General features: G+C 44.8%; 40 protein-coding genes and 3 pseudogenes. 16 read left to right on the top strand and 27 right to left on the bottom strand.

The window, feature by feature from the left end; translation table 11 throughout:
• From RH85_RS22380 to RH85_RS13300, 3 genes and pseudogenes are all read right to left on the bottom strand, one after another.
• Nucleotides 1–174: pseudogene (locus tag RH85_RS22380) on the bottom strand (TRAP transporter small permease subunit); the annotation flags it as partial.
• A gap of 172 nt (nucleotides 175–346) precedes the next feature.
• Nucleotides 347–1,468 carry a TRAP transporter substrate-binding protein gene (locus RH85_RS13305; RefSeq protein ID WP_006713068.1) on the bottom strand — a complete coding sequence of 374 codons (1,122 nt, stop codon included), beginning with the start codon at nucleotides 1,466–1,468 and terminating at the stop codon, nucleotides 347–349.
• Between the two features lie 374 nt (nucleotides 1,469–1,842).
• The gene (locus RH85_RS13300; RefSeq protein WP_006713067.1) at nucleotides 1,843–2,229 is read right to left on the bottom strand and encodes a hypothetical protein; all 387 of its coding nucleotides are present in this window, start codon (nucleotides 2,227–2,229) and stop codon (nucleotides 1,843–1,845) included.
• A gap of 255 nt (nucleotides 2,230–2,484) precedes the next feature.
• Here RH85_RS13300 and RH85_RS13295 point away from each other — a divergent pair, with 255 nt between their 5' ends.
• A complete protein-coding gene (locus RH85_RS13295; RefSeq protein WP_006713066.1) occupies nucleotides 2,485–3,150 on the top strand; it encodes a DUF2982 domain-containing protein in 666 nt (221 codons plus the stop codon).
• Nucleotides 3,151–3,335: 185 nt separating this feature from the next.
• Here the strand turns inward: RH85_RS13295 and RH85_RS13290 are convergent, their stop codons facing one another.
• The 17 genes from RH85_RS13290 to RH85_RS13210 form a co-directional block, all read right to left on the bottom strand.
• Nucleotides 3,336–3,992, bottom strand: a complete 657-nt coding sequence (locus tag RH85_RS13290; RefSeq protein ID WP_006713065.1) for an MBL fold metallo-hydrolase — start codon at nucleotides 3,990–3,992, stop codon at nucleotides 3,336–3,338.
• An 85-nt stretch (nucleotides 3,993–4,077) separates the two neighbouring features.
• Entirely contained in the window at nucleotides 4,078–4,620 is a 543-nt protein-coding gene (gene mepK / locus RH85_RS13285) for a peptidoglycan L,D-endopeptidase MepK (protein WP_039949034.1), read from the bottom strand.
• A 210-nt stretch (nucleotides 4,621–4,830) separates the two neighbouring features.
• Complete coding sequence (locus tag RH85_RS13280; RefSeq protein WP_006713063.1) at nucleotides 4,831–6,369, bottom strand: L,D-transpeptidase family protein; 1,539 nt, start codon at nucleotides 6,367–6,369, stop codon at nucleotides 4,831–4,833.
• 112 nt (nucleotides 6,370–6,481) lie between these two features.
• Complete coding sequence (locus RH85_RS13275) at nucleotides 6,482–7,567, bottom strand: DUF1513 domain-containing protein (protein ID WP_006713062.1); 1,086 nt, start codon at nucleotides 7,565–7,567, stop codon at nucleotides 6,482–6,484.
• Nucleotides 7,557–8,570 (bottom strand): imelysin family protein, encoded by a 1,014-nt coding sequence (locus tag RH85_RS13270; RefSeq protein WP_039949039.1) that lies wholly within the window; start codon nucleotides 8,568–8,570, stop codon nucleotides 7,557–7,559. The genes RH85_RS13275 and RH85_RS13270 overlap by 11 nt, the downstream gene beginning before the upstream one ends.
• A 34-nt stretch (nucleotides 8,571–8,604) precedes the next feature.
• Nucleotides 8,605–9,996, bottom strand: a complete 1,392-nt coding sequence (locus tag RH85_RS13265) for a di-heme oxidoreductase family protein (protein ID WP_006713058.1) — start codon at nucleotides 9,994–9,996, stop codon at nucleotides 8,605–8,607.
• Nucleotides 9,997–10,117: 121 nt separating this feature from the next.
• Complete coding sequence (locus RH85_RS13260) at nucleotides 10,118–11,380, bottom strand: imelysin family protein (RefSeq protein WP_006713057.1); 1,263 nt, start codon at nucleotides 11,378–11,380, stop codon at nucleotides 10,118–10,120.
• A 174-nt stretch (nucleotides 11,381–11,554) separates the two neighbouring features.
• Nucleotides 11,555–12,202: a GTP cyclohydrolase II gene (locus RH85_RS13255; protein WP_174269580.1), complete on the bottom strand. Its 648-nt coding sequence runs from the start codon at nucleotides 12,200–12,202 to the stop codon at nucleotides 11,555–11,557.
• A gap of 439 nt (nucleotides 12,203–12,641) precedes the next feature.
• The gene (locus RH85_RS23180; RefSeq protein WP_006713052.1) at nucleotides 12,642–12,818 is read right to left on the bottom strand and encodes a hypothetical protein; all 177 of its coding nucleotides are present in this window, start codon (nucleotides 12,816–12,818) and stop codon (nucleotides 12,642–12,644) included.
• A gap of 239 nt (nucleotides 12,819–13,057) precedes the next feature.
• Nucleotides 13,058–13,531, bottom strand: a complete 474-nt coding sequence (locus tag RH85_RS13245; protein ID WP_006713050.1) for a DUF2947 domain-containing protein — start codon at nucleotides 13,529–13,531, stop codon at nucleotides 13,058–13,060.
• 13 nt (nucleotides 13,532–13,544) lie between these two features.
• Nucleotides 13,545–14,132, bottom strand: coding sequence for an HD domain-containing protein (locus tag RH85_RS13240; protein WP_006713049.1), 588 nt, complete (start codon nucleotides 14,130–14,132; stop codon nucleotides 13,545–13,547).
• On the bottom strand, nucleotides 14,132–14,716 hold the full coding sequence (gene rimJ / locus RH85_RS13235; protein ID WP_006713047.1) for a ribosomal protein S5-alanine N-acetyltransferase: 585 nt from the start codon (nucleotides 14,714–14,716) through the stop codon (nucleotides 14,132–14,134). Before rimJ ends, RH85_RS13240 begins: the two co-directional genes overlap by 1 nt.
• Nucleotides 14,716–16,260, bottom strand: coding sequence for a transcriptional regulator TyrR (gene tyrR / locus RH85_RS13230; RefSeq protein ID WP_006713045.1), 1,545 nt, complete (start codon nucleotides 16,258–16,260; stop codon nucleotides 14,716–14,718). Before tyrR ends, rimJ begins: the two co-directional genes overlap by 1 nt.
• Nucleotides 16,261–16,361: 101 nt before the next feature.
• Nucleotides 16,362–17,402, bottom strand: a complete 1,041-nt coding sequence (locus RH85_RS13225; RefSeq protein WP_006713044.1) for a YcjF family protein — start codon at nucleotides 17,400–17,402, stop codon at nucleotides 16,362–16,364.
• A complete protein-coding gene (locus RH85_RS13220; RefSeq protein WP_006713042.1) occupies nucleotides 17,399–18,775 on the bottom strand; it encodes a YcjX family GTP-binding protein in 1,377 nt (458 codons plus the stop codon). Before RH85_RS13220 ends, RH85_RS13225 begins: the two co-directional genes overlap by 4 nt.
• A gap of 154 nt (nucleotides 18,776–18,929) precedes the next feature.
• A complete protein-coding gene (locus tag RH85_RS13215; protein ID WP_006713040.1) occupies nucleotides 18,930–19,115 on the bottom strand; it encodes a hypothetical protein in 186 nt (61 codons plus the stop codon).
• A 187-nt stretch (nucleotides 19,116–19,302) separates the two neighbouring features.
• Entirely contained in the window at nucleotides 19,303–20,823 is a 1,521-nt protein-coding gene (locus RH85_RS13210; RefSeq protein WP_006713034.1) for a fumarate hydratase, read from the bottom strand.
• Nucleotides 20,824–21,000: 177 nt separating this feature from the next.
• Here RH85_RS13210 and pabB point away from each other — a divergent pair, with 177 nt between their 5' ends.
• Nucleotides 21,001–22,380 carry an aminodeoxychorismate synthase component I gene (pabB, locus tag RH85_RS13205; RefSeq protein WP_006713032.1) on the top strand — a complete coding sequence of 460 codons (1,380 nt, stop codon included), beginning with the start codon at nucleotides 21,001–21,003 and terminating at the stop codon, nucleotides 22,378–22,380.
• 3 nt (nucleotides 22,381–22,383) lie between these two features.
• On the opposite strand, the gene RH85_RS13200 is transcribed toward pabB, so the two are convergent.
• Nucleotides 22,384–24,081, bottom strand: coding sequence for an ATP-binding protein (locus RH85_RS13200; RefSeq protein WP_039949032.1), 1,698 nt, complete (start codon nucleotides 24,079–24,081; stop codon nucleotides 22,384–22,386).
• Between the two features lie 5 nt (nucleotides 24,082–24,086).
• Complete coding sequence (locus RH85_RS13195) at nucleotides 24,087–24,629, bottom strand: heme NO-binding domain-containing protein (RefSeq protein ID WP_006713030.1); 543 nt, start codon at nucleotides 24,627–24,629, stop codon at nucleotides 24,087–24,089.
• A gap of 165 nt (nucleotides 24,630–24,794) precedes the next feature.
• On the opposite strand from RH85_RS13195, the gene RH85_RS13190 reads away from it, so the two are divergent.
• The 4 genes from RH85_RS13190 (at nucleotide 24,795) to RH85_RS13175 (ending at nucleotide 29,025) form a co-directional block, all read left to right on the top strand.
• Entirely contained in the window at nucleotides 24,795–25,403 is a 609-nt protein-coding gene (locus tag RH85_RS13190) for a CoA pyrophosphatase (RefSeq protein WP_006713028.1), read from the top strand.
• A gap of 291 nt (nucleotides 25,404–25,694) precedes the next feature.
• A complete protein-coding gene (locus tag RH85_RS13185; RefSeq protein ID WP_006713026.1) occupies nucleotides 25,695–26,948 on the top strand; it encodes an aromatic amino acid transport family protein in 1,254 nt (417 codons plus the stop codon).
• A 90-nt stretch (nucleotides 26,949–27,038) separates the two neighbouring features.
• Nucleotides 27,039–28,400: an L-serine ammonia-lyase gene (locus RH85_RS13180; RefSeq protein ID WP_006713023.1), complete on the top strand. Its 1,362-nt coding sequence runs from the start codon at nucleotides 27,039–27,041 to the stop codon at nucleotides 28,398–28,400.
• 160 nt (nucleotides 28,401–28,560) lie between these two features.
• The gene (locus tag RH85_RS13175) at nucleotides 28,561–29,025 is read left to right on the top strand and encodes a GNAT family N-acetyltransferase (protein WP_006713020.1); all 465 of its coding nucleotides are present in this window, start codon (nucleotides 28,561–28,563) and stop codon (nucleotides 29,023–29,025) included.
• Between the two features lie 124 nt (nucleotides 29,026–29,149).
• Here RH85_RS13175 and queD read toward each other — a convergent pair whose 3' ends face one another.
• A complete protein-coding gene (queD, locus tag RH85_RS13170) occupies nucleotides 29,150–29,512 on the bottom strand; it encodes a 6-carboxytetrahydropterin synthase QueD (RefSeq protein ID WP_039949031.1) in 363 nt (120 codons plus the stop codon).
• Nucleotides 29,513–29,794: 282 nt separating this feature from the next.
• Here queD and RH85_RS13165 point away from each other — a divergent pair.
• The 6 genes and pseudogenes from RH85_RS13165 to RH85_RS13140 all read left to right on the top strand — a co-directional run bounded on the left by RH85_RS13165 (nucleotide 29,795) and on the right by RH85_RS13140 (nucleotide 37,248).
• Nucleotides 29,795–31,409, top strand: a pseudogene (locus RH85_RS13165) (methyl-accepting chemotaxis protein).
• Between the two features lie 184 nt (nucleotides 31,410–31,593).
• Nucleotides 31,594–32,973, top strand: a pseudogene (locus RH85_RS13160) (leucine-rich repeat-containing protein kinase family protein).
• Nucleotides 32,974–33,275: 302 nt separating this feature from the next.
• Nucleotides 33,276–34,676 carry an asparagine--tRNA ligase gene (asnS, locus tag RH85_RS13155; RefSeq protein WP_006713011.1) on the top strand — a complete coding sequence of 467 codons (1,401 nt, stop codon included), beginning with the start codon at nucleotides 33,276–33,278 and terminating at the stop codon, nucleotides 34,674–34,676.
• 252 nt (nucleotides 34,677–34,928) lie between these two features.
• Nucleotides 34,929–35,159, top strand: a complete 231-nt coding sequence (locus RH85_RS13150) for a hypothetical protein (RefSeq protein ID WP_006713009.1) — start codon at nucleotides 34,929–34,931, stop codon at nucleotides 35,157–35,159.
• Between the two features lie 172 nt (nucleotides 35,160–35,331).
• On the top strand, nucleotides 35,332–35,631 hold the full coding sequence (locus tag RH85_RS13145) for a hypothetical protein (protein ID WP_006713007.1): 300 nt from the start codon (nucleotides 35,332–35,334) through the stop codon (nucleotides 35,629–35,631).
• A gap of 426 nt (nucleotides 35,632–36,057) precedes the next feature.
• The gene (locus RH85_RS13140) at nucleotides 36,058–37,248 is read left to right on the top strand and encodes an amino acid aminotransferase (RefSeq protein ID WP_006713005.1); all 1,191 of its coding nucleotides are present in this window, start codon (nucleotides 36,058–36,060) and stop codon (nucleotides 37,246–37,248) included.
• 91 nt (nucleotides 37,249–37,339) lie between these two features.
• Here RH85_RS13140 and RH85_RS13135 read toward each other — a convergent pair whose 3' ends face one another.
• From RH85_RS13135 to RH85_RS13125, 3 genes are all read right to left on the bottom strand, one after another.
• Nucleotides 37,340–37,981: an outer membrane beta-barrel protein gene (locus RH85_RS13135; protein ID WP_039949030.1), complete on the bottom strand. Its 642-nt coding sequence runs from the start codon at nucleotides 37,979–37,981 to the stop codon at nucleotides 37,340–37,342.
• 214 nt (nucleotides 37,982–38,195) lie between these two features.
• On the bottom strand, nucleotides 38,196–38,573 hold the full coding sequence (locus RH85_RS13130; protein WP_006713003.1) for a hypothetical protein: 378 nt from the start codon (nucleotides 38,571–38,573) through the stop codon (nucleotides 38,196–38,198).
• Nucleotides 38,574–38,797: 224 nt separating this feature from the next.
• On the bottom strand, nucleotides 38,798–41,143 hold the full coding sequence (locus tag RH85_RS13125) for a helicase-related protein (RefSeq protein ID WP_006713001.1): 2,346 nt from the start codon (nucleotides 41,141–41,143) through the stop codon (nucleotides 38,798–38,800).
• Nucleotides 41,144–41,340: 197 nt separating this feature from the next.
• On the opposite strand from RH85_RS13125, the gene RH85_RS13120 reads away from it, so the two are divergent.
• The 3 genes from RH85_RS13120 to RH85_RS13110 all read left to right on the top strand — a co-directional run bounded on the left by RH85_RS13120 (nucleotide 41,341) and on the right by RH85_RS13110 (nucleotide 44,282).
• The gene (locus RH85_RS13120; protein ID WP_006713000.1) at nucleotides 41,341–43,029 is read left to right on the top strand and encodes an NAD-dependent malic enzyme; all 1,689 of its coding nucleotides are present in this window, start codon (nucleotides 41,341–41,343) and stop codon (nucleotides 43,027–43,029) included.
• 63 nt (nucleotides 43,030–43,092) lie between these two features.
• Nucleotides 43,093–43,416: a DUF3392 domain-containing protein gene (locus tag RH85_RS13115; RefSeq protein ID WP_006712998.1), complete on the top strand. Its 324-nt coding sequence runs from the start codon at nucleotides 43,093–43,095 to the stop codon at nucleotides 43,414–43,416.
• The gene (locus RH85_RS13110) at nucleotides 43,416–44,282 is read left to right on the top strand and encodes a SanA/YdcF family protein (RefSeq protein WP_006712997.1); all 867 of its coding nucleotides are present in this window, start codon (nucleotides 43,416–43,418) and stop codon (nucleotides 44,280–44,282) included. The genes RH85_RS13115 and RH85_RS13110 overlap by 1 nt, the downstream gene beginning before the upstream one ends.
• A 63-nt stretch (nucleotides 44,283–44,345) precedes the next feature.
• Here RH85_RS13110 and RH85_RS13105 read toward each other — a convergent pair whose 3' ends face one another.
• Entirely contained in the window at nucleotides 44,346–45,656 is a 1,311-nt protein-coding gene (locus RH85_RS13105) for a GGDEF domain-containing protein (protein ID WP_006712995.1), read from the bottom strand.
• Nucleotides 45,657–45,932: 276 nt separating this feature from the next.
• Here RH85_RS13105 and RH85_RS13100 point away from each other — a divergent pair, with 276 nt between their 5' ends.
• On the top strand, nucleotides 45,933–46,763 hold the full coding sequence (locus RH85_RS13100; RefSeq protein ID WP_006712993.1) for a DUF2797 domain-containing protein: 831 nt from the start codon (nucleotides 45,933–45,935) through the stop codon (nucleotides 46,761–46,763).
• Nucleotides 46,764–46,881: the final 118 nt, after the last annotated feature.

Genomic DNA, 46,881 nt, shown 5'->3' with positions numbered 1-46,881 from the left:
TTCTAAGTGCCATTCCATTTCTTGAAACGCAATCGACACATCATTGAAGGCATAGCGCATAACGACGTCATAAACGACGTTAGCCAGCAATAGGATAAACAAAATGCTGGATAACCAGCCAAGCAGATCACCAAAACGATTGAATAGCCGCTCGATATAAATAAGTCTTCTCATTCCTAACTCCGTGGAACTTTAAAGGTGCTCCGCTCAGCAAAACTGGCGGAGCTTATCGTTGTAATATTTAAGGGGGACTTGGGCTTCCAGTGACATTGTCACTGTTATTTTCTAGTGCGCTATTGTTGTAACACACTCGGATAATCCTATCCGAGCTTACGGCTGCGCTTAATTATTGTGCTTGGCTATTCAAGTAGGCACGGTGAGAGATATTCGACCATGGACGAACTTGCTCAATATAGGCTGCTTGCGACGCTTGAATTTTCTTCGCTAGGTCATCTTTCTCAGCATGAGCACTTAACAGACGATCATTTGCTTCACGGAGTGCCGCGATTACCTCAACTGGGAAATCTTTTACTTGAACATTTGGGTACTCAGATTGAATCGACGCCCAGTTCTTGCCACTTTCATGTTTAGACTGCGTGTACATATCATACGCTGCTGTCTTCATTGCCGTTTGTAGAATGGATTGCAGATCTGCAGGCAAACTATCCCATGTACGCTGATTAACTAGGAATTGCAGTTCGGTACCCGGCTCATGCCAGCCTGTGTAGTAATAGGGTGCGATTTTGTGGAAGCCCATACGCAAATCAAGTGACGGTCCTACCCACTCCAATGCGTCAATCGTACGACGCTCTAAAGATGTATACAGTTCGCCTGGGGCAATATTGGTTGGCTTAGCACCGATCTCCGCTAAAATTTCGCCAGCGAAACCCGGAATACGCATTTTCAGCCCTTGCAGGTCATCGACTGAGTTGATCTCTTTTTGGAACCATCCACCCATCTGCGTATCAGTATTACCGCCCGGGAAAGAAAGTAGATTGTGAGCTGAATACACCTCTTCCATCAACTCCATGCCGCCACCGTAGTAAAACCATGCATATTGCTCGGTTGGTAGCATGCCAAATGGCATAGAAGTAAAGTAAAGCGTGTTAGGCACTTTCCCTTTCCAGTAGTAAGACGCTGAGTGGCCCAGATCGTATTGACCTGATTTCACCATATCAAATACACCTAAAGGTGCTTTGTGTTTATTCGATGAATCAATCGTGATCACCAGACGACCGTTAGACATTTCCTCAGCCATCTTTGCCATATTTTTCGTTGCATCACCAAAAATTGGGAAATTTGGCCCCCATGTTTCTGCCAACTTCAACTTATAGACTTTTTCAGGCTCGGCTTGTTGAGCGGTGTCTGCTTGTTTTTCTTCACCACAGCCGACTAGCGCAACAGATGCGGCCAGAGTTGCGATGCCTAATTTCAACTTTCCATCAAAAAATGAATGTAATGCTCTCATTATCAGGTCCTTTGTTTCATGGTGCGTCTGAATGTGACACTTCCTGTTTCAATAACAGCATGAATGATCAAACCACAGTAAAAAATCGGCGAGAACACGGAGAAATTAACAGTCCAATGAGAGCTAAAGTAAATTCAACTACGTATATCTACGTAATACATCCGATTACTGAAAGCTAACATCCTGTTAATTAGGTAAGTTTAGAGAGAGAAAAAAGAGAAAGTTTCGATTTATACATACGTAGTAACGCGACGAAAATTTGCAAGATATTTTGGATTTTGTGATACAGCCGTTTCTATTGTGTATTATTTTATCGTTACAACAAAAAAGGCCTCGACATGGTCGAGGCCTTTTACGCAATCTTTACGAGCTATTTAAAGAGCTTTATAGATAACTTTGTTGCCCGCTAATTGTTCTTTAACGACTAGGTTTTCATCTAGAAGTTTTTTAAGCGCGCCAGTTGCCCAAGATGCTGCTTTAGCTTCTTCTTGACCAGCGGCAAGGCCGATGCCTTTAGGGTTGATACCGTCAGCGTTGCTTGCAACGATATCTAGAACTTGTTGTTGCTTAGGAGTAAGTGCAACGTCAACTTGTTTTGCTACAACTTGAACTTGTGCAACTACTTTCTCCGCTGCTGGTGCTACAGCGACTTTCTTCTCAACTACAGGCTTAGCTTTCTTAGTTGCTGGGATATTTGCAACTGTCGCTCTGATGTGCTTTTGCAGTTTCTGTTGCACTTTGCGCTTATGAGCAAGTCTCATCGAGTGTTTCTCCATTTCACTGCATACGGAGCAGTGGTGAAAATTTGAAGCGCGTTTTATACCAAAAATTTGCTATTAATGACAGGGTATCTCGGTGTTTCTGCGACAAAAATAAGCGAACGGTTCGTATAAGTCTACAATTTAGGCAATCTTCGATATTTGTGATTTACGACTACTGAATATATAAACAGATATCCAAACCAACCTGATTATTTTGATAGGTACTCTAGGTTCGATATGCAAACGAAATTCGATATGCAAACGCGCCATCTTTCAAATCGTCCTGCAGCCTTATTGGCACATGCCAAGCTCTGGAAGGGAATATTCGTCTGTGTCTCTCTTGCTGGACTCATCTGGTTTGCTAATCATTGGCAACAACTTATCCTTGGCGTACTGCTGATGATTGCTTTGTTTTATGCCGCACGATGGGTGATCAAGACCAGCATTGTTGCCTATACACTTACTGCGACTCACATGCAGCAACACCTTCACAAAGGCGGATGGGTACTGCAATGGCAAAACATCAGTAAGATTGGTATTTGCCAATGCCAACACCAAGGCTGGTATCAACCACTGCCTTGGATCGGAATTAAGCTAAAGCACTATTCACCTTACCTCGATAGCATTTGTCCCCGAATTACCACGCAAATACTACTGAGCCAACGCCCTTTGCTTTATGTGGGCTTACAACAACAGCAGGCAACGACGCAATTTGAAGACATCGTATTAGACCCCAAGCCCTATACCTCTTCCGATGGTGTCAAATATCTTGGCCTACAAGCAATGCTCGCCAACCGTATGCACTATCAACGAGAGTTCTTTGGTTATGATGTTTTTATTTCCACCAGCGATTTAGACCGGCCAGCGGAAGAGTTTGTTGGTTTACTGAGACGCTATCTCGCTGCATCAAAAACCGATTAGCCTTCATATCAACCCTTCTCTACTGCAACTAACACGATTGGCATAAAGGAACACACCAAAGCGAAGCTGAAACACCAAAGCAAAGGTGAAACGCCAGGCACAAAAAAGGCCGCGGTAAGCGACCTGATTTTATACCCACTCTTTATTCACACAGTGGCAGCTAAGACAGCATTAGAGCAATGAGATTAATAAAGCGGCATCTCATCAGCAACAAATGGGTTGGTTGCTCTTTCACGACCAAACGTTGATTCAGGACCATGACCTGGGACGAAGCGTACTTCATTACCTAGTGGCCACAATTTAGTCTTGATTGAGTTGATCAGCGTATTGAAATCTCCCTTAGGGAAATCGGTACGACCAATTGCGCCATTAAACAACACGTCGCCAACAAATGCGAGCTGCGCTTCCTTACTGAATAGCACAACATGGCCAGGCGTATGGCCTGGAGTGTGAATCACGTCCATAGTTTGGTTACCAAACGTAATCACATCGCCATCATTCAGCCATTGATCAGGTTCAAAGGCTTCAGTTAGAGGAAAACCAAACATCTGGCTTTGACCTTCTAGGCCTTGCAACCAAAAGTTATCGTCTTTATGTGGACCGACAACACGCTTGTCACCTAACAGTCTGGCTAAAGCCTCGGTACCGCCTACGTGATCAAGGTGACCATGTGTCAGTACAAGACTTTCCACATTCACCCCTAACTCTTTGATCAGCATCGCTAGTTGTTTTTCATCACCACCGGGGTCGATCACAATGCCCTTCATTGTTTCATCGCACCAAACGATAGAACAGTTTTGAGAGAACGAGGTGACTGGAACAACCTGATACTTCAGAGACATAGCTAAACCTTCTAAATTTCGAAACTGGCCGAACTATGACACGATAGCCAATTAAGCTCAAGTGAGTTCACTATCGTGTCGAAGCTTAAGACCAGTAGCGGGCTGGCCCCGTATCGATATGCACAAAATTACTGCTAGGATAGTAACCAACACCACCCACTTTCATCTCTCTGGCAATATCACGAACTTTCTTTAGTGATACACCATCAAGGCGAAAATCGATCGCTTGGCCCAGCATGTGGTAACTTTTTTTCGCCACACCACTCGAGCTCGAGCGCAAAGCTTCATTGGTTGCCGGTGAGCGATATCCAGAGATGATCTGCACCTCGGCTTCTACACCCAACTCAGTTTGAATAAGAGAAATTTGGTCGAACAAATCCTTATCCATCTTGTGTGTTTCATTACGTCTGAAATCACGACAAATCTGGTCAATTCGACTCAATTCTTTGGGAATGTACTGGCGGCCATCGAAATAACGCGTTTCAAGAGCTTCGCCGGTATGAACGTTACTCATCGCCAATGAGCGCGAAAGATCAGGATAAGATGCTAGCGCAACGCTCGGGGCGCAACTCGCAACAACCAATCCACTTCCTGCCAACTTAAAAAAATGTCTACGTGATACTTGCACTTTAAAAACCCTTCACAATGCCGTTACTACTATCGTGTCGAAGGCGACACTACCTAACTCTTATGTGAAGTGCAAATGCATAAAGCGTGCTAGAAATGTGACAATTTATTTCTAGCGCAGGTTAATTATTGAACTAATTGGTAATTTTATTTTTAAAAGCGAAATGCAAATTTTTCGTAAAGATCACGCTTTGCCGCTGCATTGCCGCATCTAGCGATCAAAGCGGTAAATGTCATCCCGATATTGCACCACCCCACCTTCCGCCCAAGCGGTTTGGTAGATAATATGCACGGGAATGCGTTTGCGTAATGGAATGGCTTTGTTGGCTTCATCAGGTGATACCACCAACTTCTCTAAATCGACACCTTGATTCTCTAACAATAAGGTGGCAAAGGCATCCGCATGTTTTACGCGGATACAACCTGAACTAAATGCTCGGCTTTCCTCGTTGAATAAATGCTTGCTTGGCGTGTCATGTAAAAAGATAGCGCGCTTATTCGGCGTGTTAAATTTGTACAAACCCAATGCGTTATAATTACCTGACATTTGACGCATACGGTATGGAAAAGCTTTAGGATTCAAGGTTGGCCAATCAATCTCTAACGGATCAATAACCTGATCTGACGTCCAATTTGCAATAATATCGATGTTCTTCTCGCTAAGATAATTGGGATCAGCTTGCATATGAGGAATAATATCCTCCACCATGATTTTCCACGGCACATTCCACGTTGGATTCAAGATTACCGAATCCAAATTGGTCGACATCACTGGCGTTTTGCGAGCCTCTCGACCAACCACAACACGAGATTGGAACATCGATTCACCCCCATACCAGTATTCCATTTCAAAACTTGGCACGTTGACGACTATAATTGTATTGCGCTGCTGAGGCCACATACGCTCACGTTCCGCATTCACCGCCAGCATCTCTAAGCGAGTTTGATTCGCCGTATTTAACCATTGCGCTGTTTTCGGCCCAATGACCCCATCCGGTTTTAAACCATGCATCGATTGAAACTGTTTAATAGCACGCTCAAGTCGGCCATCGTAATAGCCGATATTAAAATCGACGGCACTTAAGTCAATGTCCACCACTTCCAAACGATCCAGCAGCACCGCTCTACTTTCTAACAGATCGCCAACACGCTTCAATTTAGTATCTTGATAATACTTCGGCAGTTCTTCATCGTGAGAATTAGCAAGGTGCAAATAGGCTTGGATCAGCGTGTGATAGTTATCGCTGTCAGGAGTATAAGTCTCAATCAACTCACCCAGTTGCTGCGATTCTATCGAAGCATACAGGGCATCAAGCGCTGGTAACGTTGGGGCGGGAAGTGGCTGGGTAAGCTTAGTGTCAAAATACCATTCTTTACCCATGTGCTTTGCCTGCTCAGCATAACTCATGTAAGTAATCATCGCATCCGTAGCTAAAATATCGTATTCAAACCAACGGTTACTGTTGCGATAAAAACGCAACTGCTTTAACTGTCGCGACAAAAACGGGCTGACATTAGCTTGATGAATCACTTCAAGTTGAAACTCCAACTGGCTACTTTGCTGTAAATCAAACCAGATTAGCTGCTCACCATTATTGCGGTAGATATCTTCAACCAAAGACGGATATTGCAACTGCGATGCCGCTTGGCTTTGAGCGCTAACCCAACCAATGTCTTCAAAATATGATAATGCCCATGAAGGCATGGGCATCAATATCAGCGTTAGTAGAGCCACGTTGAGTTTTAACATTAATTAACACACTTATTACACTACATAGTGTAATAAGTATGGCAGAGTTTTCTCTTTTCAGCCGACTTGTTTTTGAGAAAATACATCAATAACTTAATGATTTATTAACTATTTACATGATAGCCGACCAATGGTTATCCCATTGAATTGTCGAATGAATCGAGTTTTGATCGTGGGGGTGCGTTTGCGTAACGACCGTCCCCGCTCCAGAGCTAACACAAAACGCATCGTCAAAAACAACCACGCCAGAAGCGTCCGGTAACGGAGAGAGTTCCACCAACTCCAAACTCTGTTTAGACCAGATGCCAAAACAATTACCTCGAGGAGAAGTGGCGAGAATCCAATCTTCGCTTGCGGCAATACTGGCAATATAGTGGTCAAAACGAGCCCATTGTTCTGGCTCTGCTTTGAGCGATATCAGATCACGCCCCGGACTATGCATCGCCAGTAATGCTGGGGTATCCTCTGCTTGACCACGATATTGCTGCCCACACAAGACCGTGTTATCGCCATCATGAGCCAGATGACGAATACTCAGTCTTTTATTAGGTAAAGCAACTTGGTCAATCAACTGCCCTTGTGGTGATAAGTAGCTAAGACTGGGTTGCATGCGATCAAGATTGATCGGCACTCGACCTTGGGTATGAACACCACCAACCCCAATCGCTAACTTGCCATCGGGCATCATGATCACTTCATGTGGGCCGATACCAAAACCACTAAATTCATCGCACTTTTGATAACCGGCAGCGACGTCATAAACTCCAATAATGCCACGGCTAGAATCTCGCTCACCTTCGGTTGTATATAACCATTGCCCGTCCGGAGAATAAACGCCATGACCATAGTAATGGCGTTGTCTGTCTGCTGAACGCAATTGGATCATCTCTCCACTTTGATAGTCAAATACCATAAAGTAATCACCTGGACGACGAGCAAACGCCACGCCGTGATTGAGGACAGAATTCACCGCAACACCATGACCACGTGAAGGCAAAGGCAATGTTCTAATCGGTAATCCTTGCTGATCGGCCACCACCACATCAAAATGCCCACGCCCCGACAAAGCACAACCGATCAAGGCTGGAGAACCTTTACGGACTGACGATACCGCACTGCAACCAAAAGGTAGGATGGGTGCCGTAACCCCAAATAATGCCGCTTTAAGCAGTGTTCTTCTTGTTTGATCAGTCACCATCGGTTGCGTTAAATCCTATCACTATGCCAAGTTCAATCGCGACTTCTTCATGAATCAAATAGTTTAGATGCTCTAACTTGTTAAATTGAGCGGTCACTAATTGATAACCGGCTTTGCTCTGTAGCAACTCAAATAAGCTCTTCTCTTCAGGCCAAGTTTCAAGCGTCATATCAAACTGATGCACAATACGATCAGCAAGTGACGATCTACCGCGTTGACGTAACAGATGATCTAAACCATCACCGTTGGCAAGATAGAGCGCTTGTAGCGCCATTACATTGTGCTTTAGATTGACCATGGATGTTTGCGATCGCCATGATTCAGCGAAATAAGCGCGTGGTTGGCCGACTTTTGCCATCGGGCGGCTCAGTTTTTTCATACTGTAATCGAGCTGATTTGACAGTAAGGCGATATACTCTGCATTCCAAGCTTGCTGATCCAGTTCCAGCCATGGATTTAGTTGCCATGCTTGTAAAATGGCTTCCGCGTTGTTGGCCAAGTTATCACTGATCGCTACCCCCACCTGACAATGGCTTGACTCATTGGCAAAATCCGATCCTTGATCGTAAAGCAGCCACTCAATTGCCCCAAGACCTTGAACCGTGACACTTTGACGCGCAATATCTGCCGCGCTCCAAGATGTATCTTGTTGAGTCAACACCCCCATCTTACGCCCAGTGGTATTTTTTTTATCTGGCCAGAATTGAACATTCCAACTTTGCGCCAGTGCCGCTTGCGGACCGCGTTCTTGGCCTTGCAATGCCATCCATGCTTGCATCGTTTGCTGCCATTGTAGTTTCAGCGTCTCCGAACTCTGTCCAGTTTGGCAATACTGGTTCATCATTTGATTAAGCGCTCGTGCTTGTTGATGAAATTGAGTCGCCGAAACAAATTCCACCTGATAAACAGCGGCACTCACATGTGACGACGTATCGGCGTGATAGGAAGGCTCTAACTGAGCTTGGCAGCCCAATAACGATCCCGCCGCCACTATTGTTAACATGGTTTTTTTATAACCTGATTCATGCTTGGCACCGTTATAATGAATTGAGGAAAGCAACTAATGCTGCGCGTTCATTGGCATTGAGTTTGAGCACTTGTTGCTGACTCGCTTGCGCCTCACCACCATGCCAAAGCACCGCTTCCATCACATTTCGCGCTCGGCCATCATGGAGTAAATAAGTATGACCATTCACCTCTTCGGTATAGCCTAATCCCCATAGTGGAGTGGTACGCCACTCTCGGCCATTAGCGAGATATTCAGGCCGATTATCGGCTAATCCCTCGCCCATATCGTGCAATAACATGTCACTATAAGGATGAATGGTTTGGTTAGACAACGCGGGTAGCCCCTCACGTTGTGCCGTTTGAATATTGGTTTTATGACAACTCTGACAGCCAAGTTGATTAAACAGAGTTTGACCCTGTTTCACTTGTGGATCTTCAACGTTACGGCGTATCGGCACTGCAAGATGCTGAGTGTAGAATTCCACAAAGTCTAAAATATTGTCACTGACCTCATGTTCACCGCCATTTGGCAGCTCATCACAAAGAGTCTGAGCACTGGTGCAATTTTCATTCGGGAATAATCGACTGGTCAAACCTACATCACCGTTGAATGCAGCGGCATTTTGCTGCATTAAGGTGGGTTGACCAGCTTTCCAGCCAAAACGACCAATCGCAAAATCTTGTTTTTGCACATCCCAAACACGGTTTACCTTGCCCGAAATACCATCTTTATCGTGATCATCTTCATCGCTCCACGCTTGTAACGTAGCCTCAGGAATACTCTCTAAAAGGCCCAAGCCGATCATGGGTGGCGCAACACGGGCGGATAGCATGGTATCAGGATGCATTGGGCCATAACCTAAATCGGTAATTTGTACCTTTGGCTTACGTAACAGGACCGTTGTTCCGTCAGCAAAGGTGACCGGAACATCGCTGTAACTGATTTTAATCGTCCCTTCAGGAGTTTGATCCTGCAGGGCAAAATCTTGTAGCTGACCGCCATAAGTCGGTTCAGGGATCACACCATCTTTGATGTACGCTTTTTTCTGTGCATCGGTCATTGCTGGAATACTTAAGCGTACAAGCATCGAGACCGCATGCAGATCATTCTCTTCTGGAGGATGGCCACGGCCATCTTTGACGTGGCAGTTTTGACAACCGTTGGTATTGAACAGCGGCCCTAACCCATCACGGGCATCCGTTGACGCAGGGGCTTGTACCCAAGGATTGCGGAAAAAACTATTACCGACACTAAAATCAAGTCGCTTGGACATGGGTAAGTTAGCGGCAGGTAAGGAGAATGCATTTGCACCCTCTTTTTTTACAGAAGTGTTGCCGCCCGATTTTATATCGCTAGCCACAACGGAAAAGGAGGAAAAGATTAGCAACCATGCTAGAGAGGATTTTAAATACAACATCATTCCAGTGCATCCTACAACAACCGCGCCTTTTAAAATTATATTGTTTTGCACGGATAGATTTAAAATCAAGGGCTCAAAATTACAGAGCCCTTGCTACAGCTTAAGTCAGCTCATTACACGTTTAGAATTCGTGATCAGCTGTATCCGGATTTAGACTAGTAATACCGATAACATTTGCCGCACGCTCAATTGACGCGGTTTGCGCGACAAGGGAAAGAATCGTTTCATTCACTAGAGCATTGCCTTTGGTGTTACCTGCCGCTATGAGCTGGTCAAAATGTTGGTTGTCTTTTTCTGCTGATGTCACCAACTCGCCCACTTGTAAACGAGTAGCATCAAACTGCTTTTGGATCGCATCCGCAGCTTTCTGATCTTTCTGCGCCACCAAATTATGGATACTTGGCCCTTCAACTTTACCGCCATCTACTTTCTGGTAGCTGCCGGTATAAACGTTATAAATGCCTTGCTCATTGTAGTAATGAGAATTGTGGGTATTGTCTGAGAAGCAATCATGCTCATCTTCGGTCGAGTTCGCTTCTAACGCCACTTTCATTCGCTCGCCAGCAAGTTCACCTAAAGACAGAGACCCCATACCGAAGAGCATTTTACGCAAACCATTCTCAGCCGATTCGTTGAGCAACTCTTCACGATAGTTACCTTTTTGATCAGCAGACCACTGCTGTTCCATCCACTCAAGATCTTGTACTAGCAAATCGGCAGCAGCGCGAAGGTAATCGCCACGGCGATCACAATTGTTATTGGTACACTCTTTACCGACAACAAAATCGGTGTATGCACGCTCACCAGCCCCCGCATTCGTGCCATTAAGATCTTGTCCCCAAAGTAAGAATTCGATGGCATGGTAGCCAGAAGCAACATTCGCTTCTGAGCCGCCAACTTCGTTGAGATCGGCAATCAACTTAGGGGTGATCTTTGATACATCAAGTTTATTCGCACCAATGGTCAATTCTTGGTTAGCAACGATATTCGCTATTGCTCCTTCATTACCCAACTCATATTGATAATCTGCAGCAACATAATCGATTAAACCTTCATCAAGAGGCCATGCATTCAATTGCCCTTCCCAATCATCAACCACTGCGTTACCAAAACGGAATACTTCAGACTGTTGGTATGGTACGCGTGAGTCGAGCCAAGCTTGCTTAACTTCTGAGAGTGTTTTTTCTGAAGGGGTTTCAAGAAATGCTTCGATTGAATCATCGAGCGTTTTTGCGGTAGTCAGTGCGTCGGAAAATACCGCATGAGCAATGTCGGCGTAATGCTCGACAACTTGCTGCTTTGTTACATCGGCAGCGAGTACTGAGCCACTAGCGAGTATAAGAGAAGCGGCAATTGAACGCGCTAAAGCTGATTTTACCTTCATGTTTAAAGTCCTTGTTGAGCTGGAAGTTACCTTACTTATCTATTTATAATCCGTAGTGCTAATTATTATCATTAACACTTAGATTGCGAATAATACAAAGTTACATTTTTTTTGCAAGGTATAAACAAAAAAAACTCATAAAGATGAGGTTTTTTGTGCGGACTTAACAAGTATTTAGAATTTGAGTAAATGCTTACCGTGGGAGACTTTAGCTTTAAGGTAGCTTTCGTTGCCATCTTTGATATGCGCGAGTGTATTGACCACTTCGATGATATCAATACCATGCTCTCTCAATTCATTAACCTTTTTCGGGTTGTTGGTCACTAGACGAATCTTACTCACCCCTAATGCCAACAGCATTTGAGCGGCTTCAGAGAAATCACGCAGATCATCGCCAAAACCTAAATGGTTATTGGCTTCATAAGTATTCATGCCTTGGCTTTGTAGGCGATAAGCATCAATCTTATTGTACAGGCCGATACCACGTCCTTCTTGACGTAAATAAAGAATGATTCCACCAGACTCGCCCATACGTTCAATGGTTTCATCCAATTGCTCACCGCAATCACAGCGAGATGAATGGAAAACATCACCAGTCAAACACTCTGAGTGCATACGCACAAGTGGGATATCATCGTTTAAATCGGATTGTTTAAAAATAACCGCGACATGTTCTTTATCTGTCTTCAACCCTTCAAAAGAGAGGAGTTCTGCATCAATTTTACTTCCAACACCGACTTTAAAATCTACTCTGGCACGTACTTCCGCCATATCAACACTCACTTGAACTCTTTTATTATCTATATTGACTATCGCATTCATACGAAGGCCCTTTGTAACTAACTATGAGGACTCTTACTCAAGAATTCAATGGTTAGATCACTATTGTTATAATATAACAATTATAGCGCAAAAAGATAAGTGCTTCTAATCGATACTTTTGTTATCACTATTGCTGTGTATAAATAAGGTGTTAACGAGAAAGGTGCATAAGACAGAACAGACAAAGCTTAGTCACTTAATCATTGATTAAGAAACTCGTTTAGATATAGGACAAGATAGAAGGCAAGATCAGTAAATTAAATGCGGTTGAAGCGGTATAAGAACCAATAGCCTGAACGTTCAAGATGAAACAAACAGAAAGGATGGCTACAGATAACTGGGTAACTCGAAGAAATCGTAATTAAATCATGAAATGAATATCAACTTGCGATAGGTACATCAGCATCGATAAAGATAGCTGACGCTCTAAGCAAAAATCTTAGTGCGCCTGTGTACGCTGCCAAACTGAAAGTTCAACCCAGACATGCTCAAGCTCTTTCAATTCATCATCGGTCAACACACTTAACGTTGGTTTGCTTTGCGGAAGCGTGTGTGCTTGCAACGAACTAATATGCGAATAAAAGTCCTTTCTCAATTGTAATAGAATCGTTTCCACAGCGCGTTCCTAATATTTTAACTAAAACAAAAGTTTAGCCATTACCGTACATGGCATCCATATCCTTATGATAACAAAAGCTTCATTTTGCGCAGAATTTAATCAATTATTTTGGAGCAAGGTCACACTAAATAGAGTTGCTTTGAAATTGAATTTAAGATCCAAAGTTTGATCTTTTCACGCAAAATAAAACGGGTTGATCATTTAGACCAACCCGTTTAAGTATTTCGTTTACAGATCTAATCGCGCTTGCCCAGTTTCACCTGACCTTTATCATCAAACCAAAGTGCTTCTGTACGGCGGCGACCAATCAAGAAAGGGCCATCATCGTAGAACAAAAAGTTCTTCCAATACTTTTTGAAGATGCTCCACTTTGTCTCAATGATGTTATATTTTTCATAACAAAAATAAACTGTTACATCATCTTGCCAATCAATGAAGGCTAAGATTTCTGCCGGTAGTTCTTCTTCGTCAGATTCCCAAGCCGCCATCCAGTCAACACTTTCGCTCCAGTTTGGCGCTTTCATTGGCCAATCGCTTGAGCTTAGGCGATCTGCGTCCGGACTTTGCGCACTGATGTTATCTTTCCACAACTGTGCTGCGCGAGCTTGATCCATTGGCTTGATCGCTTCAAGATCTTGCTCTGCTACCGGCATCGATTGATGGGTAAAAATCCATTTTCTTTGGTACTGGTCCAAAGGTAAATAAGACATCTATGTTCCTCAATTAAGACTTCAACCAGCCCTTTTCGCTGGCTTCTTCAATTAGTTGCTGGGCTTTATGCCACAGAATGGATGAACCATCTTCAATTTTACGGTTCACCGTTAATGCTTGTTGCTTGGTCACATTGTTTTCTTGCCAGCGTTGACCACTATTGTGGTAATTCAAAAGCATCGGGATGATCCGATCGAGTGCTTTAGCGTATTTCGCCTCTGCAGTTTGGGCTTGTTCAAATTCCAACCAAATCAGTTTCAGTTCTTGTGCTTGATCACTCGGTAATAAACCAAACAATCTTTCGGCGGCTGCCAACTCTTTCTCTTGTTGTTGCGCTGAGGCGCTAACATCGTAAACGAACGTATCACCAGCATCGATTTCAACGATGTCATGCAGCAGTAGCATTTTCATCACTTTAGCAATATCAACCGGTTGGTTGGCGTGCTCTTGCATCAAGATCGCCATCAAAGCCACATGCCAGCTGTGCTCGGCGCTGTTCTCCAAGCGACCCTCTGCACTTTTAACCCGAGTACGACGAAGCACATTCTTCAGCTGATCTAACTCAATAACGAGATTCAACTGCTGTTCTAATCGTTGCATCATTTCTTTGCCTCGCTCCAATCGGGATTGATCAGTGCGGTCAAAACATGATCACGCCACTGGCCATCAATCAACAAGTAATCCTTAGCATAGCCCTCTCGCTCAAAACCCAAACGCTGCAATACCGCTTCGCTTCGCTGATTATGAGGCATGTAGCTGGCCATGATACGGTGCATATTTTGTACATTAAACATGTAGTTTAATGCCATTTTTATGGCACGGCTCATCACTCCTCTTCCCTGAGCATCGTCAGCCAAGGAGTAACCCATATGGCACGCATGGACAGGAAAGCGAGTTAAGCTGCTGAATGATATTGTACCGAGCATTTGGCCGCTACTACGATCAATGATCAACAAATAATATCCTAAACCTAAGCGATGTAGATCATTGAGCTTTATCAAGCGTTGCGTCCAACCCGCCACCGTAAAGAACTCAGGCTCACGCTCTGGCTCCCACGGCTTTAAGTGATCACGATTGGCAATGAAATACTGGCTAACCAAATACGCATCCGTAGGTTCAGCCGTACGTACAACAATCTCGTCATCAGCCTGATAGACTTGTAGCGGTGTACTTACTTTTGACATCAACCTTTACGAATCCCGTATTCACGTAATTTATTCGCGACCGATGTATGCGATACATTAAGTCGTTTCGCCAATTTACGACTCGATGGAAATGACTGATAGAGTCTATCCAACACTTTAGACTCATAATCTTTCATAATGTCATCTAAAGAGCCATCAAGATTAATTGACCCACCACTTGAAACCGATGCCTCAACCTGAGGTAGATGGAATAAATCAACCGTTAAGTGTTCATTTTCCAGTTCAGTGAGTGCACGCAACACCATATTTTCTAATTGGCGCATGTTGCCCGGCCAATTGTAAGACGCGAGTTGGTCGACAAGGTTATCGTCGATAATCGGCTTCACCATGCCAAGTTGATTGATGTACTTCGCCACAAACAACTCCAACAACGGTGCGATATCATTAGAGCGATCACGCAAGGATGGAATGTTTAGTGTCAGTACATTTAAGCGGTAGAAAAGATCTTCTCTAAACGCACCCGATTCCGCTAAATCCGCTAAATTGTGACGAGTCGAAGCGATAACACGTACGTTAACATGCACTTCATGCTCTTCACCAACACGTCGGAACGTACCATCTTGCAGTAAACGCAGTAATTTAATCTGCAAGTGAGGGCTCATTTCCCCAATTTCATCCAGGAAGACGGTACCGCCATTGGCTTGTTCAAAAATGCCTTTGTTGCCTTCTTGATGATTAAAACTGCCCGGCGCATGACCAAACAACTCAGTTTCTGCTACGTCATCAGGCATTGAGGCGCAGCTCAGTACCAAAAATGGTGCACCGGCACGATGGGAGCGACTATGACAGGCACGGGCCAACATTTCTTTACCGGTACCCGTTTCACCTTGAATCAACAATGGTTGCTCGAGGTTCGCTAGCTTTTTCGCTTGAGTGATCAGGGCCTTATGGCGATTGGAAACCCCAACAAAATGCTCAAAACCAAGATTGTTTTGTAACGGTAGAATTTCTTTGAGCAGTGGCTTGTCTTGTGCAGAACGGATAATCATCACCGTACTGGCTAAAATAGACTCTTTGCTTTCCGTGGTGATGTATACCGGCATGATTTCCATGACGTAGTCCAAGCCACTGATCACAATGTTTTCACGTTGGCGAGTGATCTGACCTTCAGCCCACTTGCTGAAATTGAAGCTTGGCAGTAAATGACCAATATGATGGGCAATCACTTCCTGTTCCTCTAGATTGAAGAGGTTCAGCGCAGCATGGTTTGCCATGTCTACGTTACCTTTCAAATCAATCGCGAGTACCGGTTCTGGAAGATTATTCAGTAACGAGATAAGTTCAGTATTATGTCTTTCCATTGGCATAAACTGAATTTTTCGCACATCTTTTACACCTGAGATGCGGCGAATCTCCGCCATTAATTCACTGAAAGTATCGAAATCGATATCTGGGCAATTAAGGTAAATAATGCCTGAAATATCAATTTCGATGCCGCGTAAATCAATACTCTTAGAGGCAAGGATATCGAGTAGCTCGCGTGTTAAGCCAAGTCGGTCTTCGCAAAAAACTTCTAGACGCACTGAGAGAGTCCTAAGTTAGGGTGTCAGGAAAAGTTGACAGTAGTTTCCCCTAAGCCTAGATCCTCGTCAAGCAAAGCGATATCACTCGCTTCACATTCATGCTATTTGACCGTAATCGCCGCGACTTTAGCCACAATTTGTTTGCGTATCGTTGAAAGTTTGACCGCTCGTTCGGGTTGCCAAGGCATTGGACGCAGTAACGATATCGCTTTAATACCCAATCTTGCGGTCAGAATACCCACACCAAGCCCCTGTCCTGCGCGTGCAGACAATTTTCCCGCCAGATCCATAGAGAGCAAATCCATACTAGCATCAATGGCTAACTCACTCGCACCTGCTGCCGCCATATTGACTAACGTTGACTTAAACAGCTGTAGACGAGACCAGTAACCTAATTCGATGCCATACACATTAGCGAGGCTGTCGATCATCTTAAAATTTCGCCAAGCCACCAACAACATATCCGCTACCGCAAGTGGGCTGATCGCCACCAGCGCAGCAGATTCTGTGGCATGCTTTGAGACAATCTGTGTCGCGATTTTATCTTGTTCGGCCACCACCATTGCATCATACATGTCCAAGACTTCAGCATCGCTGTGCGATCCATTCACCACATTGACCCAACGATCGTAACTTGGTGAATGTGGAGCAATGCCACCTTGCTTGGCCAAGTTTTGACAAAAGCTTTTCCCTTGTCCGACGCTATCACTTTGCAGTAAGGCTTCACTTTGTTCTTGCACAGAAAAATGATTACGCAGCGTGCGCAGTTTCCACAACTCTTTACCAATGGCGCCAAGGCCCAAGGCTGCAAGTGCTGAGATAAAACCGGCCCAGCCTAACGCCAGCCAGTCGGCGGTTTGAATGGCACTGATCACCGTATCAATCGCTTGCCAAGTAACTAAACCAGAAAAAGTTCCCAGTAAGCCGACACTTAGCCATTTTCGTCCTGCTTTAGGACGAATAATATGATCGAGCTGTTGCTCCCCTGCCGATTCCTGACCCTGTTCGAGTTCATTCGGTATCGCACTCGGCACAAACTTCTCTGACGTTTGAAATTGAATTTGTGCGGTTAATTCATGATCAGACTGCGATTCGCGTTCGAGCGGCTGATCAAAAATTTGTTTCGATTTAAATTCGCTCATTTTAATTTATCTCCAATCAACAACTCTAAAGCTTTGTCGATACGAATGTGCGGTAGCGGCTCATCTTGTTGACTAACTAACGGTTTGAATGCCGTAAATTCAAAACCTTTTTGTTGCCAATATACCGCAGATGGTAACTTGCGCGGAACTTCACCAGGATAAACGGTGATCGGTTGCCCGGCCATAGTCGTGCCTTGAATCGCTGGAATCGATTGGTCACCCTGCGCGATAAATCCGGTTTGCGTAGCTTGAATTGAAGCCATGCTGATACAGCTCATCTCGATATTTTCAAACGAAGCGCTCTGCCATGCTGGGTGAACCATCTGTTGCAACAATGACACCAAGTTCGGGTGCTGATCCGGTGTGACATGGTCTGCTTTGGTGGCCGTAAACAAGATTTTATCGATACGCGGTGCAAATAGTCGCTTTAACAACGAACTGCGACCATAGCGAAAGCTATGCATGATTTGCTCAAGGGCATCACGCATATCCATAAACGATTCATAGCCAGCATTAAGTGGCTGCAAGCAATCCACCAGCACGATTTGGCGATCAAAAGTGGCAAAGTGATGTTTATAGAACGCTTTAACTACCTTGGTTTGATATTCATGATAACGCGCTTTCAACATCGCAAGATTACTGTGCTTATCCACTTTCATTTCCGCATCAAAACGGCATGGGAAAAACTGTAGCACCGGAGCACCTTCAAGCTCTCCGGGTAAAACAAAACGCCCCGGCTGCACCCAATGCAACCCATTGTCTTTACAGTCGTGCAGGTATTGAGTGTACGTTTGTGCAATCTCAGCTAACTGACTTTCACTCACTTCAGCGGCTAAATCCAAACGTTCTAACTGTTCAAGCCACGGTTTTGCGAGCTCTAAACGTAAACCTTTCAAGGCCGTAAACTGGCTTTGGCACCAAGTGGCAAAATCCATATCGAGCAATGGCAGATCAAGTAGCCACTCGCCCGGATAATCAATAATGTCTAGATTGAGTGTCGCAGTGCTACCGAACAACCTTTTGCTTTTCTTGCTCGGTTTGTATTTCAGCGCAAGGCGGATCTCGCTCACATCTCTTGTCGGTTCAGGCCAATTAGGTTCATCGCCTTGTAATTGCGTCATTGCTTGGTCATAGGCAAAGCGTGGCACCATCATATTGGTTTGTGGTTCTCGCTTTGCTCCTACAAGTCGCTTGTCTCTACTGGCGCTCAATAACGGCAGTTGACTATGAGTAGAAGTATGAAGGAGTTGGTTAACAAGTGAGGTGATAAAAGCGGTTTTACCTGCGCGTGACAACCCCGTTACCGCGATACGCACATGCGAATCCATGCTACGGTGTAAAAAATCGTTCACTTCTTGCTGAATATTCTTCATTGAATCTCTCGTTAACGGATAACTGTACCTAGGGTAACCAATACAACATTAATCTTGGATGAACAAAAAAACCTCTGAGGTTCATCAGAGGTTTAATGTATATCATAGTCACCCCGAAAGGCGCAGTGTTGTTATTGGCTAATGCTGGCTCGGATTAATCATCTTCGATCAGTTTAAAAATGACAAATAGTGCAATCTCAAGTAAGACAAACAACACACAAGTGATGGTGACATACTTAACGTCGAAGATACTGATCCCATGAAGGATCAAATCGTAGCCAACAAACGCACCAACTACAGCGGCAATGATGATTTGTAGAATTTGGATAAAGCGAGGCATTGCGCTCCCCCTGTTATTTGGTCTTGTGAAAGTTGAGGCTCCCAAGTCGCTTCGAGATGCTTGGCTCAGTGAAGCGTATCTCCTACCTGCCTCTTGGAGCCACTAGGGTATAGATAGTATATAGACAAAAAGTGCAGCTTTCGCGGCACTTTTGTCATTTTTTTAGCAATTTATTCAGTATCTTGACTCAATCAAGTTCCATTTCTTGGATTTTTACCTTCCAAGTATCTGGCCCAATCTGGTGGGCATTGGCACCATTTGAGTCCACAGCGACGGTCACAGGCATGTCTTCAACTTCAAATTCATAGATGGCTTCCATACCCAGATCTTCAAACGCCACCACGCGCGCTTTCTTGATTGCTTTCGCAACTAAGTACGCAGCGCCACCCACTGCCATCAGGTACACCGCTTTGTGTTGTTTGATAGATTCAACCGTTGCAGGGCCACGTTCCGCTTTACCAATCATGCCCATAATGCCCGTTTCATTGAGCATCATATCAGTGAATTTATCCATACGCGTTGACGTCGTTGGGCCTGCCGGACCGACCGCTTCATCACCCACCGCATCAACAGGGCCAACGTAGTAAATGAATTTACCTTTAAAATCGACGCCTTTTGGCAAGCCTTCACCGCTTTCTAACATGCCCTGAATACGTTTGTGCGCCGCGTCACGACCCGTTAAGATCTTGCCTGATAGCAATACCGTCTCACCGGTTTTCCACTCTTCAACATCAGCCTGCGTTACTTCATCCAGATTCACGCGACGAGTATTTGCGCCCGCTTCCCACGTAATATCAGGCCACTCTTCCAACTTCGGCGGCGTCAATTCTGCCGGGCCGCTACCATCTAAGGTAAAGTGCACGTGGCGAGTTGCCGCACAGTTAGGAATTAAACAGACCGGTTTTGACGCTGCATGCGTTGGCGCGGTTTTGATCTTCACATCGACAACCGTTGTTAAGCCGCCAAGGCCTTGCGCACCAATTCCGAGCTTATTAACACGGTTGAAAATATCCAAACGTAGCTCTTCTTCTGCGTTTTGTGGACCTCGGTCAATAAGCTCTTGAATGTCGATGTGTTCCATCAACGATTCTTTTGCCAGAACGGCGGCTTTTTCAGCGGTGCCGCCAATACCAATGCCCAGCATACCTGGTGGACACCAGCCTGCCCCCATTAACGGTAAGGTTTTTTCTACCCATTCAGCGACATCGTCTGATGGATTGAGCATCACCATTTTGGTTTTATTTTCACTGCCGCCACCTTTGGCGGCAATTTGAATCTCAACCTTATCACCCGGCACCATGTTAATGTGCACGACCGCAGGCGTATTGTCTTTGGTGTTAATACGTTTGCCTGCAGGGTCCATCAATACTGAAGCACGCAATGGGTTATCTGGATTGGTGTAAGCTTCGCGCACACCCGCATCCACCATTTGTTGAACGGTCATATCAGTGGCGTCCCATTGCACAGCCATACCGATATTAACGAAGCAAGTAACGATGCCAGTATCCTGACAAATTGGGCGATGACCTTCCGCCGACATACGAGAGTTAATTAAAATCTGGGCGATCGCATCCTTAGCCGCCTGACTTTCTTCGCGATGATAAGCTTTTTCCAGCGCTTGAACGAAATCGAGCGGGTGGTAGTAAGAAATATATTGCAGCGCATCAGCAACACTGCTGATCACATCCTGTTTGCGGATTATAGTCATTACTTGCCTCTTATTTGCTTCCGTTTATTCCCACTTTATTTAAACGTTTGCTATCGAACCATCTGAACGAGTAGCCATCACCTTTATTCAAAGTAGCGGGTTATGATTTGGTTATGATACTCTTGCTTTCCTCAACGCGCTACGAAGTGAACGATCTCTTTGTCACAAATTAAACAAATGAATAACAGCCAATCAAATTGCTTACAAATCAAACAGATTTATTACTCTTCTGACCTAGCTTGCACCCTGTTTGCACCTATTGCACAGCAAAATTGGGCAATGTTACTGCGCTCAGCATCTTCGCAACATGTCGATAGCCGCTATGATATATTGGTCGCAAATCCAATGGTTAAATTGACTACTTTTGGTCAAACAACTTTGGTGAGCGAACAAGACAAGCAATATTATTCAGAGCAAGACCCATTTAGTTTAATTACCCATATCCAAAAGACCCATTTGCCCGATTGTAATTATGACGGCGAACTGCCCTTTGTCGGCGGTGTTTTAGGCTACTTTTCTTACGATTTGGGCCGTCGCGTAGAGAATATTCCCACCTTAGCGAAGCACGATTTAGCCTCACCGGATATGGCCGTTGGTCTTTATGATTGGGCAGTGATCGTTGATCATCAGTTGCAACAAGCTTGGGTGGTAGGAAACAACACTGAACATCATTGGCAGTGGCTACAGCAACAAGCCGACGAATACAACGTGGCAGATCAACCTTGCTTCCAATTACAGGGCGCATGGCAATCTAATGTCACCAAAGCGGAGTACCGAACTCGCTTTGAGCAAGTACAAGAATACCTTCTCTCCGGTGACAGTTACCAAATTAACCTTGCTCAGCGCTTTAGCGCGCCTTATCAAGGTTGCGAATGGCAAGCTTATCAAAAGCTAGAGCAAGTGAACCAAGCGCCGTTTTCTGCCTTTATCCGCACCGAACACAGCGCTATTTTAAGTGTCTCTCCAGAACGATTCTTGCAAGTCACCGGAAATATGATAGAGACCAAGCCGATCAAAGGAACCCGTCCCCGCTTTGAGGACCCGGCGTTAGACCAAGCCTCCGCTTTTGAACTCTCCACAGCAGAAAAAGATCAAGCAGAGAACCTAATGATCGTTGATCTACTGCGTAACGACGTGGGTCGAGTGGCCAAACCCGGTAGCGTTCATGTACCTAAGTTATTTGATATTGAAAGCTTTCCTGCGGTGCACCATCTGGTGAGTACCATCCAAGCAGAGTTAGCAGACGGATACTCGGCTATCGATCTATTGCGTGCCAGCTTTCCGGGAGGTTCGATTACTGGCGCACCAAAAGTCCGCGCAATGGAAATCATTGAAGAACTTGAACCTCATCGTCGCAGTGTCTATTGCGGCAGCATCGGTTATATCAGCCGCCATGGCCGAATGGATACCAGTATTACCATTCGCACCTTGGTCGCTGAAGAGGGTCAATTGTATGTTTGGGCGGGAGGTGGCTTGGTGGCGGACAGCCAATGTGACGCAGAATATCAAGAAACCTTAGATAAGCTCAGCCGAATTCTGCCAGTTTTGGCAAGCTAAGCATTAAATCCATTTCTCAATCATCAATTTCAAATCAGCAGCGGTATAAGGCTTGGTCAATATGTCATCCATACCGCTTTCAATGCACTTTTGCCGCTCTTCCAACGTCGTTCCCGCCGTTAACGCGATAATTGGCCGAGTGTATTGATGTGTTCGTAAATATGACGTCGCCTCAAATCCATCCATTTCAGGCATGCGACAGTCCATAAAGACCAAATCATATTGGCCATGTTTGACCGCTTCTATCGCTTCCAATCCATTTTCGGCTAGGTCGGGTTCTATCGAGAATTTCTTCAGCATCTGATTGATAATAATTTGATTCATTCGAATATCATCAACCACTAGAATAGATAAACTCTCAAGAGATTGGGCACTGCGTTCGCTGCCTAGTTGCGCGTCATTCACCTCAACTTCTGGTGCCAGTTCAAGTGGCAATTCAATGTAGAATGTACTCCCAGCCCCAAGCTCGCTTTCAAAGTGAATACTGCCTTTCATCAAGTCGACTAAGTTTTTACAAATCGCCAGCCCTAGCCCAGTTCCTTCAAAGCTGCGCTTTGCGGTTCGATCAACTTGCACAAACGGGTCAAACAGTTGGGCTTGCGCCGTTTCTGGGATACCGCAGCCTGAATCAATAATTGAAACGCTCAGCACACCATTGCCCCAGCGAGCAAATACCTCCACCTTACCTTCTGAGGTAAATTTAATCGCATTACCGATCAGATTCACCAGTATTTGGCTGATGCGCTCGAAGTCCGCAAGAAAAGCCACTGGCATGGCTGGGGATTGCTCAATCAGAAATGAAATCCGCTTCTCCTGAGCTCTGGGAGAAAAAATCCCGTTAAGCATATTTTTGAGTTCATCCCATCTGAAACGCGTCGGGAATAACTCCATCATGCCGGCACTCATTTTACTAAAGTCGAGCAAATCATTGATGATGTGACGCAGCAGATCACCCGAGTGGGTTAAATTGGTCAGCAGATTAGATTGCTCGTTGGTGAGGGGGGTATCTGAAAGCAGCTCAGCACTGCCCAACAAACCATTCAGTGGTGTGCGCAATTCATGGTTAATCATCGCAACGAACTCTTTGGTCGAACGCTCTGACTCTTCTGCTCGTTGTCGAGCCTGTAATGTTTTGGCAATCATGAGTTGCCGCCCAATCGCACTGCAAAGCAGTTCGACCACCAAGGTCATCTGGCTGGAAATGAAACGTGGTTCGATATCAGTCAGATCAACATCAACACAAAGCGATCCAATGACGTTACGCTCCACTTCAAGCGGCAGACGTATGGTATTGCCTTGCCAAACCTCTCCTTCGCCTAGCGATTGTTCAAATGAAGATTCGCTGCAACCAAATTCACTCGCAATTACCGTGGTTAAGGTCTCTGGCTCTAAGTTAAGGCGCATGCCATAAATAAGCGAACAGGCCTGCAAACGCTCTAAGAAGCTTGAAAGTAGCCCATCATCGAGAGTGCGTGTTAAGAATGCTCGGCCAAAGTGGATTAGGGATTCACTGATATGCCCTTCGAACTCCAGTTTCTTGAGGCCTTGCAAGTTTTGGCTTTCTAATTGACTAAGAACCAACTTGAGCTGTTGATTTGCTTCATACAACTCTAGGCTCTTTTGCTCAAGCAACAACTCAGCTTGCTTTCGACGAGCCGTCTCCCGAGCCACTTTTCTCTCCAAGTGCCCACTACTATCCATAAACGTTAGTCAACCAAAGTGAGGTAGAAGCGTACATGGCTATTGTCGGCAGTTTCACTGGCCATCTTAATCTCAAGCTGTTCGTTAAAATGATCAGCGCAGCCTTTCACTAAGCCAAGACAAACATGAGACATGCAGCGCGCACTTTTATAGTCAAAAACCATTTCGGTTTCTGTTTCAGAGATAAATTCAAATTTCGGCGGGTTCGCTTCGGCGTATAGTTTTTTTACTTCGATGTGAATGTAGTCTTCCACCAAGCGCACAAACTGGAACGAGTTTTTGCATTCACCTAAACTGGATTTATTAGGCAGCACGTCGTATAGATTAAGAAACACCGACTGGCCAAAGACTTGCTGCAAATCCTCGGCAGAAATTCCGGTTTTTTGGCTCAACAACACAATCAGTTTAACCAAATGTCGATGGTCATAACTGCCTACTGAGGTATAGACGCCCTCATCATCCGCATCCAACAAAAGCTCATCGAGCAGCTCAAGCCCAAATTTTTCTTCAACCAAATCCATAAACTCAGTAAATATGATTCCTTTCATTTCCCTGCCTCTTTTATTGTGCTTTTATAGCAAGTGGCCTGCGAGATACCTAGCAGCTAACGCAGACTCCGTCTTGTCGTCGTTAAATGTGTTCGCTAACCTTTAAATATTACTCCAAGCATGATCCATAAAACTGGCTTTTTCAAATACCTATAGGAAGTTAATGTGCGAATACCATCAAGCCGGCAACAACTGATTCAACGTTTTTCATTACAACAACCGATCGCTTATCATCGAGAGTCGCTAAAAAGACTCGATCATCTGCAAAATCATACATTGCGAAAGGCAGCGGTGTTAATCGGTTTTATCGAACGTGACAACGGCTTACATATTCTTTTTACTAAGCGTGCAGCCCATCTAAAGCACCATCCGGGGCAAGTCAGCTTTCCTGGTGGCAAATATGAACATACTGACGGTGTGTTGCGTAATACCGCATTACGCGAAACGGAAGAAGAGATTGGGATATTGTCGCCGCATATTGAGATTTTTGGTCAAATGGCAGAACTGCCAACCATTAGCCAATTTTCAGTGACGCCTTACCTAGCATTTATTGATGCTAACTATGCGGCGGTGATCGACCAAAACGAAGTGGAAGCGGCATTTGAGGTTCCAGCCGAAGTCATACTGAATCCGAGACAGCTACATAGCCACTCTTTTTCCATCAAACAGCAACACCATCGAGTGTTCGCCATTAACTATCAGCAGCATTTTATTTGGGGAATGACGGCACAAATCATCCATGCATTACAGAATCATATTATGCATCAATGTTAATAAAGGCAACGATTGGTCAACAATTACTCACATTAGTGAAATCAACGCTCAACTCCGCAAACGTTTCCCTTGGACAAAATAACGTCAGCTTATCCAGTTGATAAGTTTTTCTAATGCGTCACATTAAGATAAATCAGGTGTGGCACGTCATTTTCGTGACAATAAACTCCTTTTTGGAATATCATATTATCAGTCCCATCAATTTGTGATTTAGATCTAATAATTGTGCAATCCTTTTGTGCAGAATTGCACGCAACTTATTACCTGTTCCCAAAAAATGAGTATCCCAATATGAGTTCTACTACTTCATCGGCATCTGCCGTGCAATCGTCTAGTAAGTTTACTTACAAAGACTTCACATGGTGTCTATCGCTTTTCGGTACTGCTGTAGGTGCTGGCGTACTATTTCTTCCAATTAAAGCTGGCGCTGGCGGTTTCTGGCCATTAGTTATGCTAGCCCTAATCGCAGCACCAATGACTTGGTTTGCACACAAGTCTCTAGCTCGTTTTGTACTTTCTGCTAAAAATCCTGAATCAGATATCACTGATACTGTTGAAGAACACTTTGGTAAAACTGGCGCAAACCTTATCACTTTCGCTTACTTCTTCGCTATTTACCCTATCGTTCTTATCTACGGTGTTGGTATCACAAACACAGTTGACTCTTTCCTAGTTAACCAAATGGGCATGGAATCAATTCCTCGCTGGTTACTGTCTGGCGCGCTTATTGCTGCTATGACTATGGGTGTAGTATTTGGTAAAGACCTAATGCTTAAAGCAACCTCTGCAATGGTTTACCCATTGGTTGTTATCCTACTAGCACTGTCTGTATTCCTTATCCCTGATTGGAATACATCAATGGTTGAAGTTGCACCTGATTTCAGCACAATGCCTATCGTTGTATGGTTAGCGATTCCAATCATCGTATTCTCATTCAACCACAGCCCTGTTATTTCTCAGTTTGCTAAAGAGCAACGCATGAACTTTGGTGATGACGCAGTTAAGAAAACTGACGCAATCACTGGCGGTGCGGCAATGATGCTAATGGGCTTCGTTATGTTCTTCGTATTCTCTGTTGTTCTGTCTCTATCTCCAGAGCAGCTAGCAATGGCACAAGAGCAAAACATCTCTGTACTTTCATACCTTGCAAACGTACACGACAACCCAATCATCTCTTACATGGGTCCTGTTGTTGCTTTCGCTGCGATTACTTCTAGCTACTTCGGTCACTTCCTAGGTGCTCACGAAGGTCTAGTTGGTCTAATCAAATCTCGTGCTTCTACTCCAGTAAGCACTATTGAGAAAGGTTCACTAATTTTCATCGTAATCACTACTTGGATTGTTGCAATCATCAACCCAAGCATCCTAGGTATGATTGAAACAATGGGCGCACCAATGATCGCGGCTATCCTGTTCCTTCTACCAGTGTTCGCAATGAAGAAAGTTCCTGCGATGGCGAAGTACAAAACTTCTGCACCTGTACAGATTTTCACAGTTATCTGTGGTCTTGCAGCGATTACTTCTGTAATCTACGGCGCTCTTTAATTACCCCTGAAAATCGGGTAGTTAAAAACAAAATATAATGATAATTCTAAGCCTCCCTCTCTAGGGAGGCTTGCTTTTGAGGTAATCGATATGATTAGTGTTTTTGACATCTATAAGATCGGTGTTGGTCCTTCTAGTTCACACACTGTAGGCCCAATGAAAGCGGGTAAAGAATTTATTGATGATCTTCGTTCAATGGGAAAATTGCGCGACATCACTAAAATCACCGTTGACGTTTATGGATCACTATCACTGACAGGGAAAGGTCACCACACAGATATCGCTATCATCATGGGTCTTGCTGGCAACACCCCTGAGAAAGTAGATATCGATTCTATTGCTGGCTTCATCGCTCGCGTAGAAGAAACTGAACGCCTTCCTGTTGGCATGCACTGTCACACAGTATCGTTCCCTAAAGATGGCGGTATGAACTTCCATACTTCTAACTTATCGCTACACGAAAACGGCATGCAGATCCACGCTTGGATCGATGACGAAGTCGCGTACTCGAAAACCTATTACTCTATCGGTGGTGGTTTCATCGTCGATGAAGAAAACTTCGGTAAAGAAGAAGAAAACCCAATCAAGGTTCCTTTCCCGTTCACAACCGCTGAAGAGCTTGTGGACCAGTGTAAAGAGCATGGGCTTTCTATCAGTGCTTTGGTTATGAAAAACCAAGCGGCTCTACATTCAGATGAAGAGTCTCGCACTTACTTTGCTAACATCTGGAAAACCATGCGTGAAGGTATGGAACGCGGTATGAATACTGAAGGTATTCTTCCTGGACCACTACGCGTACCTCGCCGTGCAGCGGCACTGCGTCAACAGCTATTAACGTCAGAGAAAACCTCTAACGATCCAATGGCTGTGGTTGACTGGGTAAACATGTTTGCTTTCGCAGTAAACGAAGAGAACGCAGCTGGTGGCCGTGTTGTTACTGCACCAACCAATGGCGCGTGTGGCATCATCCCTGCGGTACTGGCGTACTACGACAAGTTCATTCAAACCGTGACAGAGAAAGATTACATCCGTTACTTCGCAGCTTCTGGCGCGATCGGTGGTCTTTACAAGCGTAATGCTTCAATCTCTGGTGCGGAAGTTGGCTGTCAAGGCGAAGTGGGCGTAGCATGTTCTATGGCTGCAGCCGGTCTTGCTGAGCTTATGGGCGGTAGCCCAGAGCAAGTATGTATGGCGGCTGAAATCGGTATGGAACACAACCTAGGTCTAACTTGTGACCCAGTTGCTGGTCAGGTTCAAGTACCATGTATCGAGCGTAACGGTATCGCAGCGGTAAAAGCGATCAACTCTACTCGTATGGCACTACGTCGTTCTTCTGCTCCAACCGTATCTCTAGATAAAGTTATTGAAACTATGCTAGAAACCGGTAAAGACATGAACGCGAAATACCGCGAAACGTCTCAAGGCGGCCTTGCGATTAAAGTTATCTGCTAACTTTAGTAGTGATCCGCTGTCAAATTATCCGTGAAAACATATTTTATTGATAATTAAGACGATATAATGGCGACTGTAATGGTCGCCATTTTTGTATTTCCAATTTGAGAATCAGCCTACGTTGAATTTCATTGGTTAGCAGTAGTATTAATGAGGCAATATGATTGCGATAAAACCGGCTAAGCTGAAAGATTTCGCCAGTTTAATGCAGCTTGAAGTGCATCAAGAGCAGAAAGAAAGCCACCTCCCCTTTGAAGAGGTGTACCACAACCGTTCTAAGTACGAAGTGATTCTCGCGCTTTACTCAGAGCGCCAGCCGATTGGCTACCTCGTGTTAGATAAAGCGTTCTCTCATTACGCCACGTTCGCTCGGCGCAATGAACTGGGATTAAAGTACATAGTGTTAGATAAACGCTATCAACGCCAAGGCTTTGGCAAACAAGCAATGCAAAAGCTGTTTGTGTACGCCTATGCCGTTAATGGTGATAGTGATTCTTTATGTATCACCCTACCCGCTAAAGATGAAGCAGCACGCGCTTTCTTTTCCCATATCGGTTTTAGCGATGGTGACAACTTTTACTATGGTAAAAGTGGCAAAGAACGCATTATGCGCCACAAACTCTAAGGCTATACATTGGCACAAAAACGCTACGATTTAGACGATATGAATTAAAAAAAGCCAATCAAATGATTGGCTTTTTAATTGTTGCTTTGATCCTATTTACTCAAAGAAAGTGTGAGTGGAATGATCACTCACCTTTATAAATACAGCCTGCCGTACAGGTTTCTTTAATTTCCACTTTGCTAAGCAAAGGCAATGAAGGCTTCAGTTGCTGCCAAATCCATTTCGCTAATACTTCACTGGTTGGGTTTTCTAACCCTTCGATGTCATTTAAGTAATAGTGGTCTAGACGATTGTAGATTGGCTTGAAAGCTGCTTTTATCTCTGCAAAATCAACCACCCAACCTGTATACGGGTCCACTTCCCCTTCGACATAAAGACGAACTAAAAAAGAGTGTCCATGCAAACGACCACATTTATGACCTTCAGGGACATGAGGCAAATGGTGTGCAGCCTCAAACATAAACTCTTTGTACAACTCTGTTTTCATCATTTTTCTCAGGCTTTCGTCAAGAAGACGCAATACTAAAGCCTTGTTAGCAGAGTGACAAGCTTATGCCCGATAGGATTGTCACTTTTCTCATTTACTCATCTCAATGGTGAGTGCATCGCACCAATCTCGTTACAGACACATAACTAATACATGTTAATTACATCACAATTACAAATGGAACTTTTTGGGAGTGGTCACATTCAAACCAGTTTCCTATGACATACGGTAATAAATATCCATAGAATTGTTGCGTCTATTCTAATAATATGTAAAATAATAATGCGCTCAACAATTACTTTTAAGCTCCTCGTCACGTTGGTACTGGTTTTTGGTTGCGTTCTCGCCACCTCGACTTTTTATCAATATCAGCAACAAAAACAACTTATCCATGATGTTCTTAGCGAACAACTCCACGACAAAGCCAGCAACTATTTTGATAGCCTCAACATGATGATGCTCACTGGCACCATGTCACAAAAAGAAACGCTACGTGAAAAAGCGTTGGCTCAAGATGGCATAGAGCAAGTACGCGTTTTACGCGCACCCGCGGTTGATAAGCTTTATGGTCCCGGCAATGCGAATCAAGCCCCACAAGACGACATTGACCAGCGAGCACTCAATGGTGAACTGGTCATTGAACCTATCAGCGCAGATTGGGGAAATGGATTGGTGGTCGCGCTACCAATGAAATCAAGCCTAGATTACCGTGGAACCAACTGTGTTGGTTGTCATGCAGCGGCAGAAGGCGAAGTGCTTGGGGCGATTCGTCTCGAATACAATATGAATCACGTCAACTCCATGGTGAGTAAACAAGCACTGATCGCAATGGGCATCATGGCGTCGATTACCTTTGTCGGCTTCTTATTTACCATGGGCTTAACGCGAAAGATATTAGTACGTCCATTGCAAAAAACCTCACGATTTATGTTACAGGTCTCTGAGTCGAAAAATCTTCTACAGCGTTTACCCACCAAACAAAATGATGAGATTGGCGTACTGGCAAATTCGATTAATTCCTTTATGGATACCGTCAGTGATAGCCTGCAAAAAGTACAACAAACCAGCCATTCTTTGGCCGGCTCTGCAGGGCAATTGACTGATGTCGCCCAATCCACCGACGACGCTGCCAACAATCAACAAGCTGAAACCAATGATGTACAAAGCAATATCAACAATATGCTGGCACAACAAGAGCACACTGAGCAAGCCACTTTAGAAGCGACAACCTTAGTCAACAAGACTGTGGAGATTGTTACGCAAAGCGCCAGCAATGCCCATCACGCCAGTGACGATATCAAACAACTGGTCGGTTCTATTGAAAAAGATCTCCTCTCTAAATGACCAAACCTCGGAAGTATCGTCCATTTTGGAGGTGATCAGTGGTATTGCCGATCAAACGAATCTGTTGGCGCTCAATGCAGCAATCGAAGCTGCTCGGGCGGGCGAGCAAGGTCGCGGCTTTGCCGTAGTCGCTGAAGAGGTACGTAATCTTGCTGGACGAACGGCTGAAGCCACCAGTAACATCGAAGCCATTATTGGCCAATTTCAACAAGGCAGCAGAGAGTCTCTCACCTCCGTGGATAATGTCTGTCACCAAGCACACCAGCGCTCAGAAGATGTCGAGTTCCTTTCAACCACAATGCATAGTGTGGTTAACGAAATGCACCAAGTGCTCAATCATACTAAAAACATCGAGCAACAAACGCAGACCACCTCCGCGGTTAGCTATCATATCCAAAGCAAGATAGACACCATCACAGCTCATGCCAATGGCACATCTCAATTAGCCTCACAAACTCGTGATATCAGTTTAGATCTCGAACACTTGTCTGAGCGATTGGAACAGCTACTCAATCAATTTTCATTGGCGCAAGGTGACAGCAAGAAACATTAGTCCGCATGACGCCGTAAACGCTGGGGCGAATATTCGTCTCAGCGCTACAGGCTTATTTGTCCCTTATTTCCGCGATACAAATCTATCCCTACACTTTGCTTTCTGCTGCGAGCATTCAACTTTATCAGCCATCGATGTTGGTATAGTATTGCCGGCTATTTTTAGCCGTATTAAGGTTTAAGCTTTGCACACTATTGAGCAGTTACAATCTGGTGAATTAAAAGGCATTACTCGTCTTGAATTAAAACAAGGGTTGACGGAGTTCCCTGTCGAGATTTTTTAACTTGCAGACAGTTTAGAGACCCTCGATTTATCCGACAACCAACTCAGGGACTTACCAGATAATTTTGCACAGTTAAAGCAGCTTAAAATTCTGTTCCTGACGAATAACTGCTTTGAAACGATTCCGGCTGCTCTCTTCTCCTGTCCACAGCTTGAAATGATCAGTTTTAAATCAAACAAGTTGCAACATTTTCCTGCACAAACGCTACCAGACCGCACCCGTTGGCTGATTTTAACCGACAACCAACTGACTCAACTTCCCGACGATATGGGCCGTTTATACCGTTTGCAAAAGCTTGCCTTAGCTGGCAACAAGTTAACCTCACTGCCCGCTTCAATGGCAAACTGCCAACGTTTAGAGCTGGCAAGACTTTCAGCCAATGCATTCGTTGATTTACCTAATTGGCTATTTGGGCTGCCTAAACTAAGTTGGCTTGCAATTGATGGAAACCCATTAAATACGCAAGCAGGCGAATTCAGCGTGAAAGCGTCACACTTAACAACGTCTATCCCGTTAATCAAACTAGAAGACATTGCACTCGAAGAGGTGATTGGCCAAGGCGCGTCTGGCATTATTTATCGAGCAAAATGGCGCAAACAACCGCATCAGTTAGCGGGTAGCGGTGAGCAGATTGCAGTTAAGATCTTTAAAGGCGAAGTGACTAGCGACGGCTACCCGAGCAATGAGCTGGAAAACTGTCTACAAGCTGGCCATCACGATAACCTAATCAAAGTCATCGGCCAGATTAATCAAGCTGATGGGCTCGGGCTCGTGATGGAGCTGATCCCAAACCAATATGCGAATTTGGGGTTGCCCCCCTCACTGAAAACTTGCACCCGCGATACTTTTCACATCGATGCAAAGCACAACCTAACCACGATATTACTGATGCTGCAGCAAATGGCGTCAGGCCTAACGCACTTACACCATCAACATGTTAGTCATGGCGATATCTACGCCCATAACACCATGTACAACCCAGATGCGGCGATCTTGTTTGGTGATTTTGGTGCTGCAACCGATTTGAATAAATTGCCAAGCCAACAAAGAGAGGCAATGCAACGTATTGAAGTGCGAGCATTTGGCTGCCTAATGGAAGATCTACTTGAACATTGCTGCCATTTTTCAGCACAAGAACTCGACCAAATCTATCAAGCGACCAAAGAAAATTTAGTCGCATTGAAAGGCGATTGTTTACAGAAAAATCTTGCGTTACGACCACAATTTTCTGCCATCAACCAACAGCTACAACAACTGATTTCTCAGCTCGATATCGGCTAACACCATAGACACACCCTTGGTAGCTAGACGGCATTGCTTAAATTTGTGCCTGATAAGAACGATAGAAAGGGCTTTGTAAGCGATTTAGAGTGGCGTAAACAAAAGAAGAGAAAATATTAGTGACATTATCGCCACCAAAACGATAATAAAGGTTGAAGCGAACGAATTGACAGGTAATATGTCATTTCGATAAAAAAGTAATACCAACCTGATGTTTCGACGTTTTTTTGGTCAAAAATACCAAAGTTAAATCACTCGGAACGACAGGTTTAATTTTTACCTCAATGGAGATTATTTTAAACATGACTTACGCGCCTGTTAAAGACGTATTGAGCGGTAAGCTAGCAGTAGACAGTGAAGTAACTGTCCGCGGCTGGATCCGTTCACGTCGTGATTCCAAAGCTGGAATTTCATTCCTTGCCATCTATGACGGCTCTTGTTTCGACCCGATTCAGGCCGTGGTCCCAAATAATCTCAATAATTACAACGACGAAGTCCTTAAGCTAACGACTGGCTGTTCTGTTGAAGTTACGGGTACCATCGTTGCGTCTCCTGCTGCAGGTCAAGCATTTGAACTGGCTGCAACGGAAGTAAAAGTGGTTGGTTGGGTTGAAGACGCAGAAACTTACCCGATGGCGAAAACTCGCCACTCGATCGAGTACCTACGTGAAGTTGCTCACCTACGCCCACGTACAAACGTGATCGGCGCAGTAGCACGTGTACGTAACTGTCTGTCTCAAGCGATTCACCGTTTCTACCACGAGCAAGGCTACTTCTGGGTTTCAGCACCACTAATCACTGCATCTGATGCAGAAGGTGCGGGTGAAATGTTCCGCGTATCAACGCTAGACATGGAAAACCTACCTCGTACAGACGCAGGTAAAGTAGATTACAACGAAGACTTCTTCGGTAAAGAAACGTTCCTAACGGTTTCTGGCCAGCTAAACGCTGAAGCTTACGCTTGTGCTCTAAGCAAGGTTTACACCTTCGGTCCTACTTTCCGTGCTGAAAACTCAAACACCAGCCGCCACCTAGCGGAATTCTGGATGGTTGAGCCTGAAGTGGCATTTGCTGATCTAAACGATGTAGCAAAACTTGCGGAAGACATGCTTAAGTTTGTATTCAAAGCTGTACTAGAAGAGTGCCGCGATGACCTTGAGTTCTTTGCTTCTCGCATCGATAAAGAAGCGATTACTCGTCTAGAGCAGTTCGTTTCTTCTGATTTCGCACAAGTTGATTACACTGACGCAATCCAAATCCTACTAGACTCTGGTAAGAAATTTGAATTTGACGTTGAGTGGGGCATCGACATGTCTTCTGAGCATGAACGTTTCCTTGCTGAAGAGCACTTCAAAGCGCCAGTAATCGTTAAGAACTACCCGAAAGACATCAAAGCATTCTACATGCGTGCGAACGATGACGGTAAGACGGTAGCGGCAATGGACGTACTTGCACCTGGCATCGGCGAAATCATCGGTGGTTCTCAGCGTGAAGAACGCCTAGAGATCCTAGATGAGCGTATGCGTGAAGTGGGTATCGACCCAGAGCACATGAGCTGGTACCGCGATCTACGTAAATACGGCACAGTACCTCACGCAGGCTTCGGTCTTGGTTTTGAGCGTCTAGTTTCTTACGTAACTGGTATGGGCAACGTTCGTGACGTTATCCCATTCCCACGTACTCCACGTTCAGCTAACTTCTAATTTGAAGTAAGTAGAAACGCAAAAACCTCCGCATTGTCGGAGGTTTTTTTATATTGTCGCGACTCTTCTCTTGCTTACATGCTGCAATACCTATTTATCGCTTCCCTCTGCATAAGAGCGATTCACTTCATACCGTTACCGCATCAAATAAGCTGACCTTGCTTAAAGACAAGCACCAAACACTATCCCAAGCAGCGCGTCTCGCCGTTATGGTTCATACTGAATATTGACGACAAATAGAGAGGGAAGAGAATGAAGTTATTTACACTCGATGACCTATCTTACCAAGGCGAGCATCAAGGCGTTCACCGCTGGGACCATCCTCAAGGTGACAACCCTTACTATTGGCATCCTGAATGGCTTCACGTTGCAGAAGATGCCCTTGGTTTGCACCCCAAGCAGCCAGTTGATGTGCCCGATGGAGAAAATGCCTCACAGCAACATGCCGAGAAAGCAATCCTCGACCACCTTAACGGTCGCTAACCTAGGGCACTTCACGTCTTCGCTAAAAATAGTTTAAGGTCAAATCACCATGTTTAGATGGGTTTGATAACAGCGCTAAACGATTGGCATCACATAAATATAATTCCAGTCTGTTACATTTATAACGTTAAAGTGACAACCCTCAACTCATAGATGATGAGAGAAGCTAATAATGACTAAGTACAACGAAAACGATATTGAATATAAAGGCGAAACCAATGGTGTTCACACTTGGACAACTCCATTAGGTCAGCCTTACTACTGGCACCCTGATTGGCTGCACATTGCTGAAGATGCGACCGGGACTCATCCAAAAGCTGAAATTGAAACCGCTGCAAATGAACAGCCGACAGAGAAACACGCTTTGAAAGCCATTCTTAGCCATCTTAATCACTGGGCGAGCAACAAAATGTCAAACAACCCTGATTTTGAAACCCATGCGCATGAATCGCAAATCGATTTAAAAAAATAGAGCTTTCATCGGTCAATGCCATCGCGGCCTTGACCGATTTCCATCACTCAAATTGCGCCCGTAGCACCATAAACATCTACCAATCCCGCCACTTCATACCAACCGAGGAAAATACGGCACAATAGCGCTCTAAACAGGAAAACCACTTTAAGTTAAGTTCATTTAAGCGTTATTTAACAAGGACTCCCCTCACCTAAAATCCATTGAGCCACGAGTTGGCTGAAACAGGTTCTGCCTCTATAGACACAGTCATTTCCCCTCTCCAGTGATAATAGATGATGAAAAGTAAGCACATTGAACAAGCTTTAACGACTAATGAATAAAATTTCTAGTTTCTAACGCATTTGTGTTGTCACCTGTGCATCATAAAGGTATAAATATTCAAGTTATTACAATTATCCCCTTCGATTAACATGGATGACAATTATGTTTGAAAAAGTAGTTGCTGCTCCGGCAGACCCGATTCTTGGCCTCACGGAAGAGTTTAAAAAGGATCCTCGCGCTGAAAAAATCAACCTAGGCGTTGGCATTTACAAAAATGAACAAGGTGAAACACCTGTTCTTGCGACCGTAAAAAAAGCGGAAGCTGCGTTGGTTGAAACCGAAAAAACTAAGTCATACCTAACCATCGAAGGTACATCAGAGTACGGCCTTGCGGTACAAAAACTGTTGTTCGGTACTGACGCTCAGATCATTACTGATAAGCGCGCCAAAACGGCACAAGCGCCGGGTGGTACAGGCGCTCTGCGCGTGGCGGGTGAATTTATCAAACGCCAACTTGGCGACGTGAAAATTTGGATCAGCAACCCAACTTGGGCAAACCACATTGGCGTATTCACTGCTGCTGGTCTTGAAACAGCGCAATACAGTTACTACAACGCAGAAACGAAAGAGAAAGATTTCGCAGCAATGTTAGCGGATCTTGAGCAAGCAAACGCAGGCGATATCGTACTGCTGCACGGCTGCTGTCATAACCCAACGGGTATCGATCCGACGGCTGATGAATGGGAAGTACTGGCTAAGCTGGTAGCAGAGAAAAAACTGCTTCCTCTATTTGACTTCGCTTACCAAGGCTTTGGGGCGGGTGTAGAAGAAGATGCTGCTGGTCTGCGTACCTTTGCGAAATACAACAAAGAAATTCTTATCGCGAGCTCGTTCTCTAAAAACTTCGGTTTGTACAACGAGCGCGTAGGCGCATTCACACTTGTTGGTGAGAATGAAGATGTTGCCGCGACAGCATTCTCTCAAGTTAAAGCGATCATCCGCTCTATCTACTCTAACCCACCGGCGCACGGCGCGGCAGTAGTGACTTACATCCTAAATGATGCAGGTCTACGTGCAGAATGGGAAGCGGAAGTAAAAGAGATGCGTGACCGTATCCAAGAGATGCGTACATTGTTTGTGACCACTCTAAAAGAGCAAGGTGTTGATGCTGACTTTAGCTTTATCGAGCGTCAAAATGGTATGTTCTCATTCTCTGGTCTAAACAAAGACCAAGTAGCGCGTCTTAAAGATGAGTTCGCTATCTACATCGTGGGTTCAGGCCGTATCAGTGTTGCCGGTATGACTAAGTCCAACATGCTACCATTGTGCCAAGGTATTGCGGCAGTAATGTAAGCACAAACAGCGCACAATTTAAAAAGCCAGCTCTCGCTGGCTTTTTTGCCTTTCACCGCTGCAACTTCAAGCCAAATAGCTTAATGCATGGCTAAAAAAACAATTTCATTGCCACGCCACCTTCATTGGTTGAGCCCCGTTCACTGTCCCGGTGACTATAGAATCCCCCCATGGTAAACCCTGAGTTAATGCGAAAGTCAGCCCGTAGCGAATAGATTTCTACATCCAAGATATCACTGCGATTTAGCTCAGCGTCGGTCGCCAAACGCCACCGTGGGGTAATATTGTAAACTAAACCAACCTCCATTCCCCAAACAAACTCATTGCTACTTTCTAGCTTTATATTGGTCTTATCATCAGTCAAGCGAGCCCACTGCATACCGGCTTTGGCATTCGCAAGAAACTGAAGTCCCGGCCCGGCATCTATTCGTGCAGCCACCCCCGGCAATACGGTATATATCTCAGTGGTGGTTTTATCGGGATGGATAAAGCGCGCAGAATAATCGAGGGTTGCCAGCCAGCGCCGATCAATCGGCAATTTGCCACCAGCATTAATCGCGGTTACGTTACTATTCTCACCAATTTTCTCGTCCAGCGAGCCTGCGGCAAAATCCACATAACCATAACGAAAATCGGAAAGGCCAATTTGCCCAAAACTGGCAAAGGAGATTGGTAACGTTGCGGCCATAACCCACCACGCAACAACGCATTTTTTGATTCGATTCAGTGCCATTGGCTCACCTTTAGTCGTCATAGTCCATTATTTACGATCAAAAATAATCGTAGTTATCAAACCTGAAAACGACAAGTTAAGTCTCTGAACCTGTGGGATAAGCGCGATTCTAATGGCCAATCCTTTACCACAGCACTGAATTACGTTTAATCGGAAGAAATGCTACGGACAAAAAAAAGGTCTAAAGCCATAGCCTTAAACCTTTTTAAGATCATTAGAAAGTAATCATGAACTCGTCTTGTTCGAGATTTTGAATATTTACGTTAGATTTGCGCTGAAGCCGTTCAATCACATCCGGTTCCAATTCGTACGGCATCACTAACTTAAGTTCACTTATACCCTCTGTTTTAGCAATTTTAACAAGCGTATCAATATTTGACTCATCACTACGGCTAGCAGAAAGCGACTTTAGAGCCTGTTCCCATAACCGATCTTCAGGATCACGAGACTGCTCGACGGTATCTTTCCAAGCAATACTGAATACTGGAGCGATGGTGCTCAATGCTTCAAGAAACGTCCATTTCTTATTACACGAAGCGCCGAGAAAAGAGGTATAGTCAAATACCACACATGCCTTGCCTTGACGTTCCATATCATCCCCCGATATTGGCAACACAATAAAACCAATATCGACTAACTGCGTGCATATAGCAATAGGATATAGAACAATGGTCTTTTATATCCTTTTTGCGAGCAGAAATGGCATATAAAAACCAATACAATAACAAAGTAAGAACAAGTAGATGACGTATTAAACCTGTTGCTTAATATTTAAGTTACCAAAATTAATCATCATCAATGCATCACGAATCAATGCTACTTTACATCAATGATTCGACTCGCCTTTTTGTATTTAACACGCCATCCTTGCCAACGAGGTAACTCCCAGCGTTTGGGATCTGTTTTACGCAACCCATCACGATACATCACGTAAACCAGCTTAGCCGAGGCATGATATTCAACCGTCAAATTGAGATTACCCAGCGCAAGCTCAAAAGGAAAACGTTCGGCAAACTCATCATATTGCCACTCGGGAATACCTTCAAAAGCAAAATCATCTTCACTAAAGAGTTCAAGTTCTTCGATATCGCTAAGTTCCAACAACTGTAACTGCTCAGTAAACCAACTATCAAAGCTAATATCGCGATGGTCATTGGTTTCCGATAAGCCCAGCTCAACAAACAAACGCCAATGCATAATTTCCCGCTGGCGTTTAGGGTAAAAACCTGTCAGATACTCTCCAGATTTGATGCCTTGTAACATTGGCATAATCGCCAACATTCCTTTAGCCGCTTCACGTCTCTTAGCCACAACACGCCCAGCGTAAACCAATTCCATTTCGATGTAGGTTTGATCATGGTCAACCACAACAGCGCCCTCTTGCCAATCACCGATACCCAATTCAGCCAGTACGTTGATTTCAAGCGGCAGAACTTGCGTTGCGAGCGTCAGCGTTTGTTTTACACCTCGCCCCGGCAAGCTGTGCGTGTCTAACACAATCGCGGCCTCGAATTGGCCTTTGAAACGACTTTCTCGACCGAGCACCACCTCCATCGAGCCATTGGCCAGCGCTTCACGCCTTTTCTCACGGCGCACAAACACCAGTTCAGGATGCAATGTCGCGAGCGCGAACACCAAATCGCGATGTTGGTAACGGGAGGCCACCTCCAATTGAGGAAGCTCAAACAGTGATCGCATTTGCTCAGCCAAAGCTCTGGCCTCATTTAATGCTTCAATATTCACCTCGATCGCTGCGTATTGCGAACCACGAATCAGTCCCATGGCCAGTTGAGCATCGCAGCCGAGCGGCTCTTGTTGGGCGAGTTGCTCCAACTGCTCTTCATTACCTTGTATACGAAAGAGTTTTGCTGGTGTCGCAAGTGCCGCAGTGTAATCTATCATCGCCTCTTTGAGCGCTTTCGATGGCATACGCGTGACCAGATCGGCCAATAGCGCATCAATCGGTAAAGGATACATTTTTCGCCCATGGTCAGTCGCTTTACCCTGCTCATCAATCGCCTGCATACCTTGTAATAACAGCGACGCTTGTTGCACAGTTTTGTCTGGCAACGGTTCAAGAAAAATGAGAGAAGTCAGCGGCTTATCACAACACGCAGAGGCTAGCATCACCTCCGTTAATGACTCACGATGAATTTCTGGTGGCGTCACGGAGGCAAGCGCTGCGTGCTCACCATAAAGGCGAATACAAATACCATCCATCACGCGGCCAGCACGGCCAGCACGCTGTTTAGCACTGGCTTGTGAGATATGCTTTAGGCTTAGCGTCGTACGGCCATTGCGCTGTTCAGTACGACGTTCCAGTCCCGAGTCAATCACTACCGCAATATTCGGTATCGTCAACGAGGTTTCTGCGACATTGGTTGCAAGCACAACCTTAGTAAGAGATTGAACATTCAACGCGATTTCACGTTGCTCATCATTAACTGACGCATGCAACGGCGCAATCATCACCCCTTCAATCCCTTGCAACATTTGCACGCACTGCGTGATCTCTTTACGCCCCGGAAGAAACACTAAGATATCACCGTGAGATGATTGCAGGGCATGCAATACTTCTTGTTTAATGCGCTGTTCTAAATGGCGACTATCGGGTAACTGACGTGATTCATTAGCACGATATTGCACACTGACTTGAAAGTTACGTCCTTGCGCTTGTAAACGTTCTGCCGACACATACCGAGCAAGCTTCTCCCCTTCAATTGTCGCTGAGGTGATCACCAAGCGATGGTGGTTATGTGCTTTTAATAGCGCCACCAGCAAATCACTATCCCAGCGACGTTCATGAAACTCATCCACGATAACAATATCGTAATCCGCTAGCTGATTTTCACTGAACCAACGCAACGCCACACCTGGAGTCACAAACACCACTTCACTTGACTCACTAAAACGTGTTTCAAGTTTTATCGCATAGCCAATAGACTCACCGACCGGTTGATGTTGTTGCAAAGCCAAATATTGCGCTAACGAAGTACAAGCAATACGACGTGGCTCTATCACCAATACGCGCCCTTGCTCTTTGGCCCATAATGGCAACCGCGTCGACTTTCCCGAACCGGTTTCCGCCTCAACGATCAAATGATGTTGAGCTAACCGAGCTAAAAATTGTTCGCGCAGGGTGTCGATTGGTAATGAAGTCATAACATCATACTGTGAGAATTAAACGCCTGATTATAACGACAATGCCAATAAGAGGGTATTAAGATCCCACTTCGAATTGTGTTTCTTGTCGACCTTAGCAAGCCAAGTTACAATAGCTTACTGATTACCATGTTATAACTATTAACTGGCATCGCACATACGCACAACTGTTCCTCGTACCCGATAATAGGTTCGCAATGTATAACGACAAACGTCCACTCTATATTCCTTTCGCAGGCCCTGCGCTTCTTAGTACTCCACTGCTAAATAAAGGCAGTGCGTTTAGCGCGCAAGAACGCATCTCCTTCAATTTAGAAGGTCTCCTGCCAGAGACGACTGAAACGATCCAAGAACAGGTGGAGCGTGCGTATCAACAATACCGCAGTTTCGAAAATGACATGGATAAGCACATCTATCTGCGTAATATTCAAGATACTAACGAAACGCTTTTCTACCGCTTAGTTCAAAACCACATTTCTGAAATGATGCCAATCATCTACACCCCAACGGTGGGTGCAGCATGTGAAAACTTCTCAAATATCTACCGTCGTGGCCGTGGGTTATTCGTTTCCTACGCGAACCGTGATCGTATTGATGACATCCTAAACAACGCTTCAAACCACAACGTAAAAGTGATCGTAGTAACCGATGGTGAGCGTATTCTTGGTCTTGGCGACCAAGGTATCGGTGGTATGGGCATTCCAATTGGTAAATTGGCGCTCTACACTGCGTGTGGCGGCATCAGCCCTGCCTACACCCTACCAATCGTGCTTGATGTGGGTACCAATAACCCACAACGCCTTGCTGACCCAATGTACATGGGCTGGCGTCATCCTCGTATTACCGGTGCAGATTACGACGCATTTGTAGAAGAATTTATTCAAGCAGTGCAACGCCGCTGGCCAGAAGCTTTGGTTCAATTTGAAGATTTTGCGCAGAAAAACGCAATGCCGTTGCTTGAACGCTACAAAAACCGTATCTGCTGCTTTAACGATGATATTCAAGGCACCGCGGCGGTAACTGTGGGTTCTCTGCTGGCAGCGTGTAAAGCCGCAGGTAGCAAACTGGCTGATCAACGCATTACCTTCTTAGGTGCAGGCTCAGCAGGTTGTGGTATCGCAGAAGCAATTATCGCGCAAATGGTGTCAGAAGGTATTTCTGATGCGCAAGCTCGCTCTCAAGTTTACATGGTTGACCGCTGGGGTCTTCTGCAAGAAGGCATGCCGAATCTACTCGACTTCCAACAAAAATTGGTTCAGCCGACAGAAAACACGGCGAGTTGGGAAAACGAAGGCAATGGTTTCTCATTGCTTGATGTGATGGCGAACGCAAAACCAACCGTACTGATTGGTGTATCGGGTGCGCCAGGCTTATTTAGCAAAGACGTTATCCAAGAAATGCATAAGCATTGTGAACGTCCTATCGTGTTCCCATTGTCAAACCCTACCAGCCGTGTTGAAGCAACACCTAATGACATTATTCGCTGGACCAAAGGTGAAGCATTGGTCGCAACCGGTAGCCCTTTCGATCCTGTTGTTCACGATGGTAAAACCTACCCTATCGCGCAATGTAACAACAGCTACATCTTCCCGGGTATCGGTTTAGGCGTACTGGCTGTATCGGCACGTCGCGTTACAGACGAAATGCTACAAGAGTCAAGCCGTGCATTGGCGACTTGTTCACCACTGGCGATTAACGGCCAAGGTGCGCTGCTTCCACCGCTAGAGGCGATCCACTCTGTATCGAAAAAAATTGCTTTCGCCGTAGGTAAAAAAGCAATCGAACAAGGTGTCGCGCAGGAAATCACTGACGAAGCTCTTGAAGAGGCCATCGAAGCTTACTTCTGGCAGCCAGTGTACCGCCGTTACAAACGCACAGCGTTCTAAACTACGCTTAGTTAACATCAAATAGAAACAAAGCCCCTAAACAGGGGCTTTGGATGAATTGACATGTTTGAATTTTTAGCCCCAGCCGGACAATACCTCGCACCTTACTTAAGTGAGATAGCGACAGCACTGATTGCCTGTTCATTGGTTATATTTGGTGGAGAGATCAATTCCAGCCTACGAAAATTGCTCCGAAGTCAGAACTTTGTCGTAAGAACCGTAGTCTTCATATTGATCAATGCGTTTGGTTACGGCTTAATCATCGTTAAAGCAACACCTTACCTCACCAAGACATTAAGCCAGCTTCCTTATGGCACAATGTTTACTATTGTGATGGCAAGTTTTATTGTCATAGGTCTTTGGGCTCAACGGAATAGACAAATTTAGTGCGCAAGATTTTTTATACCATTTTGAATAAAATCCACGCCCCGTGGTTAGTTAAGGCGTTAAAATTTACGCTAATATCGGCGATAGCACTTGGTGTTGCGCTGTTTGGCATTGATCGCTGGATCAGCTATCAAACTCAAGACCAACTCTATTTTTCCGCTGATGACGTCGCTCCTTACGATGTCGCAGTAGTACTCGGCACCAGCAAATATCTCGGTAAGGTACTCAACGAGTATTACCTTAATCGTATCAATGCCGCTATTGATCTCTATCAGCAAGACAAAGTAACGAATTTCCTGCTAAGTGGCGACAACGCTCACCGCTCTTACAACGAGCCTTGGACGATGAAACGTGATTTATTACGCGCAGAGATACCTGAAGAACATATCTACCTTGATTATGCTGGATTTCGAACGCTAGACTCAGTGGTTCGCGCTAAAGAGATTTTTGATACTGATAATTTCTTAATCATTACGCAGAAATTCCATTGTGAACGCGCGCTCTTCATTGCTAATTTTCACGATATTCAGGCGAAATGCTTTGCCGTTGCAGGACCATCGACCCACTTTGGCTTTAAAGTCCGTTTTCGTGAAGTATTTGCTCGCGCCAAAGCGGTACTTGATCTTTACATCACAGGAGAGAAACCTAAGTTTCTTGGCCCTAAAGAGCCGATTGTGACGCAAATGGAGCAAGAGCAAGAGCAAGAGCAAGAGCAAGAGCAAGAGCAAGAGCAAGAGCAAGAGCAAGAGCAAGAGCAAGAGCAAGAGCAAGAGCAAGAGCAAGAGCAAGAGCAAGAGCAAGAGCAAGAGCAAGAGCAAGAGCAAGAGCAAGAGCAAGAGCAAGAGCAAGAGCAAGAGCAACCATAATCTCGACTTACTCGATATCCACCTCTTATCAAACAAAAAACGCCCCATCACTGGGGCGTTTTTTTATTCTTGATTCTCAATTTCAACTCGGTTGCGACCGCTTCGCTTGGCTCGATAAAGCATTTCATCGGCTCGCGTGAGCATATCAATGGCCGTTTCTTGACCTAACTCCGCCACACCAAGGCTGGCAGTCAGTACTTCACCATGCATCCATTTATGCAATTCGATTTTTTGCCGTAAGCGCTCGGCCAAAATTGAAGCATGGCGTAAAGTGCTGTTCGGACAGAAAACCACAAACTCTTCGCCACCCCAACGTACAAATCGATCGCTGGCGCGCAGTTCTGACATCACCACGATGGCAAACTCTCGCAAAATGTCGTCACCCATTTTGTGACCATGAACATCATTAACTTGCTTGAAATAATCGATGTCGAGATAAATTACCGTCAATTGAGTTTTAAGCTCTCGCTCTGGGTAATACTCTTGCTCCAACCAATTCCGAATAGAATGACGATTCATCGCCCCAGTTAAAGCATCACGATGCGCTAACTCAGCAAACTGGGTGTTTTCTTCTCGTAGTGAGCGGTTCAATAATTTTAAATGTTGGCGACGCGCTTCTGATTCACTCAAAATGCGTTGCTTACGATGTATTTGCGTCGCACTAAATATCAGCGCTAATCCAACCCAAATTAACAATAATGTTAACATCAGCGTCTCACCATCAATATAATGGCCGATAAACTCAATGCTGCGGATACGTAATTGATATTTGCCCACTGGCGTCCCTGACCCCGTTGCAAACTCAATACGGTTAACATTATTAAATTCTGGTGCTGAATGTTCGATCGGGATTTTGTTATCCACCAACCACCACGTTAATACTTGTAAACTTCTCAGTGGGACTTCGAGAACGTTTGAATAATCGGCTTGGCGATAATCTAAACCATTATATTTATACGTATATTCGTTATCAGGCAGTGAATAAGCGGGATTGTAATTACGTAAATAGACGCGCATCGCAGGGTTGGTATCACCATCCAGAGCGACAAAATCAACATCTAAGCGGATCGTATGGAAATCTGAAAGGTCCTTACCTTTGGTTGGGTTTTCTTTATCGTATAAGATCGAAATTCCACAATATGGCCATTTATAATCGGCACTTATTTTTAGTTCGCAATCAAGAATAACTTCGTCACCCTCTCGACTAATCGAACTGGTAGAGGCACCTTTCTGTAACTGATCATTGGTTGCTAGGTAAGTATATTGACTTGGGCTAACGCGATAAATTTTTTTTTCACCGTAAAGCCAATGCAATGCAACGACAATTATCGTGAAGATGAACAAGCCAAATATAAGTTTATGAATTGTTTTCAATTTTACTTCCCAATCAAACTGAACAACGTTGATATAGCAAATCAATCTTATTTTTGAGAGCAAATTTACTCAACTCACCTATGCAACACAACTAAAAAACGCTAAGTACCACAATATTTATGAGCCAGTTCATACAACATGCCACACTGATAAGTTGTGACACTTTGCGAGATGGAAATGCATAGCAAAAGCAAACATGTGGTATTTCTGTTAGCATAGTCGTGAAATTCGTGGTCAACGATTCCACCCCATAACAAAAACATATAGAGCAAAGTCATGTCCTTAATCACTGTTGGTACGCTGAAAAAGATGCGTGCCTCTATCGAAAATGAAGTTCACTACCATTTACCCGTTGGTGAGCAACTTGTCGACCTTAAGCCGTTTATGGGTCGAACCCTTACTCTGACGCACACCGGCAATATTTTTTGTCAGTCATGTGGTAAGAAAACCAAGAAAAGCTACTCTCAAGGTCACTGCTTTGTTTGTATGAAAAAGCTGGCGAGTTGCGACATGTGCATCATGAAGCCAGAAACTTGCCATTACGAACAAGGGACTTGTCGTGAACCACAATGGGGTAAAGAGAACTGTATGGTTGACCATTATGTTTATCTTTCCAATACCTCGAGCTTGAAGGTCGGCATCACTCGCCACACTCAGATTCCAACCCGTTGGATAGATCAAGGCGCAACGCAAGGTCTGCCAATCTTAAAAGTAAAGACCCGCTATATCTCCGGCTTAATTGAAATTGAACTGGCTAAGCATATTGCCGATAAAACGAATTGGCGCACGCTACTAAAAGAAGATGGGTCACCGCTGCCATTGGAAGAAAAATTTGCCGAATTGCTACCGTTGATCGAAGAAAAGATTGCAGAGGTTAAACAGCAGTTTGGTGATGATGCGGTGGAGATCCTCAGCGAAAGCATCACCCCTATCGCCTACCCTGTGACAGAACATCCAACCAAGATTGTCTCGCACAATTTTGATAAAAATCCGGTGGTCACCGGCACGTTAAAAGGGATTAAAGGCCAATACCTTATCTTTGATAGCGGTGTAATTAACGTGCGCAAATTCACCTCTTACGAAGTTGAAGTTAGCGACGAAGCTTAAGCTTTATTGATGATAAAAACCGCATGATATAGATCGCAAGCTCCCAATATGTCAGTCACTATTGGGAGCTTATTATCGATTACTGCAATGAGTGCTTTTAACAAAACGGCATTAAGAA

The organism is Vibrio ichthyoenteri ATCC 700023, from assembly GCF_000222605.1.
Classification (GTDB): domain Bacteria; phylum Pseudomonadota; class Gammaproteobacteria; order Enterobacterales; family Vibrionaceae; genus Vibrio; species Vibrio ichthyoenteri.
Note: the sequence above shows the minus strand (reverse complement) of the source record. Positions and strands in the feature narration are given on the sequence as shown.

Coding starts and splice junctions, on each gene's coding strand:
- RH85_RS13305 (WP_006713068.1), bottom strand. CDS start 1,468: ATGAGAGCATTACATTCATTTTTTGATGGAAAGTTGAAATTAGGCATC.
- RH85_RS13300 (WP_006713067.1), bottom strand. CDS start 2,229: ATGAGACTTGCTCATAAGCGCAAAGTGCAACAGAAACTGCAAAAGCAC.
- RH85_RS13295 (WP_006713066.1), top strand. CDS start 2,485: ATGCAAACGCGCCATCTTTCAAATCGTCCTGCAGCCTTATTGGCACAT.
- RH85_RS13290 (WP_006713065.1), bottom strand. CDS start 3,992: ATGTCTCTGAAGTATCAGGTTGTTCCAGTCACCTCGTTCTCTCAAAAC.
- RH85_RS13280 (WP_006713063.1), bottom strand. CDS start 6,369: ATGTTAAAACTCAACGTGGCTCTACTAACGCTGATATTGATGCCCATG.
- RH85_RS13275 (WP_006713062.1), bottom strand. CDS start 7,567: ATGGTGACTGATCAAACAAGAAGAACACTGCTTAAAGCGGCATTATTT.
- RH85_RS13270 (WP_039949039.1), bottom strand. CDS start 8,570: ATGTTAACAATAGTGGCGGCGGGATCGTTATTGGGCTGCCAAGCTCAG.
- RH85_RS13265 (WP_006713058.1), bottom strand. CDS start 9,996: ATGATGTTGTATTTAAAATCCTCTCTAGCATGGTTGCTAATCTTTTCC.
- RH85_RS13260 (WP_006713057.1), bottom strand. CDS start 11,380: ATGAAGGTAAAATCAGCTTTAGCGCGTTCAATTGCCGCTTCTCTTATA.
- RH85_RS13255 (WP_174269580.1), bottom strand. CDS start 12,202: ATGAATGCGATAGTCAATATAGATAATAAAAGAGTTCAAGTGAGTGTT.
- RH85_RS13245 (WP_006713050.1), bottom strand. CDS start 13,531: ATGTCTTATTTACCTTTGGACCAGTACCAAAGAAAATGGATTTTTACC.
- RH85_RS13240 (WP_006713049.1), bottom strand. CDS start 14,132: ATGCAACGATTAGAACAGCAGTTGAATCTCGTTATTGAGTTAGATCAG.
- rimJ (WP_006713047.1), bottom strand. CDS start 14,716: ATGTCAAAAGTAAGTACACCGCTACAAGTCTATCAGGCTGATGACGAG.
- RH85_RS13225 (WP_006713044.1), bottom strand. CDS start 17,402: ATGAGCGAATTTAAATCGAAACAAATTTTTGATCAGCCGCTCGAACGC.
- RH85_RS13220 (WP_006713042.1), bottom strand. CDS start 18,775: ATGAAGAATATTCAGCAAGAAGTGAACGATTTTTTACACCGTAGCATG.
- RH85_RS13215 (WP_006713040.1), bottom strand. CDS start 19,115: ATGCCTCGCTTTATCCAAATTCTACAAATCATCATTGCCGCTGTAGTT.
- RH85_RS13210 (WP_006713034.1), bottom strand. CDS start 20,823: ATGACTATAATCCGCAAACAGGATGTGATCAGCAGTGTTGCTGATGCG.
- pabB (WP_006713032.1), top strand. CDS start 21,001: ATGAATAACAGCCAATCAAATTGCTTACAAATCAAACAGATTTATTAC.
- RH85_RS13200 (WP_039949032.1), bottom strand. CDS start 24,081: ATGGATAGTAGTGGGCACTTGGAGAGAAAAGTGGCTCGGGAGACGGCT.
- RH85_RS13195 (WP_006713030.1), bottom strand. CDS start 24,629: ATGAAAGGAATCATATTTACTGAGTTTATGGATTTGGTTGAAGAAAAA.
- RH85_RS13185 (WP_006713026.1), top strand. CDS start 25,695: ATGAGTTCTACTACTTCATCGGCATCTGCCGTGCAATCGTCTAGTAAG.
- RH85_RS13180 (WP_006713023.1), top strand. CDS start 27,039: ATGATTAGTGTTTTTGACATCTATAAGATCGGTGTTGGTCCTTCTAGT.
- RH85_RS13175 (WP_006713020.1), top strand. CDS start 28,561: ATGATTGCGATAAAACCGGCTAAGCTGAAAGATTTCGCCAGTTTAATG.
- queD (WP_039949031.1), bottom strand. CDS start 29,512: ATGAAAACAGAGTTGTACAAAGAGTTTATGTTTGAGGCTGCACACCAT.
- asnS (WP_006713011.1), top strand. CDS start 33,276: ATGACTTACGCGCCTGTTAAAGACGTATTGAGCGGTAAGCTAGCAGTA.
- RH85_RS13150 (WP_006713009.1), top strand. CDS start 34,929: ATGAAGTTATTTACACTCGATGACCTATCTTACCAAGGCGAGCATCAA.
- RH85_RS13145 (WP_006713007.1), top strand. CDS start 35,332: ATGACTAAGTACAACGAAAACGATATTGAATATAAAGGCGAAACCAAT.
- RH85_RS13140 (WP_006713005.1), top strand. CDS start 36,058: ATGTTTGAAAAAGTAGTTGCTGCTCCGGCAGACCCGATTCTTGGCCTC.
- RH85_RS13135 (WP_039949030.1), bottom strand. CDS start 37,981: ATGGCACTGAATCGAATCAAAAAATGCGTTGTTGCGTGGTGGGTTATG.
- RH85_RS13130 (WP_006713003.1), bottom strand. CDS start 38,573: ATGGAACGTCAAGGCAAGGCATGTGTGGTATTTGACTATACCTCTTTT.
- RH85_RS13125 (WP_006713001.1), bottom strand. CDS start 41,143: ATGACTTCATTACCAATCGACACCCTGCGCGAACAATTTTTAGCTCGG.
- RH85_RS13120 (WP_006713000.1), top strand. CDS start 41,341: ATGTATAACGACAAACGTCCACTCTATATTCCTTTCGCAGGCCCTGCG.
- RH85_RS13115 (WP_006712998.1), top strand. CDS start 43,093: ATGTTTGAATTTTTAGCCCCAGCCGGACAATACCTCGCACCTTACTTA.
- RH85_RS13100 (WP_006712993.1), top strand. CDS start 45,933: ATGTCCTTAATCACTGTTGGTACGCTGAAAAAGATGCGTGCCTCTATC.